This is a genomic window from Bacillus sp. z60-11, assembly GCF_046464135.1.
Taxonomy (GTDB): domain Bacteria; phylum Bacillota; class Bacilli; order Bacillales; family Bacillaceae; genus Bacillus; species Bacillus sonorensis_A.
On record NZ_JBIYSN010000004.1, the window covers coordinates 230,687 to 288,357 of the forward strand.

At 48.9% G+C, this 57,671-nt stretch carries 32 protein-coding genes, 1 pseudogene and 1 riboswitch (1 of these 34 cut by a window edge); of the genes and pseudogenes, 24 read left to right on the top strand and 9 right to left on the bottom strand.

The genetic code is table 11. The features are described from left to right. Positions 1–113 precede the first annotated feature (113 nt). Complete coding sequence (locus tag ACINLD_RS13495; protein WP_026585831.1) at positions 114–797, bottom strand: amino acid ABC transporter permease; 684 nt, start codon at positions 795–797, stop codon at positions 114–116. Between the two features lie 11 nt (positions 798–808). Beyond that, entirely contained in the window at positions 809–1,636 is an 828-nt protein-coding gene (locus ACINLD_RS13500) for a transporter substrate-binding domain-containing protein (protein WP_277692877.1), read from the bottom strand. A 248-nt stretch (positions 1,637–1,884) separates the two neighbouring features. Between ACINLD_RS13500 and ACINLD_RS13505 the strand changes: the two genes are divergently transcribed. The 6 genes from ACINLD_RS13505 (at position 1,885) to ACINLD_RS13530 (ending at position 7,714) form a co-directional block, all read left to right on the top strand. Continuing rightward, entirely contained in the window at positions 1,885–2,436 is a 552-nt protein-coding gene (locus tag ACINLD_RS13505; RefSeq protein WP_026585833.1) for an NAD(P)H-dependent oxidoreductase, read from the top strand. A 145-nt stretch (positions 2,437–2,581) separates the two neighbouring features. Continuing rightward, on the top strand, positions 2,582–3,307 hold the full coding sequence (locus tag ACINLD_RS13510) for an AAA family ATPase (RefSeq protein WP_026585834.1): 726 nt from the start codon (positions 2,582–2,584) through the stop codon (positions 3,305–3,307). Between the two features lie 71 nt (positions 3,308–3,378). Beyond that, a complete protein-coding gene (locus ACINLD_RS13515) occupies positions 3,379–4,815 on the top strand; it encodes a glycoside hydrolase family 1 protein (protein WP_026585835.1) in 1,437 nt (478 codons plus the stop codon). Between the two features lie 382 nt (positions 4,816–5,197). Then, complete coding sequence (locus tag ACINLD_RS13520) at positions 5,198–5,368, top strand: hypothetical protein (RefSeq protein ID WP_201278482.1); 171 nt, start codon at positions 5,198–5,200, stop codon at positions 5,366–5,368. Positions 5,369–5,382: 14 nt separating this feature from the next. After that, a complete protein-coding gene (locus ACINLD_RS13525; protein WP_236251172.1) occupies positions 5,383–6,177 on the top strand; it encodes a serine/threonine protein kinase in 795 nt (264 codons plus the stop codon). A 28-nt stretch (positions 6,178–6,205) separates the two neighbouring features. Beyond that, positions 6,206–7,714 (top strand): FAD-dependent monooxygenase, encoded by a 1,509-nt coding sequence (locus ACINLD_RS13530; RefSeq protein WP_409444831.1) that lies wholly within the window; start codon positions 6,206–6,208, stop codon positions 7,712–7,714. Positions 7,715–7,758: 44 nt separating this feature from the next. On the opposite strand, the gene ACINLD_RS13535 is transcribed toward ACINLD_RS13530, so the two are convergent. From ACINLD_RS13535 to ACINLD_RS13545, 3 genes and pseudogenes are all read right to left on the bottom strand, one after another. After that, a complete protein-coding gene (locus ACINLD_RS13535; RefSeq protein WP_026585838.1) occupies positions 7,759–9,447 on the bottom strand; it encodes a methyl-accepting chemotaxis protein in 1,689 nt (562 codons plus the stop codon). A 92-nt stretch (positions 9,448–9,539) separates the two neighbouring features. Continuing rightward, positions 9,540–9,974, bottom strand: a pseudogene (locus ACINLD_RS13540) (endonuclease V); the annotation flags it as partial. A gap of 84 nt (positions 9,975–10,058) precedes the next feature. Next, positions 10,059–10,883, bottom strand: coding sequence for a ribonuclease YeeF family protein (locus ACINLD_RS13545; RefSeq protein WP_236251171.1), 825 nt, complete (start codon positions 10,881–10,883; stop codon positions 10,059–10,061). A 356-nt stretch (positions 10,884–11,239) separates the two neighbouring features. Between ACINLD_RS13545 and ACINLD_RS13550 the strand changes: the two genes are divergently transcribed. From ACINLD_RS13550 to ACINLD_RS13605, 12 genes are all read left to right on the top strand, one after another. Beyond that, positions 11,240–13,300: a hydantoinase/oxoprolinase family protein gene (locus tag ACINLD_RS13550; protein ID WP_410207034.1), complete on the top strand. Its 2,061-nt coding sequence runs from the start codon at positions 11,240–11,242 to the stop codon at positions 13,298–13,300. Next, positions 13,297–15,267, top strand: coding sequence for a hydantoinase B/oxoprolinase family protein (locus tag ACINLD_RS13555; protein WP_026585841.1), 1,971 nt, complete (start codon positions 13,297–13,299; stop codon positions 15,265–15,267). The genes ACINLD_RS13550 and ACINLD_RS13555 overlap by 4 nt, the downstream gene beginning before the upstream one ends. A 22-nt stretch (positions 15,268–15,289) precedes the next feature. Beyond that, on the top strand, positions 15,290–16,372 hold the full coding sequence (locus ACINLD_RS13560; protein WP_409444877.1) for an ABC transporter substrate-binding protein: 1,083 nt from the start codon (positions 15,290–15,292) through the stop codon (positions 16,370–16,372). Between the two features lie 9 nt (positions 16,373–16,381). Next, positions 16,382–17,506 (top strand): ABC transporter ATP-binding protein, encoded by a 1,125-nt coding sequence (locus ACINLD_RS13565; RefSeq protein WP_026585843.1) that lies wholly within the window; start codon positions 16,382–16,384, stop codon positions 17,504–17,506. After that, a complete protein-coding gene (locus ACINLD_RS13570; protein ID WP_077735741.1) occupies positions 17,493–18,359 on the top strand; it encodes an ABC transporter permease in 867 nt (288 codons plus the stop codon). Before ACINLD_RS13565 ends, ACINLD_RS13570 begins: the two co-directional genes overlap by 14 nt. Further along, a complete protein-coding gene (locus ACINLD_RS13575) occupies positions 18,352–19,164 on the top strand; it encodes an ABC transporter permease (RefSeq protein WP_026585845.1) in 813 nt (270 codons plus the stop codon). The genes ACINLD_RS13570 and ACINLD_RS13575 overlap by 8 nt, the downstream gene beginning before the upstream one ends. 124 nt (positions 19,165–19,288) lie before the next feature. Then, entirely contained in the window at positions 19,289–20,089 is an 801-nt protein-coding gene (locus ACINLD_RS13580) for a TrmB family transcriptional regulator (protein ID WP_409444833.1), read from the top strand. 18 nt (positions 20,090–20,107) lie between these two features. Continuing rightward, on the top strand, positions 20,108–21,295 hold the full coding sequence (locus ACINLD_RS13585; protein WP_409444834.1) for an MFS transporter: 1,188 nt from the start codon (positions 20,108–20,110) through the stop codon (positions 21,293–21,295). Positions 21,296–21,648: 353 nt separating this feature from the next. Beyond that, a riboswitch (cyclic di-GMP riboswitch) is annotated at positions 21,649–21,735 on the top strand. Between the two features lie 186 nt (positions 21,736–21,921). Next, positions 21,922–32,664, top strand: coding sequence for an amino acid adenylation domain-containing protein (locus tag ACINLD_RS13590; RefSeq protein ID WP_409444835.1), 10,743 nt, complete (start codon positions 21,922–21,924; stop codon positions 32,662–32,664). A gap of 20 nt (positions 32,665–32,684) precedes the next feature. Then, positions 32,685–43,436, top strand: coding sequence for an amino acid adenylation domain-containing protein (locus ACINLD_RS13595; protein WP_410207035.1), 10,752 nt, complete (start codon positions 32,685–32,687; stop codon positions 43,434–43,436). Between the two features lie 58 nt (positions 43,437–43,494). Continuing rightward, positions 43,495–47,346, top strand: coding sequence for a non-ribosomal peptide synthetase (locus ACINLD_RS13600; RefSeq protein WP_409444837.1), 3,852 nt, complete (start codon positions 43,495–43,497; stop codon positions 47,344–47,346). Next, positions 47,347–48,078, top strand: coding sequence for a thioesterase II family protein (locus tag ACINLD_RS13605; protein WP_409444838.1), 732 nt, complete (start codon positions 47,347–47,349; stop codon positions 48,076–48,078). Positions 48,079–48,132: 54 nt separating this feature from the next. Here the strand turns inward: ACINLD_RS13605 and ACINLD_RS13610 are convergent, their stop codons facing one another. Then, positions 48,133–49,044 (bottom strand): DMT family transporter, encoded by a 912-nt coding sequence (locus ACINLD_RS13610; protein ID WP_409444839.1) that lies wholly within the window; start codon positions 49,042–49,044, stop codon positions 48,133–48,135. Between the two features lie 135 nt (positions 49,045–49,179). Between ACINLD_RS13610 and ACINLD_RS13615 the strand changes: the two genes are divergently transcribed. Then, positions 49,180–50,529, top strand: coding sequence for a PLP-dependent aminotransferase family protein (locus tag ACINLD_RS13615; protein WP_026585853.1), 1,350 nt, complete (start codon positions 49,180–49,182; stop codon positions 50,527–50,529). 18 nt (positions 50,530–50,547) lie between these two features. Here ACINLD_RS13615 and ACINLD_RS13620 read toward each other — a convergent pair whose 3' ends face one another. Further along, positions 50,548–51,228 (bottom strand): 4'-phosphopantetheinyl transferase family protein, encoded by a 681-nt coding sequence (locus ACINLD_RS13620; RefSeq protein ID WP_026585854.1) that lies wholly within the window; start codon positions 51,226–51,228, stop codon positions 50,548–50,550. Between the two features lie 90 nt (positions 51,229–51,318). Here ACINLD_RS13620 and ACINLD_RS13625 point away from each other — a divergent pair, with 90 nt between their 5' ends. Both ACINLD_RS13625 and ACINLD_RS13630 read left to right on the top strand, forming a co-directional pair. Next, positions 51,319–52,170 carry an alpha/beta hydrolase gene (locus ACINLD_RS13625; protein ID WP_409444840.1) on the top strand — a complete coding sequence of 284 codons (852 nt, stop codon included), beginning with the start codon at positions 51,319–51,321 and terminating at the stop codon, positions 52,168–52,170. Next, positions 52,145–53,011, top strand: coding sequence for an AraC family transcriptional regulator (locus ACINLD_RS13630; RefSeq protein WP_026585855.1), 867 nt, complete (start codon positions 52,145–52,147; stop codon positions 53,009–53,011). Before ACINLD_RS13625 ends, ACINLD_RS13630 begins: the two co-directional genes overlap by 26 nt. 226 nt (positions 53,012–53,237) lie before the next feature. Here the strand turns inward: ACINLD_RS13630 and ACINLD_RS13635 are convergent, their stop codons facing one another. Together ACINLD_RS13635 and ACINLD_RS13640 are read right to left on the bottom strand one after the other, a co-directional pair. Next, positions 53,238–53,900, bottom strand: coding sequence for a YczE/YyaS/YitT family protein (locus tag ACINLD_RS13635; RefSeq protein ID WP_026585856.1), 663 nt, complete (start codon positions 53,898–53,900; stop codon positions 53,238–53,240). A 192-nt stretch (positions 53,901–54,092) separates the two neighbouring features. Further along, positions 54,093–55,193 carry a Gfo/Idh/MocA family protein gene (locus ACINLD_RS13640; protein ID WP_409444841.1) on the bottom strand — a complete coding sequence of 367 codons (1,101 nt, stop codon included), beginning with the start codon at positions 55,191–55,193 and terminating at the stop codon, positions 54,093–54,095. A gap of 143 nt (positions 55,194–55,336) precedes the next feature. Here ACINLD_RS13640 and ACINLD_RS13645 point away from each other — a divergent pair, with 143 nt between their 5' ends. The 3 genes from ACINLD_RS13645 to ACINLD_RS13655 form a co-directional block, all read left to right on the top strand. Next, positions 55,337–56,176: a LysR family transcriptional regulator gene (locus ACINLD_RS13645; protein ID WP_328700225.1), complete on the top strand. Its 840-nt coding sequence runs from the start codon at positions 55,337–55,339 to the stop codon at positions 56,174–56,176. A 55-nt stretch (positions 56,177–56,231) separates the two neighbouring features. Further along, entirely contained in the window at positions 56,232–56,420 is a 189-nt protein-coding gene (locus ACINLD_RS13650; RefSeq protein ID WP_409444842.1) for a hypothetical protein, read from the top strand. Between the two features lie 209 nt (positions 56,421–56,629). Then, positions 56,630–57,671 carry the 5' portion of a pyridoxal phosphate-dependent decarboxylase family protein gene (locus ACINLD_RS13655; RefSeq protein WP_077735732.1) on the top strand. Its footprint extends 620 nt past the window's final position, so 1,042 of the gene's 1,662 nt are visible here — the first part of the coding sequence; its start codon is at positions 56,630–56,632; its stop codon lies off the right edge, out of view.

The window sequence follows — 57,671 nt, forward strand, 5'->3', positions numbered from 1 at the left end:
CCGTTGCTCTATCAAGCTTGAGGATATGTATTGCGATCGGTATTAAGGTTTAATTTTAGGTGAAAGCCCTTAAAAGGTTGTTATCGGTCTTTTAAGGGCCTTGTTTGTTATTTCTATTTTCTTACATATACGGCATGGCGTTTTTCCAAGTAATCCTGAAGCAAACCGACGGCTGAGCAAATGCCCCAATAAATCAAGGCTGCCAATATATACATCGTCATATAGTCGAACTCCCGGCCGCCGACGATTTTCGCCTGCTGAAATAATTCGGGCACCGTGATCATGGCGGCGAGAGAAGATGCTTTAATAAGGTCAAGCATGACGTTCGTCAGAGGCGGCAGAGCGATTCTGACGGATTGGGGGACAATGATGTGCCGCAACGTCTGCGGGTAGGAATAGCCGATCGATTTTGCAGCGTCCCACTGGCCTCTGTCCACCGAAGATAAGGCTGAACGGATAATTTCGGCGATGTAAGCGGCGCTGTTGATGCTGAAGCCGAGGATGGCAGCGGTCAGCGCAGTGAATTGAATGCCTACATAAGGAAAGCCGAAATACAACATAAACAGAATGACCAATATCGGAACGCCTCTCATAAATGAAATGTAGATCCTTGCCGGCCACCGCAGCAGCGCGAGCCCAGACATCCGGCCCAGCGCGACGAAAAAGCCGAGAACCAGTCCGGCAAACATGCTCACAAAGGAAATCAAGAGCGTATTCCATATGCCCTGGATCACATAAGGGAATGATTTAGCAGCCAATTCTGCGTTGAAAATATACTCCCATTGAATCGTGCCCATTTTGAATCCCTCTATTTGTTTACATCGACGTCAGTATAGTCGAGATCGGGTTTTTTTGAAACATCGGCATCACCAAAGAATTGTTTTGAAATCTTTTTGATTGTACCGTCTTTCAGCATGTCCTTGATGACTTTGTCGAATTGTTTTTTAAGCTCTTTGTTGCCTTTTTTGATGATCATCCCTTGCTGATGCGGATAATATTTAAGATCGGGATGAATCGTCAAATCCAAGTCAGGCATTGCGGCAAGCGCCAATTTCTGTAAGTAATAGTCGTTTAAAATGACGTCAGTCCTGCCGTTGGCCACGTCTTTTAAGTATTGTTCGTTTGTTGCATTATCATAGATCACTTCTTCAGCCCCGTATTGGCGGGCGATATCCATGTAAACGGTCGTGGCAGCGCCGGCGGCTTTTTTCCCTTTTAAGTCTTCCAATCTATGAATGCCTGATAAATCTTTTTTGCGGACGATTGCCGTACCATAAGAGTATTTATAAGGTGCTGTGAACAAGAATTTTTTCTTGCGGTCTTCCGTCATCGTGATATCGTTGGCTGCCGCGTCGACTTGGCCGCTGCCAACCGCCGCCAGCATGCCGTCAAAGCCCATCTCTTTAAACTCGACATCCAAATCGAGCCGTTTCGCAGCTTCGCGCACGACTTCCACTTCATACCCCGTCAGTTTATCCTTGCCGGAATCCGTGTCATGATATGAAGTGGGATAAAGGGTTCCGGAAGTCGCAACAACGATTTTTCCCTTTTCTTTGATTCCATCCCAGGCTGTCTTTTCCTGTTCAGCCTCATGTTGAGCTGTGCTGCAAGCAGCGGTTATAATAGCAAACGCCATCACTGTGACCAGCAAAGTGAACGGCTTGTACAAACGTAATTTTTTCACCTGAAACAATCCTCCTATTCCTTTAGTCAAGAAAACGATAGCATTGAAGCCGGCAAGAGGCAATAAGTTATTTTGTATTGGGAGAAAAAGAACATTCTTAAAGGCAAAAATGGTAAAAGGTGCATTCTGCTTTACTTTTGAATGTAAAAGATGAAATCATAATGATATTGGACAATATAAAAAATGAGGAGGATGAAAAAATGAAAAACATTTTAATCATCAACGGACATGAAGCTTACCCGCATGCGAGAGGCCAGCTGAATCATACGATCTTCACAGCAATGGCTGACAAGCTGGGCGAAAAATATGATATTAAAAAAACAGTTGTTGCCGATGGATATGACATCCCGGAAGAGCATGAAAAATTTAAATGGGCCGATGTCGTGATTTATCAGACGCCGATTTACTGGTTCAGCCTGCCGGCATTATTTAAAAAGTACATTGATGAGATCTACGAATACGGGCTTTTCTACAAAGGAACGGAAGATTACGGACGAGGCGGCTTATTTACGGATAAACAGTACATGTTTTCCACAACATGGAATGCACCTCAAGAAGTATTCTCGAAAGAGGGGACCTTCTTTGAGGGGAAAAGTCTTGATGAAGCTTTGTTCCATCTTCACAAGATGCAGGAATTTGTCGGCATGAAGCCATTAAAAACATTTTCTGTACATGATGTCATCAGCCATCCGAATATCGATCAGTATCTTAAAGATCTTGATGCACATTTGAAAGAGGTATTTGCAATATGATGAAAGCGGCTGCTTCGGGCGGCCCTTTTTTATGATCATAGGGCTGGCTGAAACGGGACATGAAGGTTTGAACCGCCTATCCAACCCTTTTTTGTTTTGGAATGAGACGTGTTACAGTGAAATAAAAACAGGCAGGTGATATCATTTGTTTTTAAAAAAACTGACTGTCCTTCACGAAAAAATCCCTTCCTATTCAACATATCCTTTTTCAATTCCTGCGCTTCAATCGCTTAAAGAACTTGCATTTCAGAAAGATGTCACTTTCTTTGTCGGTGAAAACGGCTCCGGGAAATCGACCCTGCTGGAAGCGATTGCGGATAAATGCGAATTTAACACGGCCGGCGGGGGAAGGAATAATACATATGAAGTTCATGCGTCCGGATCTGCTCTTGGGGACTATATCAGACTGTCCTGGCTTCCCAAAGTGACAAACGGCTTTTTTCTCAGGGCCGAGTCCTTCTATCATTTTGCTTCACATATTGATGAAGTGGACAGCAACGGTTTTATTGATTACGGAGGCCGGTCTCTTCACGAGCAGTCACACGGCGAATCATTTTTATCGCTTTTCAAGCACCGTTTTAAAGGAAAAGGCATCTATCTTCTTGATGAGCCGGAAGCCGCTTTATCTCCGGCAAGACAGCTTGCTTTTTTAAGAATTCTCCATGATCTGACACGGGATAAACAAGCCCAGTTCATCATCGCCTCCCATTCTCCGATTTTGTTGGGGTATCCTGAAGCACAAATCTTCAGCTTTGATGGCGAACATATTCAGGAAGTCAGCTATGAAGATACCGATCATTATAGTCTCACAAAATATTTCCTTCAGCATCGAAAAAAGCTTTTGACCGAACTGTTTGAAGAAGATGATTGATGTGAAACGCGTTTCATACGATATCATAGGGAGCAAACCGGATCAAAATAGCTTATAGGAGTGGAAACAATATGATTCATCAACAGCTGCAGTCATTTCCGGATCATTTCTTATGGGGGTCCGCATCAGCGGCCTATCAAGTAGAAGGAGCCTGGAATGAAGACGGAAAGGGCCCTTCAGTCTGGGATGTATTCACAAAAATCCCCGGGAAAACGTTCAAGGGCACAAACGGGGATATAGCAGTTGACCATTACCACCGTTACAAAGAAGATGTGGCGCTAATGGCTGAGATGGGATTGAAAGCGTACCGTTTTTCGGTAAGCTGGCCGCGAATTTTTCCGAAAGGCAGAGGAGAGGTCAATGAAGCAGGCTTGCGGTTTTATGACGATTTGATCAATGAGCTGCTGGCCCATGAGATCGAACCTGTTTTAACCCTTTATCATTGGGATCTTCCCCAAGCTTTGGCGGAGGAGTACGGCGGCTTTGAGTCCAGAAGGATCATAGAAGATTTCAACAACTATTGCGTCACTCTTTACAAGCGCTTTGGAGACAGGGTGAAACATTGGGTATCCCTTAACGAACAAAACTACAACTTCAACCACGGATTCATCACAGCCATGCATCCTCCGGGAGTGAAGGACAGAAAACGTTTTTATGAAGCCAACCATATCGCATTTCTCGCCAATGCCAAGGCGATCGATTCGTTTCGCCAATACGTGCCGGACGGGAAAATCGGGCCAAGCTTTGCTTATTCCCCCGCTTATCCGCTGTCAAGCAGTCCGGATGATATCCTTGCTTTTGAAAATGCCGAGGAATTTATGAATCATTGGTGGCTTGATATGTACTGCTGGGGAACATATCCTCAAATCCCTCTGCAATATTTGCGGGAAAAAGGATGGGCCCCGACAATCTGCGACGGTGACATGGAGCTTTTGGCAAAAGGAAAGCCCGATTTCGTCGGGGTCAACTATTATCAGACGATCACCTATGAAATGAATCCACTTGATGGTGTAACAGAAGGAAAAATGAACACGACCGGCCAAAAAGGCAGCAATCAGGAAACCGGAATGCCGGGGTTGTTTAAAACAAAGCGGAATCCTCATCTGGAAACATCAAATTGGGACTGGGCCATTGATCCGATCGGGTTGAGAATCGGGCTCCGCAGAATTGCCAGCCGCTATCATCTTCCCGTCTTTATAACGGAAAACGGCTTGGGAGAATTTGATCAAATTGAAAAAGACGGCACCATTCAGGATGATTACAGAATCAATTATTTGCGGGCGCATCTTGAACAATGCAAACAAGCCTTAAGCGACGGGGTTGATCTAATCGGCTACTGCAGCTGGTCCTTTACGGATTTACTGAGTTGGTTAAACGGCTATCAAAAAAGATACGGATTCGTTTATGTCGATCGGGATGAAGACAATGTGAAAGATCTAAAGCGGATCAAAAAGAAAAGCTTTCATTGGTATCAACATGTGATAAAAACGAATGGTGAAGAGCTTTAACATGAAGGCGCTGTGCTGATCAGCGCCTTTAGTCGTGCTTAAAATCAAGAATGCAGAATAGCATATCCAAAGCCGGCAAAAAACTCATGTTCAAGCGCTATGATCGTACGATATTGTGATTTGCCGAGCTTTCCGCTTATTATCACACAAATGTTATGGTGAATAAAGGGCGTATCATGAGGTTTTTCTTTTTGGAAATACAACATTTACCGTGTGAATCCGATGATTTTTCAATTTCTTTTGATAAAAAAGAGGTTTTGAAGTATAAAAAGCTAATTTTCTCATAGCAAAGAAAAATGTCATTCAGATCAGGCCCCCTTATAACGATGTACCGGGCGAATGATATAAAAAATACAGATTTCCGGACAAGGAGAGGATCGAGTTGCTTCGCAAATTGTTTAAACACTTTAAAAGCAGCGGCTACCGACGATACAGCAGCAGTGATTACGGACGGCGGTCTTACAAAAAGTACAGCAGCAGCGATTATCGGAAAAAAGGCTATGGCCACCATCATTACAAAAGAAAACGCAAAAAGTTTTTCAGCAGCAGCTGATGGTCGCCAAAAGCATGTTGAGATGGCTGTTTGACCGCCCGCTTAAAGAGGGGACAATCCTGGGCGGGCGATATCAAATTCAGCGCGTACTTGGGATGGGAAGCTATGGCATCACTTATCTTGCCAAACCGCTTGGAGGAAGTGATGTGTATGTTATCAAACAGCTTCGGCAGACAAAGGCATGGACATCCGGAGGACGGCGATCATTTGACCGTGAAGCCGATATTTTGCGCCAATTGAATGAGCCGGCATCACCCCGGCTGTACGAAACGATGAATAGCGGGCGAAGCAGATTTATCGTCATGGAGTATGTCGACGGGAAAAATTTTGAAGACCTGATTTTTGGCGACGGATGTATTTTCGATGAAAAGGAGACCGTTCGGATACTGCTGGAGGTGCTTCACATCACCGCTTCGCTTCATGACAAAGGACTGATACACCGCGATTTACGGCTGCCCAATATTTTTCTGACGAAAGAAGGTATCCGCATTATCGATTACGGCTTGGCATGCCGCTTGACCGAGAGCGAAAACGTTCTTTACCGGCACCCGGAAAAAAGGCTGATGCGCTCTGTTTCAGTGAAAAGCGATTTTTATGCGCTGGGGCATTTTGCGCTTTTTCTTCTTTATTCCGGGTATAACCCGACAGCAAGTGAGGAAAAGAGTTGGGAGGAAGAGCTTGAAATATCGGCCGAATTGAGATCTGTTTTGCGAAAGATGCTGCAGATTGATTCTCCTTATGAATGTGCGCGGGCGATCATCGCTGATCTGGCATCTTTCAAAATGTCCTGCCGGATGGCGGCGCGATAAATATTAAACAAAAGGGATGTGTCTTCAGGTGGAACCAGTTTTGATTACCGGAGCGGGACCAACCGGATTGGTGCTGGCCCTTTTTCTCGCCCGGAAAGGAGTCGCGTTTCGCTTAATTGATAAGAATTCGGGTCCGGGGCAGACTTCGCGGGCAATGGCGGTACATGCACGAACGCTTGAATTTTATGAGCAGCTCGGTATGGCAGAAGAAGCGGTTCAAAGAGGCATTAAGGTCAATGCCGTTCATATACGCGAAGGCCATAGGGAGAAAGGATGTTTCCGCCTTGGGGACATGGGAGAGGGATTAAGTCCGTATCCATTTGTCCTCAGCTTTGCACAGGATGAACATGAGCGGCTGCTGATTGAAAAGCTTAAAGCCGCAGGGGTAAATGTTGAATGGAACACAGAGCTGGTTTCCTATTCGGATCAGGGAAACGATGTCGAGGCGAAGCTTCGGAAAGGAGAGCGGGAGGAAATCATCAAAACTCCCTATCTCTGCGGATGTGACGGAGCCCACAGTACAGTGCGGCGCGGTATGGATTTAGGTTTTCCGGGCGGAACGTATGAGCACACTTTTTTTGTGGCGGATGCTGAAGCATCAGGCGAAGCCGCTTCGGCACATGATATGAATCTGTGTCTTGCGGAAAGCGGTTTTTGCATTGTTTTTCCGGTGAGAAGCACCGGTATGAACCGGTTTATCGGTATCGTGCCCAAATCTCTGGAAAACAAAAAGGCGCTGACATTTGAGGATATCGCCCCGATGGTTGAAAAGCTTTTTCGTGTCAAAGTGCATGGAGTCAACTGGTTTTCTACCTACCGTGTGCATCACCGGGTGGCTGACAAATTCAGAAAAGGGCGCGTCTTTATTCTGGGTGATGCGGAACATATTCACAGCCCTGTCGGCGGTCAGGGGATGAATACCGGTATCGGTGACGCCGTCAATTTGGCGTGGAAGCTGGCGGAAGTGCTTAACGGACGTGCGGATGAAGTGATTTTGGATACTTATGAGACGGAGCGGATCGCTTTTGCCCGGTCTCTTGTGGCGACTACCGACAGGGCATTTCAGGCGGTCATCGGGCAAAATGCCGGGGGAAGGCTTGTTCGGACTTTGCTTATTCCCTATGTCGCCCCATTTTTTCTTCGTTTCCCGTCCATCAAAAAGGCGGCTTTTTACAACGTGTCGCAAATCCGTATTCACTATCGAGACAGCGCCTTAAGCGCGGGAAAAGCAGGAAAACTGCAAGGCGGAGACCGCCTGCCCTGGGTCAGCGGCGGGAGAAATTTTGCAGCGTTAAAATCCGTCTCTTGGCAGCTTCACATATATGGAACCGCGAGCCGGGAGCTGAAGGAGACGGCGACACAGCATCGCCTCCCGTTATATGAGTTTGAATGGAGCCGTGCCTGCGGCAAGTGCGGTTTAGAGCGAAATGCTCTCTATCTGGTGCGTCCCGACGGGTATATAGCGTTCGTGGAGAGTAAACAGGATGTCAAGAAGCTGAGGGATTATCTGTCTCTATTTCATATTCGATCAGGATAAGCAAAACAAGGCTGCCCGTGCTCTTAAAGGCAGCCTTGTTCCGACTATTTCATTTTGACTTTGCCAATCAGCTTATGGAGGTCTTCAGCCAGCTTGGCCAGTTCGTTTGCGGATGCGGACACTTCTTCCATTGCCGCAAACTGCTCTTCGGTCAGGCCTGCGACTTGCTGTGAATGCTCTGATGTTTCCCTGACTTCTTTGGAAATGTCGGCAAAAGCTGTTGTGATGTTTTGAATGCTCCCGGTGATATGCCGGCTGGCAGATGACAGGTCGCCGATTCTGCTGCTGAACTCTTCCATCAGGCTGACGATCATTTCAAACGTGTTTTTGTTTCTCTCGATCATTTTCACACCGTTGACCGCTTCTTCTTTAACAGTCATCATTGAATCGGTTGTTGTCATGATTTCCGACTGTATCCCGGAAATAAGGTGGGAAATCTGACTTGCCGATTGCTGGGATTGTTCGGCCAGTTTCCGGACTTCATCGGCTACAACGGCGAATCCTTTCCCATGCTCTCCCGCTCTCGCCGCTTCGATTGAGGCGTTTAAAGCGAGCAGATTGGTTTGATTGGCGATTTCCGTAATCGCCTCTGAAATGCTGCCGATTTCATTTGACCTCGTATTGAGAAGCGCGATGATTTCACCACTTTCATGCACCGATTGATGCATGGTGTGGATCTGCTGCATTGTCTCCGATATGTCCTCTGCCCCCTGTTTCGCTTTTTCCTGGGCGTAATGGCTTTTTTCCGAGAGAACAGCGGCGTTTTCCGAGATTTTTTGAATATCAGCCGATACTTCTTCAACCGCCTGTTTGCTGCCGGCAACACTTGAGGTTTGCTGTTCGGAAGAGCTTGCGACCTGCTGGATCGCTTCAGTGATTTTTTCCGATGCGAGGCTTGTTTCCTCAGCGCCTGTTGTCAATTGATCAGAAGCGGCAGCAACCTGCTCGGACGATTTCGATATATTTTGCATCAGCTGGTTGAGGTTGGTGTTCATGTGGTTAAAATGACGCGATAATGCACCGATTTCATCAGATGATTCGTCGGTTATTTCGGTTGTTAAATCACCGTTGCCCGCCCGCTCGAAGGCTTGGGTCAGCATGTTCAGCCGTCTGTTGATTCTTTTGGTGAACAAAATGACAAACGATATTGAAATGACGATCGAAGCGGCAAGAACGATAGCGAAGATTTTCAAAAACGAATGAAGCGTGCCTGTAATTAAATCTTGATTGGCCCCGGCATAAAAGATACCGATCACTTTGCCCGTGCGATCTTTGATCGGCATATAAGCGGTTTGATACATTTTGCCTGCGACATTTGCTTTTCCGTAGTAGTTTTTTCCTTCTTTCAACACGACATTCGCCACTTCCGAAGACACCTTCGTTCCGACGGCACGTTTGCCATCTTTCATTACATTCGTTGAGACGCGTGTGTCATTTTGAAAGATGGTAATGGTGTCCCCGGTATCTTGTCCGATTTGATCGACGATTTCCTCATTATCATTCATAAGGGTCGAGCCTTTGTACAGCTTGTCATCTTTGATCTCCCAATCGCCTTCGAGAGACTCGTTTACATAGCGGTAGCTCAGGTTTAAATCGCTTTTGGCTTTTTCTGTGGCCATCTGCTCGAGGTTTTTGGACAGCTCTTTTACGATAAAAATCCCCAATGCAGCCGAGAACATTAAAATGATGGCAAGAACGAGAAGGTTGATCTTCGTTCCCAATTTCAGTTTCATATATGTGAATCCCCCTTTTGTTTCCGCTGTATATACAATATCGGATCAAACGGAACGGTTTGACAGGGGGAAACGATAAAATTGCGGAGTTTTTAAGGGGAGAGTGTTTTTCTGATAAGTGCTTTCTCAATATCTGCAAATCTAACAGGGATGGGCAAGAAGCTTTCTTGGTTAATGAAACGCATGACGATGTCAACGCTTGTATCGATATCAATCCGGTTTCCGCAAGAAACAAAAATAGGTTTCACATGTCTTATGGTTCTTACTGCCCGCCCATAAATTTCTCCCAGTATATGCGCCTGCTTCATTTCCCGGCATCAGGAAATCGGGATTCTTTATTTTAAGATAGCTTTTGGCGACTCCGATTGTCGGTTTGTTTAAATATAACGATGCATGGTTCGCGATCCCCTTATGACGGTAATGCAAATAGCCACATTCCCGTCAAACATATACAAATCAGGAGATGTTGTTAATGTTTCGACCGCTTTTATGACTAAAGGCAATTCCCGAAATGCGAGGAAGCCTGCAGGTTATTTTGAATGTTTATAAATTGTTCTTTCGCGTCTTTTAATTTTGTGAAAACACCAACTTGAACCTTCTTCCGCGCCCCGTCATTCTTCATCTTCACTATCCGGTTTGGCTGGAGCTTCGGCTTTTTTATTTGTCACATAGCTTTTGGCCCGGAGATGTACTTCCTTTTTCAGTTGATAGGCTTTACTGCTTTGATAAGCATTTGCATTGTAACGGATGGGAGAAGAGCTTGTTCCTTGGCCGGTTGCGTCGATTAAGGCTGAGTAGTCGGCCTTAATCATTTGCTGAACCATTTCAGAGGCCGCATACTCGTTTTTGAGCAGTTTATCAAGATCCTCTACTGCTTTAATGGCATCTTTTCGCTTCTGTTCGGCAGCATTCAGCTGCTGGTCAAACTCATCGCTTGAAAAAGGTTCTAAGGAAATTAAATCATCGATATTGACTAAAATGCTTTGCAGCTCTTCTTTTTGTGCCGATACCATGTTTTTGGAGCGGGTGTAGACATTCATAAGCTCTTGACCGAGAAACTGGGTATCGACGATTGTGTCACCGGAAAGTCCGGCAGTTTCGAGTGCAGCTGATACCCATTCAAGAAACTGAATTTGCATATCGGTCAGATCCAGCCAACCGTCTACTGTACCTGATAGGTCTCGGTAGAATGCCTTTATGGCGTCAGCTCCTTCTCCCTGAAAGTCATCATCCAAATCGGCCACACCTTTAAAAGCATTTTTTAAACTGACAAACTGCTCTCTTAAACTCTTGTATTCGTTAGACCGCTGTATCATAGCTGATTTTAGGGTTTCCGCTTCATAGACTTTCATTGTATTCTGCCCTTCCTGATTCTTAATAGTACAGAGTGTACCACTTTGCCAAAAGGAGTTGGTGAATAAATCCTGAACATCCATGAAAATGAATCCTTTTGATTAGGCACATGAACCTACCGACCGTTTTTATTTGTGTAATCACAGCGGTTATGAAGTCCATTAGACCTAATTTTAAATGAAGGAATGTGCCGATGAATAGGTGTGTCAGGAGAAACAGGTATAAGTCGACTTCATGGGAATTGTGAAATAATGTGAACAAAACTTCTAAAAATGTGATTCTATGGTATCTTAAAATAAAAAAATGAAAGAAAAAGGATTTCAAAAACGCGGATATATAAAATTGACTCCGCCATTTCATTTTATTAGGATTATAGTAAATTAATTTTAAAATAGGGTAATATTTTCATATAACATGTTCTAGAAGGGTGGAGCGAGCATTGAATGAAGATGGGTATCGGCTTGGAATAGACATTGGGGGGACATTTACCGATCTTTTTTTGCTAAACCCGAAAGACGGGGGTGTGACAGCCGTCAAAACCCCGACGGTTCCGGATGACCATGCACAAGGGATTGTGAACGGTTTAGCGATTTTGAAGGAAATGGATATTCAGCCGTCGCAGATTCATTATTTTATGCATGGCATGACCATTGGTTTAAATACATTACTGCAGCGAAAGGGAGCGAAAATTGCCCTGTTTGTAACAGAAGGTTTCCGCGATATTTTGTCACTTCAGCGTCTGCGCCTTCCGGTTCCCTATGACTTTAAATCGCGAATGCCGGAGCCGCTGATTCCCCGCAAATATGTGTTTCCGATTAAAGAAAGAATGCTTCACAACGGGGCTGAAAAGGCGCCGCTTCATGTAAAAGACATTGATGATGCGGTCGATAAAGTGTTGGAAGAAGGGATAACCGGTATCGTTGTTTCTTTCCTTCACAGCTATCGCAATCCATTGCATGAACATCAGGCTGCGGAGCGAATCAAACTGAGAGCTCCGGAGTTGGAAGTGGTGGCGTCTTCCGAGCTGTGGCCGCAAATGAGGGAATACGAGCGAACTGTCATGTCAGTCGCCAATTTATACATAAAACCGAATGTGCAGCACTACTTCGATACGCTCAAAAAGAGGCTCGCCGCTTCCGGTATATCGGCGCCGCCGTTTATCACGCAATCAAACGGGGGGCTGATGGATATAGAGTCTGCCGCCGAAGCCCCCGTCAAAACGCTTTTTTCAGGACCTGCGGCAGGAGTCATCGGGGCAATCCGCGCAGCTGAGGCCGCCGGTGTTAAAAATCTCATCACGCTTGATGTCGGCGGAACAAGCGCTGATATTTCCATTGTAGAAGAAGGAGAAGCCACACTGACCCAGTCCAACCAAATTTCCGGATTTCCGATTACCGTTCCGTCTGTTGCGATGTATTCGATTGGGGCGGGCGGAGGCTCTCTTGCATGGGTAGACAACGGCGGACTCTTAAAAGTCGGACCGGAGTCAGCGGGCTCAGACCCCGGCCCCGCCTGTTACGGAAAAGGAGAGAAGGCTGCGCTGACCGATGCGTTTCTTGTTTGCGGCTACTTAAATCCCGACCGGTTTGCCTCCGGCCGCATGAAGCTTTACGAGGAGAAATCCGAGCAGGCGCTTCAGCCGTTTGCCGCCTATTTAAATACCGATGTTGAGCAGGCTGCCGATCAGATGATTCAAGTGGCTGTTGCCAATATGTACACGGAGCTGAGCAATGTAATGGAGCAGCATGGAATTGATCCCCGTGAATTTAGCTTGGTGGCTTATGGTGGAGCCGGCCCTGTCACCGCAAATTTTCTTGCGGAAGAGATTCAAGCGAAAAACGCGCTGATTCCGCCGAGCCCCGGCACTCTGTCCGCCCTGGGTGCTTTGACCGCCGATTTTGTATATGATGCGGTAAGTTCAAGACGGATGCTTCTTGAAGAACTGGACGGAGATGAATTAAAAGAGGAGTTTGAAAAGCTTGCCGAACAAGCAGAAAAATGGCTTGATACACAGCGTGTCAAGGTGCTGACGGAAAAATGTTTTCTTTACTTGCTGGATGCCCGTTATAAAGGGCAGGCTTTTGAAATTGAAGTGCCGGTGTCACGGACATGTATTGAAGAAAAAAACATGAGGGAAATCGCAGACTCATTCCATCAGGTTTATCAGCGCAAATATGGACATAGCGACAAAAAAGCAAACATTGAACTGATGAATATCCGCGTCAGATTGATAGGAAAAACGCCAAAACCTCCAATAAAAGAAAGCGGCCAAACTGCGCAACCGGAAGCCGCGCCGGCAAGCCGGAGGCAGGTCATGCTGAAGGGCGGCGCATATCAAGCCGCTGTTTATAACCGCAGTGATCTGTCATGCGGGCAGCGCATTGAAGGACCGGCCATTATTGAGCAGGATGATACAACTACGCTGATTTTGCCAAATTGGTCGGGTGCTATAGATCATGCGGGCAACTTGATCATTGAGCGGAAGGAGGGAAGGGCATGAGGACAGACCCTGCAAGGCTGGAAATGATGAGAAGCTATTTTAATGCGATCGCAGCGGGGATGGGACACGTCATCGAACGGACATCCTTTACGACATTTGTGAAAGAATCGGCGGATTTTGCGGCTGCACTGGCCACCCCTGATGGGGAATTTTACGTTTATCCGAAAACAGTCGGCGTGACCATTTTTCTTGGGCTGTCGTTAAAGCGGGCAATTGAAGAAAGCGGGCCGTTTGAACCCGGAGACATTGTCATCACGAATGATCCTTATTCAACGGACGGCCTGGCGACTCATTTGCCTGATATCCACGTGTTTAAGCCGATTTTCATTGACGGGGAGATTGTCAGCTACGCCTGGTCCTTTGTCCATTGCAGCGATGTAGGGGGAATGGTTCCTGCCAGCATATCGCCGACGGCAGTCGATATCCACCAGGAAGGCTTGAGAATACCGCCGGTCAAGATTTACAAAGCGGGAAAAGAGAACCTCGAGATATTGAAAGTCCTTCGGGCAAACAGCAGGGCGCCTGAATTAAACGAAGGAGACATCAATGCGATGATTGCGGCGGTCAATACGGCGGAAATTCGTTTGAAGGCGATGGCCGGGAAGTTTGGGACGGAAGAAATCCGCCGGGGGATGGAGGATTTGCTTGAACAGGCGTCCATCAGGGCGGAACGGGTCTTTGCCCGCATTCCTGAAGGAACGTACAGTTTTTCTGATTACCTTGATGATGACATGATTTCCGATGTTCCGATTCGTCTTGCGGTTTCGGCAAAGGTTTCCGGGGGAAACATCACATTGGACTTTTCCGACTGCGATCCCCAGGTGCAAACCGCCTTTAATCTTGTGACAAACGGAAGCAAGCACTCATTTTTATATCAAGGTTTAATCCATTATATCATTAGCGAAGATCCGTTTATTCCCGTCAACGGAGGACTGACGAGGCCGATCGCCATCATCGCTCCGAAAGGAACATTGATCAATCCGGAATATCCGGCCTCTGTCGGGATCCGGCATTCGATAACGATGCGACTTTATAATGTCGTCCTCGGCGCATTGGCAAAGGCGCTGGCGAAGGACATTCCCGCCGCAGGCGCGGGACAGTCGGCTATTGTTGTTCTTTCCGTTCCCGATGAATCGGGAGGCGGCAGGAAAACGTCTGTCGTCGAACCGATGGGCGGAGGAGGCGGCGGTCAGCATAACATGGACGGCGCAGACGGGATTGACCATGCCTCGGGCTTTTTAAAAAATACGCCGATCGAAAGTCTGGAACAGCACATTGACATTCATGTCCTCCGTTATGAGTTGATCAAAGATACTGCGGGATCGGGCTTATACCGGGGCGGTCATGCCATCGGGCTCGATTTTGAAACGACTGCATCTGAATCCATTGTCACAGCGAGGGGAATGGAGCGGCTGCGCTTTCAGCCATGGGGTCTTGCCGGCGGAACAGCCGGAGCGCCCGGCCGGGTCCGTCTTCATCCCGATGGACCTTCGGAAAAAATCATTCCGAAGATCGATGTGCTGCATTTGACGCAAGGGGATGTCATCAGCATTCATTCTCCGGGCGGAGGCGGATGGGGAGACCCTTTTCAAAGGAATCCCAAACTGATATTAAAAGAAGTTGAGTCAGGGCTGCTGAGTGAGGAAGCAGCATTCCGGCAATACGGTGTGGCGTTTGTGAAAAATGGTGGCCGCTTGGTTGTCGATCAAGAGAAAACAAGCATCATGAGAAAAAACAGAGCGGGTGAGTTGACACACTGGGATTTCGGCAAGGAAAGGGAAGCGTATGAACGACGCTGGACAGAGGAAGCCAGCAGCGCTCTTGCCCGGCTGCTTCGAACACTTCCGGCGCATCAAAGGTCAAGTGTGAAACATCTTGTGCACCATTACTTTTCAAAAGAAGATCATGAACCGATCAGCAAACAGGCGGTTACAGATGTTTTTACGAAATGGGCAGGCGAAAAATAATATGAAAAATGGTGAGAAAACAATGAAAAGAAAAATATCTGTTTTGTTTGTTCTATCGCTTGGATTGATTCTTCTGCTTTCTGCTTGCGGCGGGGCCGGCGGCCGGGAAAGCAAAAAATCCGATACCGTTGTGATCGGTGTATACGGCGGTGATTGGGAAAAACATATAAAGCCGAGCATTCAGGCATTTGAAAAGGATACAGGTCTGAAAGTCAAGATCGTCTCAGGGACAGACTCTGAATGGTTCACGAAACTAAAAGTCTCCAATGGCCGTCATGCGCCATATGACCTCCTCATTTTGCAGCCTGATACGATTAAACGGGCTCAAGTTGCTGGGCTGCTTGAACCGATCGACCAACAAAAGGTTCCGAATCTAAAAGATTTGTATCATTCCGTGCAGAAACGCTTCACTGTTGATGGAAAGCAGTATGCAGCAGGCTTCAGCATGGGACAGCTCGGGATTGCATACCGCAAAGATCTCGTACCGCAAGAACCGAAGCGGTGGACCGATCTTTGGAATAAAAGCTATCAAGGTCATGTGGCTATCTCCTCTCCCGCTTATTCGGCCGGCCTTCAGTTTTTGTCCGGTTTAATAAATGCGCAAGGCGGTATGGAATCAAATTCAAAAGATGTGGACAAAGCGTTCAACAGTTTGGCTGATTTGAAAAAAAATGTAACGGCTTATCCTGATAATCCGGGATTGATTCAAACGCTTCTTGAGCGGGGGGATGCATGGGTTGTACCGTTCTGGGACGGTCGTGCTTTTTCCCTTGAGCATTCAGGACTTAATGTAGGGTTTGCCTACCCTGAAGAAGGGGCGGTGGCAGCTGTCGCCAGCTGGGCTGTAATGAAAGGAAGCCCTAATGAGGATAACGCTTATCAGCTGCTGAATCATTTGATCAGTCCTGAGGTGCAAAAAGATTTTGCAGATCGGACGTTTTACGGCATGACCAATCAAAAAGTGAAATACAGCGAAAAATTAAAAGGGAAAATCAAGGTCGGTGAAAGGTATTACAGCAATTTGAAATGGGTCGACTATGAAACAGCGACGAAAGAATTAGGAGACTGGACAAATCGCTGGAATCAAGTTCTCGGCGGAAAATAGGTGACGATCATGAGCGGAATTCAGATTCAGCATGTCAGCCGGCATTTTGGGGACACCATCGCATTGGAAGATGTACAGCTTGAGGTCAAGGAAGGGGAGTTTTTCTCACTGCTTGGTCCGAGCGGGTGCGGAAAGTCTACTCTTCTTCATATCATCGCCGGATTTCTTCAGCCGACCTCTGGTTCTGTATATATAGGAGGGCGGGACATTACTGATGTGCCGCCCTATCACCGGCAGATCGGCCTGGTTTTTCAAGACTATGCCTTATTCCCTCATTTGAATGTCTTCGACAATGTCGCATACGGCTTAAGGGTGAGAAAAATGCCGCGGAAAGAGCTCAAAGAACGCGTAATGGAGAGCCTTGGATTCGTCAGGCTTGAAGCATTTGCCGGGCGGATGCCGCATCAGCTGAGCGGCGGCCAGAAGCAGCGGGTGGCGATTGCGCGGGCATTGGCCGTTCAGCCATCGGTCCTGCTGCTTGATGAACCGTTAAGCAATCTTGATGCAAAATTGCGCAAAGATATGCAATTTGAACTGCGAAGCATCCAAAGGCGGGTCGGGATTACAACGATTCTTGTGACCCACGATCAGGAGGAAGCGTTAAGCTTATCAGACAGAATCGGTATCCTTGGCAAGGGAAGGCTTCAGCAGCTTGGAACCCCGCTTGAGGTGTATCGAACGCCCGCCAACCGGTTTGCCGCCGAATTTATCGGACAGGTCAATCTGTTTGAGGCGCGTTCGACAGGAATTGGACACAATCAAACGGGATATCGTTATGAGGTTCCGGATATTGAAGTGTATGAAGGTGTACCGCTGTCTTTTGAGATCAGCAGCGATACCTTAAAAAAATATCATCCTTCCGTGTTGTTTATGCTGCGTCCGGAAAGAGTTTCCGTTTTTCCGAAGCAGCAGGACGTTCAGGCCAAAGGTCTGCCGGCAACATTAACGGAGGTCGGCTATATTGGAAATGCCCTTCGTCTAAAGGCGTCCTTCATCAATGGGGAGATGATCATTCAGGCGCCGGATCCGCAGTTTCCCGAATTGCCGAAACCGGGTGATCAAGTTTATCTTGCGTGGGATTCGGAAGACCTTGTCCCTCTTGATATAAAGGAGGAAGCAGATGGCTTTAGATAATCAAAAACGCTTCTATTGGCTGCTGCTGGTGCCTGCGCTGTTGTTTCTCGGCGTTTTTCTCGTGCTTCCGTTTATTCTTCTGCTCATTTTAAGTTTCAGAGATGTCGACGACATGATGAATACACTGGCTACATTCAGTTTTTCCCATTACATCGAAGTGTTTACTTCAGATGTTTATCTCAAAACGGTTGGAACGACGCTGTGGACGGCGCTGGAAACAACCGTTTTGTGCCTCGTTATGGCTTATCCGGCGGCATACTTGCTCGTTAAGGCGCCTACGCGAAAATGGCGGGCGCTGTTTTATATTTTGCTTGTCTCACCGCTGCTCACCAGCGTCGTGATTCGGACATTCTCGTGGATTGTGCTGCTTTCGCAAAACGGCATGATCAATGAAGCGCTGCTTCATATGAAGCTGATTGACAAGCCTCTCCCGCTTTTATGGAATATGAATGCGGTTATCATTGCTTATGTCCAGGTCATGCTTCCGTTTGCTGTATTGCCGATTGCCGGCTCATTAAGCGACATGAAACCGAATCTCAAGTATGCTTCCATGAGTCTAGGGGCGGGGAGGCTGCGGACGTTTTTTTGCGTTACACTGCCTCTGACGATTCCCGGCCTGATCACAGGCGCTATGATTGTTTTTTCGCTTGCTGCCGGGAGTTATATTACCCCGCTTTTAGTCGGAGGGCGGATGCAGCCGCTGCTTCCCCTGTCGATCTATCAGCAGGTGATGCAGGTGTTTCATTTGCCGCTTGCGGCTGCCATGTCTTTTACTTTATTGGCCGCTGTATGTGTGATTGTCGCTATCCTTGCATTTATTCTTAAGAGATGGGAGGCGAGAATGAATGGTTAAGAGATTCCGACGCAAGTCTTCGGGGAAGTGGATTGATTTGAGTGTGTGGTCCGCCGGGCTTTTCGTGTACCTTTTTTTGTCGCTTCCTGTGTTTGTCATTGCACTGTCGGCGTTCAGCCCTTCCGAATATCCGCAGTTCCCGCCTGCCGGTTTTTCATTGCGTTGGTTTGCCGGGATTTTTGCGAACGATGAATGGATGGACTCCATATGGATCAGCTGCCTGCTTCTGGCGATTGTGACGCCGCTTACGGTCATGTTTGGAACCGCGGCATCGTATGCACTGGCAAGGCTGGAGTTTCCAGGGAAGCATGCCCTTCAAGCTTTCATTTTATCACCGCTGATGATTCCCCAGATTGTTTTGGGGGTGGCGCTTCTTTATTTGTTCACGATGATGGGGATCAATGGAAGTGTGACAGGCCTTGTGATCGGACATATGCTGATCAGCCTTCCCTATGTCGTCCGGACGGTCGGTGTCAGTGTGGCGAACCTGGATCCGAAGCTTGAACTGGCTTCCATGAGTCTTGGTGCAAGTCCATTGCAAACCTTTTTAAAAGTATCTCTGCCGCTGATGAAGCCGGGTATCATGGCGGGCGCTGTTTTTTCCGCAGTGACCTCGTTTGGGGAAATCTCAATCAGTCTTTTTGTTTCCTCGCCGACGGTTACGCCTGTGCCGGTCAGAACGTTCAGCTATATTGATCAGACCTTCGATCCGAGCGTGAATGCCATCTCTGTCATCTTTATCGTGATCTCCGTTGTTGCGCTGATCATCATCGAGCGGACGATCGGTCTTTCCAAAACCATATAAGGACATGAAGACAAGCAGACTGCTTGTCTTTTGTTGTTTTGAAAGGATTGACAAACCGTTTTCAACGGAGTAGTATTTATAAATACTAGTAGTATTAAAAAACACCACTTTAGGAGGAGCGGACATGATTGAAGAATTAAAGCAGCTCGGGCTTTCCGAATTGGAGGCGCGCTGTTACATCACATTGCATGAACAATCGGGCATGACGGGGTATGAAGTCGCCAAAAGGGTATCAACCTCAAGATCAAATGTATATGCTGCATTGAGGGGGCTTGTGGATAAAGGGATATGCCGTGTCACCAAAGGAGAAACGGACCGTTACGATGCTGTCCCGATTCAGCAGGTTGTTACATATTTGCAGGCGGAGTTTGCAAAAACATCGAGCATTCTGATCAAGCAATTGAATACGCCGCCGGAACCAGCCCCTTCGTTTTATCACTGGGAGGGGGATAAACGATTGAATACAGCGATTAAAAGGCTGATTGCCAATGCGAAAAAAACGCTTGTCGTCGATATTTGGGCGGAGAACCTGCACCGGATTGAAGATGAGTTGTTAGCCGCGGAACAGCGCGGGATCACGGTTATTTTGATCAGTTTGGGCGAATGTGAAACCGAACTTCAAAACGTTTTTATCCATAAACGCAAAGATATTGAGCGGTCATGGCCGCGGTACGGCGCCAAAAAGGTCTCCGTGCTGGCCGACAGCAAGGAAGCGATTGTCGGCAGCCTCGACGGCCAGATGAAGCCGTCTGCCATAGAGACGAATCACCCTTCTGTGATTGAGCTGTTGAAGAATGCCTTCTTTGATGATCTGGTGATGATGCACATTGAAAATGACTTCGGTGCTGAAATAACCGGGAAATACGGCAAAGATTTTCAATCATTAATCGATTATTATGCAAAAGAAAAAGGCTGGGATATCTAATTTAGAGAGGTGAAATGAATGAACAAACGAAACTACGGAATGATGACCTTTGTGCTCTTTTGGACCGGGTTTGCGGTGATGTGCAGCTTATATGTGACAATTCCGTTAACACCTGTATTCATGAGGGAATTTGGTTTATCAGCGGATGATGCGGCTTGGACCGGCAGTATCTTTTCCATCTTTTTTGCGCTCGGCTGCTTAGTGTACGGACCTGTTTCCGATCGCTTCGGCCGCAAACAAGTGATTGTGGCAGGCCTTGTTTTTTTAACGGTTTTTACAGTGTTGATCGGCTTTGCGGACAGCTTGCCCGCCATTATATTGTTTCGCGCTTTACAGGGAGCTGCTGCCGCGTCTTTTTCACCGGTGGCCCTCGCATATGCTGGAGAAATGTTTCCTCAAGATAAGCGGGGAACGGCGATTGGTTTTATTAGTACGGGTTTTTTGCTGGCGGGGATTGGCGGCCAAGTTATCGCAAGCTTTATTAGCGAGGTTTGGAATTGGAACGCCGTGTTTTGGCTGATGTCTGCCGTTTATCTGCTGACAATGTGGTTCAACATGTTGCTTTTGCCGAAAGGAGATGTGAAGCAAAAGAGCGGGCATATGTTTTCTTCCTTCAGCCGCATGGGGGATGTGCTTCACAGCCGGTCTTTGCTGATTGGCTATGTGGTCACAATCACCGTTCTCTTTACATTTGTCGGCATGTATTCAGCACTTGGATTTGTTTTGACCCATTCGCCATATGCCCTTTCCAGCGGACAGATTTTATTTGTCCGTTCAGCGGGTATCCTTGGCATGGCCTGTTCACCGATCGCCGGGCGATTGATCAGCAAGCATGGGAGTCTGTCGGTTTTGCGGACCGGTTTAATCATTGCTGCGGCGGGTTTGCTTTTGATGAGTGTCAGCGGCGGATTGACGGTTCTCGTCGTGATGAGCGTGGTGTTTGTGCTTGGCATTGCAATTGCCGTGCCGTCCCTGATTTCTTTGATCGGCCAGCTTGGCGGAGAGATGAGGGGCCTTGCCGTCTCGCTTTATACGTTTATTTTATTTATCGGCGCGAGTCTGGGGCCGATCTTTACGGCATTTTTCCTGAAATCCGACCCGTTTCTTGTCTTAAGTCTTGTGCTTTTCATCAGTGTCGTTCTGTCCTTTTTAATTAGCAGGAAGCCAAGTCCAGTTCAAGCGGGCAAACGGCTGGCTAAAAACTGAAAGTTGTTTAGTATAGTTTCAGAATCTTTTTCTGTAAGGAATGAAGGTATGAAAGCTTTTATGATGGTTAAAATTTTGTAAAATAAATTTTTGATAAAATATATTAAAAAAACAATTTTACGCTAGGTTTAGCAAATATTAATGAAATCTTAAATCATGACTGTGAATTTGCGGATTAAAACGATGATTTTTCGTTTTCCCGCATATTTTTTTGGAAATTTCGGAAAACCGCATCAATCTTTTCGCCTACCGTTCGGTATCCCGCATGAATCTTTTAACCTATTTTTCGGTGAAAAAAACAATATTTTCATTTAAAGTGAACTGTGTGCAGAAAATGAATTTATTTCAGTAAAAGCAGATAAAGGCAAACCTGCGGAAACGCAGGGACGCAAAGCCATGGCCTAAGGTGCGGACGATGCTAAGGTTGACAGGTTGCCGAATGAACAGGGAGCTTCCCCGTTTTAATTCGGGTAGGCTCTTTTCTTTTTATTCCCAATATAGTTTTATATTGGTATTGACAATTCTGTGACAGCACATTTGCCGTCTCGCCAAACGCCGCAAATCAGTATTGCGGTTCATCACGGAGACCGCCATAAATGACACTTGATAAAGGAGGAATAGGAAAGATGGAAAACACATACTACCCCCTGACACATGCCCAAAGGCGTATTTGGTACACAGAGAAGTTTTACCCAGGTACAAGCGTTTCCAATCTGAGCGGTTTTGGAAAGCTGAAATCTGAGTCGGGAATAGATACCGGTTTATTGGCTGAAGCCATTCGGCAGTTTGTCCGCACCAATGAAACGATGCGCTTCAGGCTGCATGATGATGAAGAGGATGAACCGAAACAATATATCACCGAATATGAACCATTTGAATTGGAGTACCTTGATGCCGCCAAAACAAACATGGCCGACATTTTAAAATGGGGACAAGCTGAAGCGCGCCGGCCCCTGCCCCTGTATGACAGTCCGTTGTTCAAGTTTGCCGTCGTGCGCATCAGCCCTGTTGAAAGCTGGTTTTTTGTAAAGGTTCACCATCTGATTTCCGACGGCATTTCTATGACACTCCTAGGCAACCGCATCACCGACATCTATTTGAAGCTTGCGGGAGGGGAAACCGACCTCGAAGCTGTACAGCCGTCATTTACAGAACACATTCAAAGCGAATTGGAATACGAAGAATCGAAACGGTTCCAAAAAGATAAAGCGTATTGGAACGCTCAATACGAAGTCATTCCGGAGCCCGTATCTTTAAAGCAAAGCGATTCTTATCAAGTCCGTTTGGACGCGGCTCGTCTTTCTAAAGAGATTTCCCCAGACCTGTATCAAAAAATTCAAACGTATTGTCAAAACAACAACGTTAGTGTGCTCTCCTTGTTTCTATCAACCTTACACATTTATATGCATCGGGTGACCGGACAAAAAGATGTCGTTCTCGGCACTTTTATGGGAAACCGGACAAATGCAAAAGAAAAACAGATGCTTGGCATGTTCGTATCGACCATTCCGATGAAAGCCCGGCTTGATGTGCAACAGGACTTTACTGCATTTGTGCAGGAAAGGATGAAAGATCAGCTGAAAATCATCAGACATCAAAAGTATCCGTACAATCTCCTGATCAATGACCTGCGGGAAAGGCAGCCCCATTTAAATAAGCTGTTTTCCGTCTCTTTGGAGTATCAGGTCATGCAATGGCAGCAGAAAGAAACGGTATCGTTCTTATCTGAGCCGATTTTCAGCGGCAGTGAAGTTAACGATGTCTCCATTCATGTGAAAGAAAGATGGGACACGGGGACGCTTGCGGTCGACTTTGATTACAGAGAGGAACTGTTCAGCCGCGAAGAAATGGTCATGTTATACGAGCGGCTCATGACGCTTCTTAATGAAGCCCTCGCTGCACCAGACAAGAAAATTAGCGATCTGGAAATCATTCCTGCGCAGGAAAAACAGCAGCTGCTGCAGCGTGCTTCAGGTTCTTTGATCACGTATGACAAAGAGCTGACCCTTCATCGCTTATTCGAGCAAACAGCAGCTGAGACTCCTAAGAAGACGGCGCTTGTTTTTGAGGGGAAACAGCTTTCGTATCAGGAGTTGAATGAGATCGCCAACCGGCTGGCAAGGGCGCTTCGCAAAAGAGGTGTCGGTTCCGATGTGCCGGCAGCCGTTTTGATGAAGCGGTCAGAGCGGACGGTAGCGGCGATATTGGGGATTCTCAAGGCCGGAGGCGCTTATGTGCCGATTGATCCCGGTTTTCCAAATGAGCGGATTCAGTTTATGCTCAAGGATTCCGCTGCAAAAGTTGTGATCACCGATCAGGCATTTGCGGCTGAATCAGCTGAAACACTGCTCTTTTCCGAAGCGATCGCCGAAACGGAAGACTTCGGCAATCTGCCTTCATCATCCGGTGCTGATCATCTCGCATACATCATTTATACGTCTGGAACAACGGGCCGTCCAAAAGGCGTCATGATTGAGCACAGACAGGTTCATCATCTTGTTAAGGGGCTTCAGCAAGCTGTACATACATATGCACAGGCCGATTTGAATGTTGCGCTTTTGGCTCCGTTTCATTTTGATGCTTCCGTTCAGCAGATATTCACGTCTCTTCTGCTTGGCAAGTCTCTCTATATCGTACCGAAAAAGACCGTTTCCGACGGGCGTGCCTTAGCCGCTTATTTCCGCCGCCACCAGATTGATGTCACGGACTGTACACCGTCTCATTTGCAGCTTTTGATTGCTGCCGACGATCTCCGCGGAACAAGCCTGAAACATATCCTCGTCGGAGGTGAGGCATTATCAAGGGTGGCGACCGAAAAGCTGCTCCGTTTATTTGCGGAATCAGCCGAATCGATTCCCTTGATCACGAACGTCTACGGACCGACAGAAACCTGTGTTGATGCCTCGGCCTTCACAATTCCGCGGGATGGACAACTTCAGTACGAAAACGCCTATGTACCAATTGGCAGGCCGCTTGGGAACAACCGATTTTACATTTTGGATGATCACGGAGCGCTTCTGCCGGATGGTGCCGAGGGTGAATTGTATATTGCGGGAGATGGAGCCGGACGGGGGTATTTGAACCTCCCGGACATGACGGAGGAAAAATTCTCGGCCGATCCTTTCAATCCGGGAGGTGTCATGTATCGGACCGGTGATATTGTCAGATGGCTTCCTGACGGTACCGTCGATTTTATCGGCCGAAAGGATGATCAGGTGAAAGTCCGCGGCTACAGGATCGAACTCGGGGAGATTGAGTCCGTCTTACAAGGTGCGCCCGGTGTCGAAAAAGCAACTGTGCTTACGCGGCCGGGAACAGCCGGCGATCAAGAGGTTTGCGCATATATCGTTCCGAAAGATGACCGCGCCGCTTCGGTGTCTGAGTTAAGGGAGCATTTGGCGAAAAGGCTGCCTGATTATATGCTGCCTTCCTATTTCACCGAGCTTGAAGAAATGCCGCTGACGCCAAGCGGCAAGGTTGATCGCAAAGCATTGCTTCTGCATCAAGCGACGATTACAGGGGGTGCTGAGTATACGGCGCCGAGAAATGACAGGGAAGAAAAAATCGCGCACATTTGGCAGGATGTGCTCGGAGCGGAACGAGTCGGCATCTATGATCAGTTCTTTGAACTTGGCGGCCATTCGCTTAAAGCGATGGTGATGCTTTCAAGGCTCCGCAAAACATTCGGAGTTGAAGTGCCGCTTGAGGTCCTGTTTGAAAAACCGACTGTCGCCGCTCTTAGTCAATTTGTTTCTAAAGCGGAGCAAAAAGGGTTTACAGCCATTGAACCGGCGGCAGAATGCAGCGACTATCCTCTGTCGCTGGCGCAGCAGCGGATTTATATCGTCAGTCAGCTGGAAGGAGCGGGCATCGGCTACAATATGCCGGCGGCGGCTATGCTTGAAGGGCCGCTTGATCGAGAGCGTCTGGAACATGCTTTTCAAAAGCTGATTGAAAGACATGAAGCGCTCCGTACTTCATTTGTATCTGTCAATGGAGAACCGAGGCAGCGTATTCATGCAAAAGCTGAGCTGCACATCGAGGTGATCCAGAGCGGGGACAAGCCTTTAGAACAAACGATAAAATCGTTTGTACGCCGTTTTGATCTCGGGAAAGCGCCGCTTTTGAGAATCGGCCTCGTCCGCCTGGAAGAAAGCAGACACATGCTGCTGTTTGATATGCACCACCTGATTTCCGACGGGGTTTCGATTTCGATTATTTTACATGAGCTGGCCAAGTTGTATAAAGGGGAAGAACTGCCGGAGATGCGCCTGCACTACAAAGATTATGCCGTCTGGCAAAACAATCAGACCGATGGCGGCTATCAAAAAGAAGAAGAATATTGGCAAAACGTCTTCTCCGGGGAGCTCCCTGTCCTGCAGCTGTTGACGGATCAGCCTCGTCCGCCTGTGCAAAGCTTTGCAGGAGACAGGGTTTCCGCTGCCGTGCCAAAAGAGATCGAGGAAAAAATGGTCGGACTTGCTGATGAAAACGGCGCGACACTGTATATGGTCATGCTGGCCGCTTACAATACGCTTCTTGCGAAATACGCCGGACAGGAAGATGTGATTGTCGGGACGCCGGCCGCCGGCCGCAGCCACTCCGACTTGGAAGGGATCGTCGGAATGTTTGTCAATACGCTGGCGATCCGCTCGAAAGTCGATCGTGAAAAAACGTTTGCTGAATTTCTACATGATGTGCGGCACACGGTCTTGAACGCGTTTCAACATCAGGATTATCCGTTTGAATGGCTCGTCGAAAAGCTCAATGTTCCGCGTGATTTAAGCCGTCATCCTCTCTTTGATACGATGTTTATTTTGCAAAATGCAATGGAGGACATTCCGCTGCTCGGCGATTTGCGTCTGTCCATTCAGGAAACGAATTTCAACATCGCCAAATTTGATTTGACCCTGCAGGCAAAGAAAGAACACGGTGAATTGATTCTCGATTTGGATTACAGTACAAAACTGTTTAAAAAAGATACGGCCGAGAGAATACTGAAAGCTTACTTGAACCTGCTTGAAGAAATGACGGCAGATCCGCATCGGAAAATAGGGGAATACAGCTTGTTGACAGAGGAAGAAGCGAAGCGGCAGCTCGTCGCCTTCAACCCGGGTCAAAGCGCTTATCCGCATGGGCAAACGATCGTGCAACAATTTGAGGAACAAGCAGCCAAATCAGGTGAGCGCCCTGCCCTTCAATTTGAAGGCGCGGTATTGACGTACCGTGAACTCAATGAGAAAGCGAATCAGTTGGCAAGACGTCTTCGCGAAAGAGGGGTGCAAACAGGAACGACAGCCGCCATTCTTACCGCCAGGTCGTCGGAAATGGTCGTCGGAATCCTTGCCGTGTTAAAAGCCGGGGCCGCTTATGTGCCGGTTGATCCCGATCATCCAGAGCAGCGCATCCACCACTTCTTCCGCGACAGCGGAGCAGCGGTTTTGTTAACGCAAACGGCGTTGAGACCGCTTGCTGAAGCGGCGGACTTTGCGGGCGAGATGTTCTTCCTTGATGAAGCCCATCTATATCAAGGAGAATCGGCCAACTTGAATGTTCCGATTTCTCCGGAAGCTTTAGCCAATCTGACATACACATCAGGAACGACCGGAACGCCGAAAGGCAACATGGTGACACACCGAAATATTTTGCGGACTGTGAAAAACCCGAACTATTTGGAAATCGTTGATACAGACATCGTACTTTCCATTTCCAATTATGTTTTTGACGCCTTCATGTTTGATATGTTCGGTTCCTTGCTGAACGGCGCCAAACTGGTGGTTGCCCCGAAGGAGACAATCCTTGATATGGGCCGGCTTGCCGCCATGCTTGAAAACGAAAAAGTCTCCGTTTTGATGATCACAACGGCATTGTTCAACATGCTTGTCGATATGCGGCCAGACAGTATGAAGACATTGCGCAGGGTGCTGTTCGGCGGTGAGCGCGCATCCGTCGATCATGTCAGAAGAGCGCTCAAGACTGTTGGAAAGGGCCGGCTTCTTCATATGTACGGGCCATCAGAGAGTTCTGTTTTTACCACTTATCATCCCGTCAATGATGTCAGCGCTGATGCGCAGTCGATTCCGATCGGAAAGCCGGTCAGCAATACAGAGGTGCTGATCCTTGATCCTGCTGGAAAGGTTCAGCCTGCAGGTGTTGCCGGTGAACTGTGCGTCGGAGGAGACGGGCTTGTCCGCGGCTATTTCAACCGTCCGGAACTGACGGCGGAGAAATTCACAGCACATCCGTTTCAAAAAGATCGGAACATCTATCGGACAGGCGACATGGCAAGATGGCTTGCCGACGGAAGTCTTGAATTTATCGGCCGGATGGATCACCAGGTGAAAATCCGCGGCCAAAGAATCGAACTGGGCGAGATCGAGCATCAGCTGCTGACCCATGACATGATCCAGGAAGCTGCAGTCCTGGCTGTTGCTGCCGATTCGGGCGATCAGATGATCTGCGCATACATTGTCGCCGATCGACAGCTTTCAAGTCGCGAGCTGCGCGAACATGCAGCTGCGGGTCTGCCCGGTTATATGGTCCCGTCTGTTTTTATCCAGTTGGAAGAGCTTCCGCTCACAGGGAATGGAAAAGTGGACAGAAGAGCGCTGCCTGCACCTGACGCCGCCCAAAGTGTGCAGAGGGAATATACGGCTCCGCGGAATGACACAGAAGCCCGTCTTGCCGAGCTTTGGCAGGAAGCGCTCGGCATCTCTCAAGTTGGAGTGCATGACAATTTCTTTGAGCTTGGCGGTCATTCTTTAGCGGGAATGAAGCTTATGGCCCGCGTTCAGCGAGAGCTGGATGTCGATCTTCAGCTGAAAGATTTGTTCAAGTCGCCGACAATCGAATGCTTGGCAAAAGCGGCCGCGGACGCAAAGGAAAAAGCGGTGATCTATATCGAAGCCGCGCAAGAACAGGAGGCCTATCCTGTATCATCGGCGCAAAAACGGCTTTATGTCCTGCAGCAGCTTGAAGGCGCGGAGAAAACCTATAACATGCCATCCGTTTTAAAGCTTGAAGGAAAGCTCGACCTTGCCCGGCTGGAAGTTGCTGTAAATAATCTGATCAAGCGCCATGAAGCGTTTCGAACATCGTTTGAAATCAGAGACGGTGAGCCAGTTCAGCGGATATGGAAGGACGCCGAATTTGCGATTGATGTTATCGATGCGGATGAACGAGAAACAGATCAGCTAATTGAAGCGTTTATCCAGCCGTTTGATCTCACTAAGGCGCCGCTTTTCAGAATGAGCATCCTTCGCCTGGCTGAGGAAAGGCATCTTTTACTGACAGATATGCATCACATCATTTCAGACGGCGCATCCGTCGGCATTCTGATCGATGAAATGACAAAGCTTTACGCTGGAGAGACGCTTGAACCACTAAAGATTCAGTATAAAGACTATACAGTCTGGCAGCAAAAGCGCCTGCAAACGGAACACAACAAGCAAGAGGCGTATTGGCTGAAAAAACTGGGCGGAGAACTGCCCGTCCTCACACTGCCGACAGACTTTTCGCGACCGGCGGTGCAGACGTTTGAAGGCGAGCGTCTCACCTTTGAGCTCAAGCCTGAGCTTGTCCGAGCGCTAAAGGATCTGGCTCAACAAACAGAAACGACCCTAAACACGGTGCTTCTTGCCTCATACAGCGTATTTTTAGCCAAGCTGAGCGGTCAAAGCGAGATTGTGGTCGGTTCTCCGGTCGCCGGAAGACCGTACGCCGATGTCGACAATGTGATCGGGATGTTTGTCAATACATTGGCGATGAGGACGCATCCAAAAGGAGAGAAAACCTTTGCCGCATTCCTCAAGGAAGTCAAAGAAACGGCGCTTGAAGCATATGAGCACCAAGATTATCCGTTTGAAGAACTGATTGAGAAATTGAACATTCAGCGCGATATGAGCCGAAATCCATTATTCGATGCTGTTTTTTCAATGCAAAACGCGGATGTAAAAGACTTGTCGATGGAAGGGATCACACTGCAGCCGTATGAGCTTGGTCAGCAGGCGGCAAAATTTGATCTGACCTTGACCGCAGCCGAAGAAGAAGACATTGTACGGCTTGAAATGGTATATAATACGGCGCTCTTTCAGCATGAATCCGTCAAGCGCTGGTGCGAATACTGGCTTCACCTCCTTGAAGCGGCCGCTCATCATTCGGATGTCCGGCTCTCCGAGCTGTCACTCTTGGATGAAACGGAAAAACGGAGGCTCGTGGCCGCCTGGAATGACACGGCACTTGATGTTCCGACAGACAAAACAATCGATGAGCTGTTTGAAGCCCAAGTCCGCCGCACTCCTGACCGCGGGGCTGTCGTGTACAACGGCCGCAAGTGGACGTACAGGGAGCTTAATGCGCGCGCGAATCGCCTCGCCCGCCTGCTGATTGAAAAAGGGGGGCAGCCGGAACAACGGATCGGTATCATGGTCAAGCCTTCGTTGGAAATGGCGGTTGGTGTGCTCGCAATTTTAAAAGCGGGCGCGGCCTACGTGCCGATTGATCCTGATTATCCGGTGCAGCGGATCGGATATGTATTGGAAGACAGCGGTGCTGAGCTGCTTTTAACACAGACAGACTTAGCCGCGCCGGAAGGATTCAGCGGTGAATCCATTCAGCTTGATTTGATGCTGAAGGGAGAATTGACAAAAGAAGATGAGCGAAATCTGCAGTCGGCGGTGAAACCCGGCAATCTCGCATATTTAATTTATACATCAGGCACGACCGGACAGCCGAAGGGCGTCATGGTCGAACATCACTCACTTGTGAACTTGTGCTATTGGCATAACGACGCCTTCAAAGTCACAGAAGAGGACAAAAGCGCAAAATACGCCGGCTTCGGCTTTGACGCATCGGTCTGGGAGATGTTCCCGTATTGGCTTGCCGGAAGTGAACTTCATATCATCGATGAAGCGATCCGGATGGACATCGTCCGGCTGAATCAATATTTTGAAGAACACGGCATCACGATCACGTTCCTGCCGACACAGCTGTGCGAACAGTTCATGGAGCTGGACAACCGGTCGCTGCGCGTGCTTCTGACAGGCGGAGACAAGCTGAAACAGATCGAAAAACGCTCCTACACGCTCGTCAACAACTACGGGCCGACGGAAAACACGGTTGTCGCGACGAGCGGACCGATCGACCCTGATGAAGGGATGCTTTCAATCGGAAAGCCGATCGCCAACACACGGGCTTATGTGCTTGGAGAAAACAACGAAGTCCAGCCTGTCGGTGTCGCCGGTGAGCTGTGTGTCGCCGGCCGCGGGCTTGCGCGCGGCTATCTCAACAAGCCGGAGGAAACGGCGCAGCGCTTCACGGAAGACCCGTTCGTACCGGGCGAGCGCATGTATCGGACGGGTGATCTTGTGAAGTGGCTTTCCGACGGGCGGCTTGAATATATCGGCCGGATCGATCAGCAGGTGAAAATCCGCGGCTTCCGGATCGAGCTTTCGGAAATCGAAGTCCAGCTCGCACGCCTCCCGGAAGTCCGGGAAGCGGTTGTCCAAGATATCGAAGACGCCTACGGAAACAAAGCGCTGTGCGGCTATATCACAGCGGCGGAAAAGCTGGATACAAAAACCCTTGCCGATCAGCTCGCACAGACGCTGCCGGACTACATGGTGCCGGCATATTGGATGCAGCTTGATGAACTTCCGGTGACAGCGAACGGAAAAGTCGACCGAAGGGCGCTGCCTCAGCCTGACGTCGAAGCGCAGACAGCCGACTACAAAGCACCAAGGACGGAGACAGAGCAGCTGCTTGCCGACATTTGGCAGGAGGTTCTCGGGATTGAGCGAATCGGGCTCACCGACAATTTCTTCACGCTCGGCGGAGATTCGATCAAAGGCATTCAAATGGCGAGCCGGCTCCAGCAGCACGGCTTAAAGCTTGAAATGAAAGATTTGTTTCAGCACCCAACGATCGGCGAGATCAGCACCTATGTACAATCGGCTGATGATCAGCCGATTGATCAGGGTCCTGTCGAAGGCGAGATCATATTGACACCGATTCAGCGCTGGTTCTTTGAACGTGAATTCACAAACACACATCACTGGAACCAGTCGGTTATGCTTCATGCGCGGTCAGGGTTTGACCCGGGGATTGCCGGACGGGTGTTAAGCAAACTGATGGAACATCACGATGCCCTTCGCATCGTCTATCAGCAAGGCGAAGCGATCGTTCAGTACAACAGGGGTCTTGAAGAATCCGTGATTCACCCTGAGGTGTTGCATTTGAATGAATCAGGGGCCGAACTGGAAGCTGCCATTTTGCGGGAATCTAATCGAATCCAAAGCAGTATCAATTTATCTGAAGGACCGCTCTTAAAAGCGGCGATCTTTAAAACCGATCAAGGAGATCACCTCCTGATCGTCATTCACCATCTCGTTGTTGACGGGATTTCCTGGAGGATTTTACTCGAGGATTTCGCTTCCGGTTATTTGCAGGCCGCAAAAGGCGAAGCGATTGTTCTTCCCGAGAAATCACATTCTTTTGCTGAATACGCAGTTCGCTTAAAAGAATATGCCGCCTCCAAAGCGTTTGCCAAGGAAATCGGCTATTGGCAGGAAATCGAGGGGAAAGCGGCAATACCGCTTCCTAAAGATCATGAATCAAATGACCGGCGGATGTGCCATACGAAAACGGCGGAATTCACTCTCTGTAAAGAAGAAACAGAGCAGCTGCTGACAAAAGTTCATGAAGCGTACAACACAGAAATGAACGACATACTGCTAGCGGCGCTGGGCTTTGCAATGAAAGAGTGGACCGGTGGGAATGAATTCCTCATCCATCTTGAAGGACACGGTCGCGAGGACATCATCGCGGGCTTGAACATCTCTCGGACCGTCGGCTGGTTTACAAGCCAGTTCCCGGCCCTGATACAGATGAACGATGCCGATGATATCGGCTATCAAATGAAACGGATCAAAGAGGATTTGCGCCACATTCCGAATAAGGGGATCGGCTATGGGATTTACCGCTACTTGACGGAAGCCGGTCAACAGGCAAAGCCGTTCAAGCCGGAAATCAGCTTTAACTATTTAGGCCAGTTTACAGAGATGTCGGAATCCGGTCTGTTTTCGAGATCATCCATGCCGTCAGGCGAGCCGCTGAGCCCTGACACGGAAAAGCCGAATGTGCTTGACATCGTCGGATATATTGAAGACGGCGTATTGACGATGTCGATCGCCTACAGCTCTCTGGAATTTGAGGAAAGCACAATCGCGTCTGTCGCTGACAGCTTTAAGGCGCATTTACTGAAAGTCATGAATCATTGCTTAAGTCAAGATGAAGGCGAGATCACACCAAGCGATCTTGGAGATGATGATCTGACACTTGAAGAACTTGATAAATTGATGGAAATTTTCTAACAAAAAAGACGAGGTGCCTTATGGGGAAACAAAAGATTCAAAAGGTGTATCCTTTGACACCGATGCAGGAGGGGATGCTGTATCATGCCATGCTTGATCCGGAGTCTTCCTCTTACTTCACACAGCTTGAGCTGATCATAGACGGCGATTTTGATTTGCCGGTTTTCGAAAAGAGCGTCAATCAGCTTGTTCGTACTTACGATATCCTCAGAACGGTTTTTGTCCATCAGCAATTGCAAAAACCGCGCCAGGTCGTCCTGGCTGAGCGCCAGGCAAAGGTTGAATTTGAGGATATCGCCGATCAGGATCAAAAACGGCAAATGACGCGCATCACACAATATAAAAAAGAAGTGCAGACAGCGGGATTCAACCTTGCGAAAGATCTGCTGTTTAAAGTGGCGGTCTTTCGCCTCGAACAGCAAAAATACCACCTGGTCTGGAGCAACCATCATATCGTAATGGACGGCTGGAGTATGGGGATATTGATGAAACGTCTGTTTCAAAATTATGAAGCATTTCGTTCAAACCGCCCGGCTCCGATTGATCAGGGAAAGCCGTATGCGGACTATATCAAATGGCTCGGCCGCCAGGATCATGATGAAGCGGGCTCCTATTGGGAGAAACGTCTTGCCGGTTTGGAAAGCCCAAGCGTCATTCCCGGACGCAAGGAATCTTCAGCCCGCGACTCTTACCAGAACGAAGAGTTTGCTTTCGTTTGGGACAAAGAAATGGTGGATGCCATTCAAAAGGCGGCCAGCCGCTATAACGTGACGGCTCCCAATCTGTTTCAGGCGATCTGGGGAGCGGTTCTTGCCAAATATAATGCGGCAGAAGATGTGGTGTTCGGCACGGTTGTGTCCGGACGCCCAGCGGAAATCAACGGGATCGAGCACATGGCCGGGCTGTTTATCAACACGATTCCCGTTCGTTTGAAGATCGCCAAGCATCAGTCATTCGCCGAGCTTTTCAAACAGGCGCAGCAGCATGCGATTGAAGCGGAACGGTACGATTATTTGCCGCTCTATGACATCCAAAAGAAATCTGCGCTGGACGGACGGCTGATCAGCCACCTTGTCGCGTTTGAGAATTATCCGCTTGATCAAGAGCTTGAAAACGGGGCGATGACAGAACGCCTCGGCTTCTCGATCAAGGCAGCCGGAGCTTTTGAACAAACGAACTACGATGTGAATCTGATCGTTTATCCTGGGGCAGAATGGACGATCAAAGTGAAATACAACAGCGCGGTTTATGAGAAATCCTTCATTGAACAGGCGGCAGAGCATCTGACAAGACTTGCCCGCGCCGCGGTTTTCAGCCCCGAAACAGAGGTTGGCCGAGCCGAGCTTTTATCAGAACGGGAGCAAAAAGCGCTGCTGGCTATCAATCACACTGCCGCTGACTATCCACGGGAGAAGACGATCCCGGAGCTTTTTGAAGAACAAGCGGAGCTCGCGCCGGAAAAGACGGCCATTGTCGCCGGCGACAGCAGCCTCACCTACCGAAAACTGAACGAAAGAGCGAACCAGCTGGCAAGAAGATTGAAAGCAAAAGGGCTGAAGCGCGGCGATGCAGTGGCGATTATGATGGAGCGCTCGCTTGAGGCGGCAGTCGGCATGCTCGCGGTTCTGAAAGCAGGCGGCGTCTACGTGCCTGTTGATCCTGCCTATCCTGAAGAACGAGTTCGTTTTCTGCTTGAAGACAGCGGAGCGCGAATCGTCATCATCAAAGAGAACCCGGCAATTTCGTTGGCAGGCTATGAAGCGCTCACCGTGGATGGAGAGGGCGTTGAAAAAGAAGATGCCGTCAATCTTGACCATATCACAAAGCCTGCTGATCTCGCTTATTACATCTACACCTCCGGTTCAACGGGCAAGCCGAAAGGCGTCATGGTGGAGCACCGCAATATTGTCCGGCTTGTCAAAAACGCCGGTTATATTCCGCTCCATGCGGACGTGAGGATGGCGCAGACGGGGGCGGTCAGCTTTGATGCCAGCACATTTGAAGTATTTGGCGCGCTGCTAAACGGGGGAACCCTTTATCCGGTTCCGAAAGAAACGCTTCTTGATGCAAGGCGTTTCCGGGTGTTTTTGCAGGAAAACCGAATCACGACGATGTGGCTGACATCACCGCTATTCAATCAGCTGGCCCGGCAGGATGACGCAATGTTTCAAAACGTAAGCGATCTGATTATTGGCGGGGATGCGCTTGTTCCGTCCGTTGTCAACAAGGTCAGGCGCGCATGCCCCGGACTCTCGCTTTGGAACGGATACGGTCCGACAGAAAACACGACATTTTCAACCTGCTTCTTCATCGATCAAGAATATGAGCGCACCATTCCGATTGGGAAGCCGATCGGAAATTCGACGGCGTATATTCTTGATGAACAAAACCGGCTTCAGCCGGTCGGGGTGCCGGGGGAGCTTTGTGTCGGCGGAGACGGAGTGGCACGGGGCTATTTGAACGAGCCTGAACTGACCGATGAAAAATTCGTCGGCGATCCGTTTGCTAAAGGGAAACGGATGTACCGCACGGGCGATTTGGCCAGGTGGCTTCCTGATGGAAATATCGAATTTCTCGGCCGGATGGATCATCAGGTCAAGGTCCGCGGCTTCCGGATTGAATTGGGAGAGATTGAAGCGAGCATAGCCCGGCTTGACGGAATTTTAGAAGCGGCTGTTGTCGTCAAAGAAAACCGTGCGGGAGAAAACGACATTTGCGCTTACTATACCGGGAGCCGGACGGGCTCAACGTCCGAACTTCGGACCGAGCTTTCTCAATCGCTTCCGGAATACATGATGCCGTCACATTTCGTCAAGCTTGAGAACATGCCGCTGACGGCCAACGGAAAGGTTGACAAACCCAAGCTTCCGGCTCCGGCAGCAGAGGAAACAAATTCCGAATACAAAGCACCGGAAAGCGAAACAGAGCAAACTCTGGCGGACATTTGGGAAGAACTTCTCGGCATCCAGCATCCGGGAATCGACGACAACTTCTTTTCCTGTGGCGGCCATTCGCTGAAAGCGATGATGCTGACCGCCAAAATACAAGAACGGCTGCAAAAAGATGTTCCGATTAAGGTATTGTTTGAAAAACCGACGATCAGAGGGTTGGCCGAATTTTTGGAAGGAGAATCGAAGGAAGAAGCGCCGCCGATTGAACCGGCAGCTTCGAAGCCTTATTACCCCGTGTCATCTGCGCAAAGGCGCATGTACATTGTCAATCAGCTTGAAGAAGCAAGCACGAGCTACAATGTATCTGCTGTTCTGCTCTTGGAAGGGGACTTGGATAAGGATCGCCTTGAATCGGCGTTTCAAGCATTGATCGACCGCCATGAAACACTTCGGACATCGTTTGAATTAATCGATGGAGAAATCGTTCAGCGCATTCACCAACACTCGCCGTTTAGGCTGGCGGTTTCTCAAGCCGAAGAAGCGGAAGCCGAAACAAAAATCAGCACGTTCATCAGACCGTTTCAATTGGATCAGGCGCCGCTTGTGCGGGCTGAACTCGTTCGTTTGGAAGAGCGGCGACACCTGCTTCTGATCGATATGCACCATATTATTACAGATGGAAGCTCAACAGGCATATTCATCCGCGATCTTGCGCGGATCTACCAAGGCGGGGAAGCCCCTGCTCCTAAACTGCATTATAAAGATTTTGCCGTCTGGCAAAACGACCAAAAGCGGCAGGGACAATTGAAAGAGGAGGAGCAATACTGGCTTGATGTTTTCAAAGGTGAACTGCCTGTGCTTGATCTGCCGTACGACTTCCCTCGTCCTGCGAAACGGAGCTTTCAAGGCGAGCGGATTGTGTTTGGGATTGATCAAGAGCTCACAAAAGAGATTCAGAAGCTGCTCTCTGAAGCCGACACAACGCTTTACATGTTCCTGCTGGCCGCATTCAACATTCTCATTTCGAAGTATGCATCACAGGATGATGTGATCGTCGGATCGCCTGTGGCCGGAAGAACCCATCCTGATTTGCATGATATCCCGGGGATGTTTGTCAACACGCTGGCCATCCGCAATCGTCCGGAAGGGCAAAAAACATTCAAGCAGTTTTTGCAGGAAGTAAAGGAAACAAGTCTTCAAGCATTTTCCAGACAAAGCTATCCGCTTGAAGAGCTGATTGAAAAATTACCGTTAGCCAGAGACACAAGCCGGAACCCTTTGTTCAGCGTCTTTTTCAACATGCAGAATATGGACGTTCCAACTCTGGCATTAGGGGATTTGCAGATTTCATCCTATGCTGTCCGGCACAGAACGGCGAAGTTCGATCTGTCCCTTGAGGCGGTTGAACATGGCGGGGAAATCGGTTTGAGCTTTGACTATGCCGTCTCATTATTTAAAGAAGAGACGATCAGGCGCTGGAGCGGACATTTGCTGAATGTGATCAAAACGATCTGCGCGAATCCGGAGATCAGGCTCCAAGAGATCGAGCTCCTTTCAGCGAAAGAGCGGGAGACGCTGCTGGATGAAGCGAAAGGCGGAGAGGCAGTGGATGTAAAGAGGCGGCCGTTCTATGAACTGTTTGCAGAACGGGCGGCGAAAACGCCTGATTTGACGGCGGTCGTCTGCGGGGATACAAAGCTCACATACCGCAGACTTGATGAGAAAGCAAATCAGGTGGCGAATGTGCTGCGGGAAAAAGGAGTCGGAAAAGAAGATATCGTCGGGATCATGATGGATCGTTCCACAGATGTCATCGTCTCCATTCTCGGCGTCATGAAAGCCGGAGGCGCGTATTTGCCGATTGATCCGGAAATGCCGGTGTCAAGGGTCTGTTACATGCTTGAAGATAGCGGAGCCCGCTGGCTTATAACTGAGCCTGCCTATCAAACCGCTCTTTCAGGCCAATATAAAGGGATGTTCATAGATATTGCCAAGGACACGCTGGGGGCAAGCGCCGCATGTCCTCATGTCATCAATGACGGAACAAGTCTCGCGTATATCATCTACACATCCGGGACGACGGGCAATCCAAAAGGTGTTCAGCTCGAACATCGCAGTCTTGTCAATTATGTTTCTTGGTTCAGCAGTGAGGCCGGCCTTTCAGAATCGGATAAAACGATGCTCCTGTCTTCCTATGCGTTCGATCTCGGCTACACGAGCCTTTTCCCGATTCTTCTTGCCGGAGGGGAGCTTCATCTCGTACCGAAGGAAACCTATACGGAACCGGAGCGGTTAAGCCGCTATATTGGCAAACAAGGGATTACATATATCAAGCTGACGCCGTCCTTGTTCCATACGGTCGTTCAGCCGCAAAGCTTTGCTTCGGCAAAGGGGCTTCAGTCGCTCAGACTGATTGTGCTTGGGGGAGAAAAAATCAATCCGGCCGATGTGGAACGGTTCCATTCCCGTTATCCAAAGGCACGGTTCATCAACCATTACGGTCCGACGGAAACGACGATCGGGACGATTGCAAAAGTGATCGAGCAGGACAGAATCGCCGAATTTGCCAAACGTCCAACGATCGGACGGCCGATTCCGGGCGCAGGCGCTTTGGTGCTTGATGATTCACATCATCTTGTTCCTCCCGGCGCGGCAGGCGAATTATATATCACCGGAAAAGGGCTGGCGCGAGGATATGTGAACAAACATGAGCTGACAGCTGAACGGTTTATCGAAAATCCTTATGCTCCGGGCACGTTCATGTATCAGACGGGAGATCTCGTCCGCCGGCACCCGGATGGGGAGCTTGAATTTGTCGGACGAACGGATGATCAAGTGAAAATCCGCGGATACAGGATTGAACTGAAGGAGATCGAAGACGCTCTAAAAGACCAGGAAGCTATAGAAAGAGCGGTCGTTCTCGCGATTACATCCGATTCCGGAATGGAGGAGCTGTGCGCCTATATTCAATCGGAACGACAGCCGGCATCTGCTGAGCTGAGGCAGCGGCTTTCCGAACGCCTGCCTTCGTATATGGTGCCGTCATCCTTCATCAGTGTTGATGAGATCCCGCTTACGGCAAACGGAAAAATCGACCGCAGCGCACTGCCCAAGCCTCAAACGCTAAACGAACGCAGCGGTTCTTACTTGCCGCCGTCAACAGAGCTAGAGAAAGAGCTGACCCTCATTTGGGAAGATGTTCTCGGCACCCGGCCGATCGGAATCGAAGACCACTTCTTCGATCTTGGCGGTCATTCGTTGAAAGGAATGATGCTGACAGCCGACATTCACTCGAAACTGGGGAAAAAAGTGCCGTTAAAAGCGCTCTTTGAGTGCCCGACAATCAGCCGGCTCGCACGCTATATCGAGTCAGATGAAGAGCGATCTTGGCAAAACGGCATCCGGCCTGCCGAAAAACGCGGCTGGTATCCTGTTTCTTCCGCTCAAAAACGGATGTACGTCCTCCATCATCTTGAAAAGGACGGAACCGGATATAATATGCCGTCTGTTTTCACGGTAGAAGGGCCTCTTGATGTCGAGCGCCTCAGACGGGCATTTGCTGCATTGGTGAAGCGCCATGAACCGCTGCGCACATCATTTGCGGAAATCGGCGGCCATCCGGTGCAAAAAGTGCACGAACATGCGGACATCGATGTCAAAGTGACGCCAATTCAAGAGGAGGATGCGGAAAAAGAAATCAGCCGCTTTATCAGACCGTTTGATTTAAACAGCGCCCCGCTCATCCGGGCGGAGCTGCTCACCATCAGTGAGAAGCGGCATCTGCTTTTGATCGACACCCATCATATTATTGCCGACGGTGTGTCAAGAAGCCTTTTTGTGAAAGAAATCGCACAGCTTTACAGAGGGGAATCTCTTCCTGAACGTGAGCTGCATTACAAAGATTATGCGGTCTGGCAGCATGAACCGGATCAGCAGGAGAGCATTCAGGAGCAGGGAGCTTTCTGGCTGAATCAGTTTAAGGAAGCCGTGCCGGAACTCAGCCTTCCGCTCGACTACCCGCGCTCTCCGCTGCAAAGCTTTGCCGGAGACCAGATTCGCTTTCAAACATCGAAAGACACAGCGCTTAACATCAGAAGATTGATAACAGATTCGAAAACGACGCTGAATACCGTGATGCTGGCCGTCTTTAACATTTTCTTAAGCCGTCTCTCAGGGCAAAAGGATATTGTCATCGGATCGGCGACAGCCGGCAGAACAAACGCCGATTTGAAAGACATGCCGGGCATGTTCGTCAACTCATTGGCGCTGAAAAACCATGTGCCGTTTGCCGCAACATTCAGCGAATTTTTAGAAGCCGTCAAAAATAACAGCATCGCTGCCCTTGATCATCAGGACTACCCGTTTGAAGAGCTGATCGCTAAGCTTGATTTGCCGCGCGATATGAGCCGGAATCCGCTTTTCAATGTCATGCTGACAGTAGAAGACCCTGATAAGGAAACACTTGATTTAGATGGTTTAACAATCAAGCCGTATGACATTTCGCATGCCGCCGCCAAATTTGACCTGACATTGGGCGCTTTTGCGAAAGAGGATGGACTCAGTCTGCAATTCGAGTATGCGACAGACTTGTTTAAGAAAGAAACGATCAAGGGCTGGAGCGGATATTTGCTCTATCTTCTCGAAACAGTTGCGGCCAATCCGCATGTCCGTCTGTCGGATTTATCGCTCATAGATGAAACAGAACAACGGAAAATCGTCGAAGAATGGAATGCGACTGCACTTGAAGCGCCGACAGACAAAACGATCAATGAACTGTTTGAAGCCCAAGTCCGCCGCACTCCTGACCGCGGGGCTGTCGTGTACAACGGCCGCAAGTGGACGTACAGGGAGCTTAACGCCCGCGCGAATCGCCTCGCCCGCCTGCTGATGGAAAAAGGGGCGCAGCCGGAACAACGGATCGGCATCATGGTCAAGCCTTCGTTGGAGATGGCGGCCGGTGTGCTGGCGATTTTAAAAGCGGGTGCGGCTTACGTGCCGATTGATGCTGACTATCCGGTGCAGCGGATCGGATATGTGCTGCAAGACTGCGGTGCTGAGCTGCTTCTCACGCAAACCGATGTAACTGTACCTGAAGAGTTCAACGGGGAAGTGCTCCTTCTCGATACGATGATGAGCGAAGAGGTCGTAAAAGAAGATGAGATGAACCCGCAATCCGCTGTCAAGCCTGACAATCTCGCATACTTGATCTATACATCAGGCACGACCGGACAGCCGAAGGGCGTCATGGTCGAACATCACTCACTTGTGAATCTGTGCTATTGGCATAACGACGCCTTCAAAGTCACAGAAGAGGACAAAAGCGCAAAATACGCCGGCTTCGGTTTTGACGCATCGGTCTGGGAGATGTTCCCGTATTGGCTTGCCGGAAGTGAGCTTCATATCATCGATGAAGCGATCCGGATGGACATCGTCCGGCTGAATCAATATTTTGAAGAACACGGCATCACGATCACGTTCCTGCCGACACAGCTGTGCGAACAGTTCATGGAGCTGGACAACCGGTCGCTGCGCGTGCTTCTGACAGGCGGAGACAAGCTGAAACAGATCGAAAAACGCTCCTACACGCTCGTCAACAACTACGGGCCGACGGAAAACACGGTTGTCGCGACGAGCGGGCCGATCGACCCTGATGAAGGGATGCTTTCAATCGGAAAGCCGATCGCCAACACACGGGCTTATGTGCTTGGAGAAAACAACGAAGTCCAGCCTGTCGGTGTCGCCGGTGAGCTGTGTGTCGCCGGCCGCGGGCTTGCGCGCGGCTATCTCAACAAGCCGGAGGAAACGGCGCAGCGCTTCACGGAAGATCCGTTCGTACCGGGCGAGCGCATGTACCGGACGGGTGATCTGGTCAAGTGGCTTTCCGACGGGCGGCTTGAATATATCGGCCGGATCGATCAGCAGGTGAAAATCCGCGGCTTCCGGATCGAGCTTTCGGAAATCGAAGTCCAGCTCGCACGCTTCCCGGAAGTCCGGGAAGCGGTTGTCCAAGACATCGAAGACGCCTACGGAAACAAAGCGCTGTGCGGCTATGTCGTTGCGGACGAACAGCTTGATACAGAAAGCCTCGCCCGTAAGCTGGCACAGACGCTTCCGGACTACATGGTACCGGCGTATTGGATGCAGCTTGATGAACTTCCGGTGACAGCGAACGGAAAAGTCGACCGAAGGGCGCTGCCTCAGCCTGACGTCGAAGCGCAGACAGCCGACTACAAAGCACCAAGGACGGAGACAGAGCAGCTGCTTGCCGACATTTGGCAGGAGGTTCTCGGGATTGAGCGAATCGGGCTCACCGACAATTTCTTCACGCTCGGCGGAGATTCGATCAAAGGCATTCAAATGGCGAGCCGGCTTCAGCAGTACGGCTGGAAACTTGAAATGAAGGATTTGTTTCAGCACCCGACGATCGGCGAGATCAGTTCGTATATCGAATGGACGGACGGCAAACCGATCGACCAGGGACCTGTTGAAGGAGAAGCCGCATTGACGCCGATTCAGCGCTGGTTCTTTGAACGTGAATTCACAAACGAGCACCACTGGAACCAGTCGGTCATGCTTCACGCCCCGGCAGGTTTTGATCCTGAGTTCGTCGAGCAGACACTGGAGAAACTGACTGAGCATCACGATGCACTGCGCATGGTGTACAAAAAGGAAAACGGCCGCATCAGCCAACATAACCGCGGACCCGGTGAGCACGGATTTGCCTTTAGAGTGGTTGATCTCCGGTATGTCACTGATAGTGCAGCGGAAATCGCCGCTCAAGCGAAGCGGCTGCAGGCAAGCCTTCATATTGAAACAGGGCCGCTCGTAAAGGCCGAACAGTATCAGACTGCAGAAGGCGACCATTTGCTGATTGTCATTCATCATTTAGTCGTGGACGGTGTATCATGGAGAATCCTGCTGGAAGACTTTGCATCTGGCTACCTGCAGGCCGCTCAGCGGCAGGACATTGTCTTCCCTGACAAAACAAATTCGTTCAAAGACTGGGCTGAAGAGCTTGAGGCCTATGCGCAATCCGAACGCTTCCGTAACACAGCCGACTATTGGCGCAGTCTTGAAGAAGAACGAATTCCGGCATTGCCGAAGGACCATACAGCCGCTGAAAGGAAAGTGAAAGACTCAGCCGCTGTAATGTTCGAATTAACTGAAGCGGAAACACGTTTGCTTTTGACGAAAGTCCATGAGCCGTATGGTACGGATATCAATGACATTCTGCTTTCCGCTCTAAAGCTGACGATCATGGAATGGACGAACGATTCAAAAGTGTGTATCAACATGGAAGGGCACGGCAGGGAAGACATCATCCCGGGCATGAACATCTCAAGAACGGTGGGCTGGTTCACCGCGCAATATCCAGTCGTTTTAAAAGGGGCTGAAGACGGCGGCTTGCCTGAGATGATCAAAAGCGTAAAAGAACAATTACGCCAGATTCCGGATAAGGGAATCGGATATGGCATCCTTCGCTATTTAACGGATGGCGCCGATTTTTCACTCAAACCGGAGATCAGTTTTAACTATTTAGGCCAGATCGACAATGAAGTACAGACCGAATTCTTCGGACCGTCCTCTTATGATATGGGGAATCAAGTTTCAGAGGAATCAGAAGCGCTCTATGCTTTGAGCTTCAGCGGCATCATCAAAGGTGAAAAGCTCATCATGTCCTGCTCCTTTTCTACAAAGGAATTTGACAGGCAAACTGTTCAGGAGATCATGGACCGCTTCAAACATCATCTGCAGCAATTGATCGATCATTGTACGGCCAAAGAAGGGCGCGAATTCACGCCGAGCGACTTTACCGCCGGAGACCTTGAAATGGAAGAAATGGGCGATCTATTTGACGTCCTTGAAGAAAATCTGAACTAAACAACAGGGAACACCCGCTTCACAATAAGCGGGTGTATCCATGAAAGGGGGAACGATCATGAGCCAGTTCAAAAAAGAGCATGTACAGGACATTTATTACTTATCGCCGATGCAGGAAGGGATGCTGTTTCACACGCTGCTTCACCCTGGACAAGGTTTCTACATTGAACAGATCAGCATGCAGGTGAAGGGGTCCTTCGAAAAAGAGATTCTAGAAAAAAGCATGAATGTGATCATTGATAGATATGATATTTTCCGGTCCGTATTTGTACATGAAAAAATGAAAAGACCGGTTCAGGTCGTCTTAAAACAAAGAACCTTTGCAGTGCAAGAAATCGATTTAAGCGGGCTTTCTGAAAAAGAACAGAACGAAAAAATCGAAGAATATAAACAAAAAGACAAAGAAAAAGGCTTTCAACTCGCAAAAGACATTCCGATGAGAACCGCCATTTTCAAAAAAGGAACGGATCATTACGAATGGGTTTGGAGCTACCATCATATTTTGCTGGACGGCTGGTGCTTCGGCGTTGTGGTTCAGGAGCTTTTCAAAGTGTACAATGCGCTCCGCGACAACAAGCCTTACAGTCTGCCCCCAGTCAAACCGTACAAAGAATATATCAAATGGCTTGAACAGCAGGATAAGCAAACATCGCTGGCCTATTGGCAAACCTATTTAGACGGTTTTGAAGGACAGACAACCTTCAGAGAACAGCGGAATAAAACAGAACAACCCGTCAGTCAGCCCGAAGAGCTGCTGTTTACTCTGCCAAAGGAGGACACGGAAGCGTTCACACGGCTTGCAAAGGCTCACAACACGACATTGAGCACAGCTCTTCAGGCGGTATGGTCCGTGCTTTTGAGCCGTTATCAGCGATCGCGCGACCTGATCTTCGGTACAGTGGTATCGGGACGCCCCGCGGAAATCAATGGTGTGGAGCACATGGTCGGCCTCTTTATCAATGTCGTGCCGAAACGGGTGACATTCGACGGGCAGACGACTTTTACGGAGCTGATCACCGATTTGCAGAAGCAGTCGCTCGAATCTGAGCCTCATCAATATGTGCCGCTCTATGACATCCAAAGCCATATCGGGGCGCCGGATTTAATCGACCACATCATCGTGTTTGAAAACTATCCGCTCCAAGAAGCCAACAAACAGCAGGAAGAAAAAAATCTCGGCTTTACAATGGGCGATGTCAGCGTTTTTGAAAAATCAAATTACGATCTGAATCTCCTTGCATCTCCAGGCGAGGAAATGCTGCTGAAGCTGGCTTACAACCGAAACGTCTATGACTCTGCATTCGCCGTCCGTCTCAAAGAACAGCTGCTAACCGCAATCCGGGAGATCGTCAGCAATCCGCATCAGCCGCTGGATGATATCGATGTGGTGCCGGAAGAGGAAAAAACGCGTCTGCTGTCTGAGTTGAATCCTCCAGCGGACGAAGAAAAAGCCAGACTGACACTGCCGCAATGGTTTGAACATTATGCGGAAGCCATCCCTGAACAACCTGCCGTTTCGGCAGCCGGACGAACGCTTACATATGCCGAACTGAACGAACAGGCGAACAGACTCGCCCGTCTGCTCCGCAAGAAGAACATCAGCAGGGACAAAGCCGTCGCCCTCTTTTTCCGGCGTTCACCGGAAATGGTCATCGCGATACTTGCGGTGTTAAAAGCGGGAGGTGCCTATTTGCCGATCGATCCGGAGTATCCGAGAGAGCGCATTCAATACATGCTTGAAGACAGCGGAGCGGTATGCCTGCTCACTCAGGAAGAGCTTCAGGATCAAGCGGCACAGCTTTCCTTCAAAGGAGAAACGATTGCCATCGACGGTCCGGCCGCATCCGCAGAAAGCGGAGACAACCTTGAATTGGACGGGCGGCCGGAGACATTAGCTTATATCATGTACACATCGGGAACCACGGGCAAACCGAAAGGAAATTTGACGACGCACGCCAATATCGCTCGGGTCGTCAAAGAGACGAATTATATAGACATCACACAGCACGACACAGTGCTGTCTCTGTCAAACTATGCATTTGACGGTTTTACATTTGATCTGTACGGCGCACTGCTCAACGGAGGAAAATTGGTGATTGCTGATCAAAAGACCATTCTTCATATCAACAAGCTGTCGGAAACGATTCAAAACGAAAACATCACGGTTATGTTTGCGACGACGGCGCTGTTCAACCTGCTTGTCGATGAGGGAACGGATTGGATGAAAGGCCTTCGCAAAGTGCTGTTTGGAGGCGAGCGTTCATCTGTCAGACATGTGAAAAAAGCGCTTGCCGCGATGGGGCCGGATCGGATCATTCATGTATACGGCCCCACGGAAACGACCGTATTTGCGACATTTTATCCGGTCAACAGTGTGCCTGATACCGCCGTTTCCATCCCGATCGGCAAACCGTTGAACGAAACAGGGGCATACATTCTGACGGAAAACGGCCGGCTGCAGCCGCTGGGAGCGGTCGGGGAGCTGTGCATCAGCGGCGCCGGTGTATCGCGGGGCTACTTAAACAGGGCAGATCTGACGGCGGCAAAATTTGTTCCGCATCCGTTTCAGAGCGGTGACATCATGTACCGGACGGGCGACCTTGCCCGCTGGCTGCCGGATGGCAACATCGATTTCATCGGGCGGGTGGATGATCAGGTGAAAATCCGCGGACATCGGATCGAGCTCGGCGAAATTGAAGAACAGCTTCTCCGCTTACAAAGCGTAAAAGAAGCCGTTGTTCTCACAAGACGAAGTGAGAGCGGGGATGCGGTCCTTGCCGCGTATGTCGTTCCAACCCCTGAAGAAGATGTGTCAGAAGAGGCGCTTCGCCGCGGACTGGCCCGCCAGCTTCCGGCGTATATGGTGCCAGCGGGATTTGTCATCCTTGAAGAGCTTCCGCTGACGGCAAACGGCAAAGTCGATCGTCGGTATCTGCCGGAAGCGACGGCACCTACCGAAAAAGCTGATGAACGAGAGCCGCGCAATGAGACGGAGAAAAAGCTTGCGGCCATTTGGTCGGACGTATTGGGGAGGCCGAAGATCGGCATTGATGAGAACTTTTTTGAAATCGGCGGTCATTCATTGAAAGCAATGGCTGTCACTTCCCGTATTTTAAAGGAGCTTGCCATCGACGTTCCGGTGCATGTCATGTTTGACAAGCCGACCATTGCGCATCTCGCGGCTTATATCGAAAACGGAGGGGAGTCGGGCGAAGCGGGGAAAACCGTCTTCAATCCGGAAAGCAGCCGGCAGGTGTTTGCATTCCCGCCTGTCCTCGGGTATGGCGTGATGTACGGCAAACTTGCCGAACAATTGCCCGAATACAAGCTTTGCGCCTTTGATTTTATTGAAAGCGATGATCGGATCGAGCGCTTCGCTGAAGCCATCATCAATCTTCAGCCTGAGGGTCCATTGACATTGATGGGATATTCGGCCGGATGCGCCCTCGCGTTTGAAGTGGCGCAAGAGCTTGAAAAAAACGGACGGCAGGTTGAAAAACTGCTGATGATTGATTCCTATATGAAAAACGATGTCAGCGATTTAAAAGGACGTACGATTGAAGATGACGTGGCTCGACTGATGGAAGCCAACCAAGATAATGAATATCTGCAAATCAAGGCGGTTCAGCAAGGCATTTTCAAAAAGATGAGCGCGTATTATTCATACTTTGTGAACGTGATCCACCGGGGAAAAGTCGGCGCTGATATTCACCTGATCAAATCGGAAGAGACGAGTCCGCTTCCGGCATGGCTTTCCGCTTGGGAAGAAGGCACGAGCGCTTCCTGCCGCAGCTATCAAGGATGCGGGAAACATGATGAAATGCTTGCGGCAGAATTTGCCGAACGAAACGCAGAGCTCATCAAGCCGATTTTGGAAGGCCGTCCTGCAAGAGCAGGAGGTGTACGATAGGTGAATGATTTATTCAAACAGTTCGGATCGGCTCCGGGCGGCATTCAATTGATCTGCTTCCCATTTGCCGGGGGCTATTCGGCATCATTCCGGCCGCTTTACGAACATTTGCAAACCGATTGCGAGGTGTTGGCGGCAGAACCGCCAGGGCACGGGACGAATCGCATGGAGCCTGTCGATGATTTGGAAAAGCTCGTCGACATGTATTTTACGGCGCTCAAGCCGAAGCTGCTCCAGCCATTTGTGCTGTTTGGCCACAGCATGGGAGGAATGGTCGTATACAGACTGACGCAAAAGCTTGAAAAAGAGGGGATCCATCCGCAAGCTGTCGTCATTTCAGCGATCCAGCCGCCTCATATCAAACGGAAAAAGGTTTCCGACTATGATGATGACGCCTTTCTCGATCACCTCATCCAGCTGGGCGGAATACCTGAAGAACTGGTGAAGAACAGGGAGATGATCAACTTCTTCCTGCCTTCATTCAGAGCCGACTACAGAGCGCTCGAGACGTTCAGCCATAGTGACCATACAGTGGTTAGCTCGCCTGTCCATATGCTGAACGGGGAAAAGGATGACAAATGTGTAAAAGATGCATTTGGCTGGAGGCAATGGGTGAAGAACATTGATTTTCATTATTTTGCAGGCGGCCATATGTTTCTTCTCTCAGAAACAGAGCAGGTCGCCGCGCGCATCAGGTCGATCATTGCGTCGACCGGCAAAACCCCTGTATAAACCATGTAGAAAAAGCGGAAAATCGGTGGATACATGGCCGATTTTCCGCTTTTTTCATGTGTTGGCATATTTCTTTTTAGATTGAATGACAGTGGCGCCGACGATCCCGGTGATGATCATCACGCTTCCAAGCAAATGAAACCATTCCAGACTCTCTCCAAGCCATAGTATCCCCGCTAAAATCGTTACCAATGTAGCCAAATGATTAAACATGCTGATTTTCGCGGCTTCGATTTTGGACAGTGCGTAATTTGACAAAAACGATGTCGCAAACGATGATAATATGCCTAAATACAGAATGGACAGCAAAAATACCGGATTTGTGTAGGGGGCAAAGAAGCCGGAAATCGTGCCTGATGACAAATGTGTGACACCGGCCATGCCATTGAAAAAAAGAAAGCCCGCCCCGGTTGTTACATATGTTAATTCAAGAGAGCTGAAGGAGCGGGTCATCTTTCTCGCAAGCACGCTGTAAGCCGCCGAGGAAAGAGCCGAAAGCAAAATAAGCGCGGTTCCCCTTACGTCAGCGCCCCCGGCGCCAGCGCTTTTCATGAAAAAAATGGCGGCCACCCCCGCCGCTGACAGGACGGTGAAAAAAAACTGGCGTTTCGTGAACCGTTCCTTTAACACATAAGAAGCCAATATCATCGTGATAATCGGAATCGCCGCTTGAATGATGCCCGCTTCAGATGAAGACGTGTAGACGAGTCCAAACACTTGAAAGGCAAAAAACATGACGGGATAAAACAGCGCCAGCGGCAAGATCACCAGCATGTCTTTCAAGCTGAGCCTGATCTTGACCCAGCCGCAGATCACGGGAAAAAGCGCGGCCAAAAAGGCTGCGGTAAAACGGTGAGCGAGGATGTCCACCGGTTCTGCCGCCGTGAGCGCCAATTTAATAAAGAAAAAAGAAAATCCGATGATAAAAGCGTATAATAAAGCTGCAAGATAAGCAGATTTGTTCATGGTTTTCAACTCCGTGTGTATGCATGCAATACTGTAATTTAACCGGCTCTGTCATCTTATACGGAAGCGAACACCGGCACAATACAAAAAATACTGATCTGTACCGGTACAAATTTCAGACAAAGGGAGAAAAACATGCAAAAATACGTCGAGCTGATGAATGAACTGGAGGCTCTCATCGAAGGAAGATCGTATCAGGAAGGGGACAGGCTGCCGTCGATCCGGACGCTTGCCGCACAGTTTGGTGTGAGCAAAAGCACGGCGATTCGGGCGCTTGGGGAACTGGAGAAGCGGCATCTTATCTTTTCTGTGCCGAAAAGCGGCTATTACGTCGTCAAAAAAACGAAACAGCAGCTGGATAGAGGAGGGGACGTGATAGACTTCGCCGCGTCGGCTCCTGATCCGGATGTGTTTCCATACATTGATTTTCAGCATTGCATCAATCAGGCGATTGATACATACAAAAACGATTTGTTCATCTATGGAACGCCAAAAGGGCTTCCGTCATTAATAAAAGTCATCCGAAAAGAGCTGACAAACACTCAAGTGTTTACAAACGAGGACAATATTTTCATTACATCGGGCGTTCAGCAGGCGTTGGCATTGCTCGCCTCGATGCCGTTTCCGAACGGGAAGCGGAACATCCTCATTGAACAGCCGAGCTATCATTTATTGATCAAATACATTGAAGTCCACGGCCTCCCAGCAATCGGCATCGAACGGACGGCGCAAGGGATCGATATCGGACAATTGGAACGCCTCTTTCAAACGGAGGACATCAAATTCTTTTACACGATGCCGCGATTTCACAATCCGCTCGGAACCTCCTATACGGAACAGGAGAAAAAGAGCATCGTCAGACTTGCGGAAAAGTATGACGTATTTATCGTCGAGGATGATTTTCTCGGCGATCTGGAAGGGAATAAAAAGGCGGACCCGCTGTTTGCTTATGACGTCTCTTCACACGTCATCTATTTAAAAAGCTTTTCCAAAGTGATGTTTCCGGGTCTGCGCGTCGGGGTGGCCGTTCTGCCTGATTCGCTGACAGCGGTCTTCAATCAGTATAAACAGCTGCTTGACATCGACAGTTCGATGCTGTCCCAGGCCGCTCTGGAAATCTATTTGAAAAGCGGGATGTTTGAAAAGCATAAGCAAAAAATCCGTTCTTCGTACGAAAAAAGATCACGCCTGCTGCATGCCCGATTACAAGACCATTTCGCGTCGGCAGGGACTGGGGTTGATTTTCAACCCGCTCTCCAGCCCTGCATTCACACACACCTTGCATTAGACCGAAATCTTTCGGCTTCCCGCCTGATCAAAAGCATGAAAAAGCGCAATGTCCTGCTGGAGCCGATTACGCCTCATTATTTATCATCCTTCGAAAAACGGAATCTATTAAAAATCAATACATCCAATGTCAAGGAAGCAGACATTCGGCGCGGGATCGAACAATTGAAGCAGGCGGTCGACACGGCCCGCTATTAAACGGAAGCGGGCCCGGTATCATCCGTTTAACAGATCTTCATATGTTAACAAGACAACATCTTTGGGAAAGTCTTGTGACTCAGAGCAAACCGCCATTTTATAACCGGGATCAATCTCATACACTTGAAGATGGCAGGGAGGGTAATCAGGCGGCGTTTCAATTGAGGCGCGCCCTCCTTCTCCAAGTTTGACGGAAAAAGAATCGAGCGGCAGTGACAGACCTTTTCCCGCCAGCTTAATAAAGCTTTCCTTCATTGTCCAAAGATGATAAAAATAAGATAGGCGTTCGGACTCACGTTTCTCCAGCAGATCGCGATGTTCAGCGGGGGAGAAAAACCGCTGTGCAATATCGAAATTGATCGGTTTGATTTTCTCGACATCCACCCCGATCGGTCTCCTTCCGACCCCGCATATGATCCATTTTCCCGAGTGGGAGGTATTAAAATGAAAGTCAGGCAGGTCTTCGGCTGACGGTTTTCCGTAACGTCCCTCGGTGAATGTGATCTGCTCATTCGGCAAATCGAATGTTTTTTTGATGATATGCCTGATCACGACTTCTCCGATCAGCGTCCGATTTGCATCCTCAGGAAATCTGTATCTGTTGACTTTTTTTCTTTTATCGTCAGACACCATAGCCATCATCCGTTCAAATTGGTCGGGCCCGGGCAGCTGATCGATATAAACAGCGTAAATCTTCATCAAATTGAACCTCTTCACGTGATTTTTTCTTATCTTTGATTTTAGCAAACAGGCGGCTGGAAAGACAGAAAAGAATGGAGCGAAATACATATGATCAACGGAACTTTAATAAAAGATACCTTTTCCGGCAGGGATCTTTTCATCTATCTGCCTCCTTCATACCGAAATGGAACCAAACGGTATCCCGCCCTATATGTGCAGGACCGGGGAGATGTTTTCGATCCGGTATACACGAGCAGCCTATCAGCCATCGAAAAGCTGTTTTCAAATCGCGACATTCCGGAATTGCTGCTGATCGGTGTTGCTTCAGAAGACAGAGAAAGCGAATACACGCCGTTTTCCGCACCGCATTTGATCAAGCCTGACCACATGTACGGCGGACAGGGCGCTTTGTATGCCGATTTTTTGGCAAATGAGTTAAAGCCGTATATCGATCGGCACTATCAGACAGACCCAAGCCGTGAAAGCACGGGGATCATCGGAAAGTCATTCGGCGGACTGATCTCGATCTACACCGGATACCGCGCATCGGAAACCTTCGGGAAGATCGGTTCTTTGTCAGGTTCCTTCTGGTTTCCGGGAATGATCGAATGGATGAGGAGTCAACACTTCAAAAATGCGAATCTGCGCATCTATATGGATGTCGGGAGCACGGAAGGGACAGACCGCAGCAATCTCCAGAAAGAAATGATACCGAGAACTAAGGAGGCTTACCGCATTTTGCAAGAAAGCGCGGCTTTTCGGAAAGACCTTACATTTGTTCTCGATGAAGGCGGGGCTCACCGGCTTGAAAGGTTTGCTGATCGGTTCCCGGAAGCGGTCAAATGGCTGTTTGGCTCCTGTCAGAACAACGCACAGAATGACAGGAGCCTCTCAAACAGGGCTGTTATGATGAAAAAACGGAAGGAGAAAAACAATGGAAATCCTGAATCGTTTGGCTGAAAGCATTGACTATATTGAGGAGCACCTCGATCAAGAGCTGCGGCATGAGGATATCGCCAAGATCGCCTACTGCTCAAAATTTCATTTTCAACGCATGTTTTACATGCTGACAGGCGTCACCCTTGCCGAATACATTCGCAACCGCAGACTGACGGTCGCCGCCCAGGAACTGGCCGCCTCAGATGTAAAAGTCATTGATGCGGCCCTCAAGTATGGCTACAATACACCGGAATCATTTTCAAAAGCATTCAGCAGGCTGCACGGAATGAGCCCGTCCCAGGCGCGTGAAGAAGGCCGGACGCTTCGGGCGTTTCCCCGTCTTTCCTTTCAAATCCAAATCAAAGGAGCAGAGGACATGAATTACAAAATTGTTGATAAAGAATCGTTTCAAGTGATCGGCAAAGTGTTGGAAGTCACGGTGAAGGATGGTCAAAACCAAACGCTGATTCCGGCTTTTTGGGATGAATTAAATCAAAACGGGTTCACCGATTCTTTACAGCCATACGCCGGACCACTCGGCTTTCTCGGCGTCTGCATGGATTTCAACGACCAAGCTGAAACGTTCAACTATGTTATAGGGGTCGAAAAAACAACCGATGACCTTCCCAAAGGCTGTATCGTCAAAGACATTCCCGCCGCGACCTGGGCTGTGTTTGAGGCCGCAGGCCCCGTCGATGAAGCCGTAAACCAAACGTGGGAGCGGATTTTCTCGGAATGGTTCCCGGCGACAGGCTATGAGCTGGCCCATGCTCCGCAGTTTGAATCATATCCTGAAGACGGCGATGTCACATCGGCTGATCATGTGACTGAGATTTGGATACCGGTTGTGAAAAAAGCGTAATCGAGTGAAACGCCTGAGCATTCACCAGCCATGCTAGGGACAAGATAGGAGCGGTTTCCATAGATATTAGGCAAACTTAAGAGGACTTGAGGCATGACGATTCATCTATTGATATTGACCTTTACCATTTAAAAAAGGATGAAAAGTCTGGAAGAATGCGAGATCGAAAGACAACTCTAAAATTGTAATGAAAATAAGAAAAGCAGGACGCGCGGGCCTGCTTTTCTCATCCGTTTTTCTTCAATGACACATGTACAGGCCGGGCTGTTTTCGGCCGCCGTCCAGCCATTGTAAAGGAAAGCAGCTGTTTGGACTGCGGCAGGGAAAAGCGCAAAATCAAGCCTGTCATGATGGCGGTCAGGACGGTTCCGATTCCGATCGGTCCGCCGAGCAGCCAGCCGATGAACAAAATCGTCAGTTCCATTCCGTTGCGGACCCATTGAACATTCCAGCCCGTTTTCTCCGAGATCAAAAGCATCAGGGAGTCGCGGGGGCCGGCCCCGAGATCTGCCGATACATAAATGCCGACCCCGTACCCGATAAAAATGACGCCCAGAAAGAATACGACAGTGGCAGACAAGAGCGTCTCCGGATCGGGCAGAATATAATTAAAAAAATCTATAAAAATACCGATTAACAACATGTTTAACACGGCGCCGATTTTCGGCCATGCCTTCGTAAACAATGATGTTAAGCCTACGATGACGGCTCCGACAATGATCGCCCACTGGCCGACAGAAAGCCCGAGCAGCATGAACAGGCCGTAATGGAATGCATCCCACGGACCGATGCCGAGCACCTTTCCTTCAATCGTAAGAGAAACCCCAAAAGACAAAACAAGCAATCCGACAAAATAAAAAAGCCAGCGCAGAACAAGTTCTCGCTTCAATGGATTCCCCTCTTTCCAAAAAAACAATCGAATGTCATTGTAACACAAACCGCTCGTCAGCAGAATAGGAATTATGCCCTCGCTGCCGGCAGGCAAGCATTCTTAGATGCTTGAACACATTGATGAGAGCGGATTTGGGATGGATCCAATCATTTCCTTTCAGAAGGGGAGGAACAGCCCTGCGGTCTGTCCCTAATGGTGGAGTATCACCTTTTTGCCCGTCTCGGCCGACTTGCGTACTGCATCCAACAGCTCATGCAGCTTCACAGCATCGTGAAAGCCGGGAATGTCCCATGTATTGGCCAAAATATCTTTTGCCAAAACATGATACGCTCTGTCGACATAACCTGCGGGATTCATGTCTTTGTCCGATGAGCGGCTGATTTCTTTCCAATGGATATCCTCAGCACCGCCGATGTGCTCCGCTTTTTCAAGTTTGAGACGGCCGAACTGGACGTGTCCTAAGGAACGCTCCTGTGTCAGGCGAAAAGCGCCTTTTTCCCCTTGGATTTCTAAACGAAATGCCGGTAAAACCCCGCCTTCAATATGAATGGAAGATGATGCGCCGTTTGTGAGTGTCCCGTTTATCACGATTTGGTCAGCGGTGTTTTTTCGGGTTTTTTCACCGGTTTCCTGGAGAACGGCTTCTGCATAATTCATATTCATGATGGATGACAGTTCCTTAAAGTCACCCAGGATGTAGCAAAGCGCATCAAGTGAATGTCCGCCGTTGATCGCTAAAAGGTCAGCGCCATTTTTTTTTTCTAGAAGGTAGCTGTTTTTCAGGTCGGCTGTTCCGCCTTTTCCTTGTGTGGCGACACGCATTGTGCTGGAGAGCACCCTGCCGATTTCGCCCTTTTTGATCGCCTGCTTCATGTACTTGATTTCCGGAGATTGTCTCGCCTGCAATCCGACGGCATGATGGATGTTTGCTTGTTCAGCCGAATCCGCCAATTCTTTGGCTTGTTGGGTGCTGACACCGAGCGGCCATTCGCAGTAGATGTGTTTATGCGCCGCGATGGCTGCGATTGCAGCTTCATAATGAAAAGGAACCTTGACACTGACGACGACTAGATCGACCTCTTTTGCAGCCGCCAATGCCCGGTGAACTGTAAAGGCAAGTGGTGCGTTGATGGCGGCCGCGCTCTTGTTTGCGGTGTCGATGTTGGACGTTCCGATTGCGGTGATGCGAAAATGCGGGCTGTCCTTTAGAACCGGAATGTGGGTGCGGCTGGCCCATTGGTTATTCATCGAGCCTCCGATGATGCCCGTGTTGATTGTGCGATGTTTCATGAATGATCCCTCCTACGCCGATATGTGGCAAGTTTTGAGCTAATTCAAGTATAATGAGGGATGGTCATCGTGAAAAATGTTAATAAATGATGCTGCTATCATTTTTTCTGATAAGGAGGCGTAAACCGCTGGACATTGAAAATATGAAGGCATTCTTGTCGGCCGCTGAGCTGCAAAGCATTTCGGCCGCCGCCGCAAAGCTGAATCATCTCCAATCAAATATGACGGCAAAAATTAAAAAAATAGAAGCCCATTACCAGCAGGAATTGTTTATCAGAAGCTCAAAAGGGGTTCAGCTGACAAAAGAGGGAAAAGTGCTCTACGATCAGTTTAAAAAAATGCTCCTCCTGTGGGAAGAAACCGAAAGCAAGATGAAAACGCAGGAACAAAAACTCCGAATCGGCACGATGATGTCTGTCGGCGGAACGCGGCTGGCAAGCTCTTTAAGCCGTCTTTATCACATGTATCCGAACTTATCGGTGACATTAAAAACGGGCAATACAGAATATATTGAGGAGCAGCTTCTGCTTGGACATATTGATGTGGCTTACACCATCGGATCGATGGAAAACAAGAATATCCACTATCAAAAATCCGGTGTTGAAGAAATGATCGTGATCGGAGGAGGCATCGATGACAGCACATGCTTGGAAGACTATTTAGAGGGGAAAAACCTGCTTGTGCTTTCAGATAAGTGTCTATATCTCTCCATCCTGGAAAGCCTTTTTGCAGAAAGAAATATCAGGCATGGAGAATTGATCGAGCTCGGCGATATGCAGACGCTTGTACAGCTTGCCTCTATCGGCATGGGGATTTCCCTCGTCTCCAAACGAGTCGCCAAACGCTTCAAGATCACACGGTTTTTAGAGGTGCCCCCGATGCACCGGTATATCGATATGTATATGATCACCCGATTAAATCATAAGCTGACACCGATAGAAAAACAGTTCACAGAGCTGAGTCATACCCTTGCAGAGGAATGAGAACACCATAAATGTAAAATGTTGTGATATAATGAGTAAAAAAAGGATGATTCAGTTGCTGATCATATTAAGGTTCATCAGTCTGTTTTTATTAGCCGCCATCCTGTTGATGGCTGTGTCAGCATATGCGCCTTTTCTGCTTGTCCCTCTTTGGATCGCTTTCATCATCGCTCTTGTTGTTTGTCTGTATCTTGTCCTGAAAATTGAAATAAAAGCCTTAAAAAAGGGAACGAAAAAGAATTGAATTTAATGATGGATCAATGGTCCTGTATCTCGTTGTAAACTTCTTAACAAAATGATGTTAAGAAGTTTTTTTATTGAAAAGAAAAGTAAAAGATAAAACAATTTCATGAACATTGGCGTAAATTTCTAAAGAATTGGGATATATTGACCGATATCGCGTGTGTGATGTTTTTTTGAAATATAAAAAGACAAGGCAGGAGAGAGAGAAACATGCAGCAACCGAGTACAGCGGATATACAGAAATGGTTTCCGAGCGAAGACGGAAATGAAGCGAAAAGACATGAATTCCTCAATTTGATCGAACAGCTCATTCATGGGGTGGACAAGCTGAAAAACCCCGAACAAGTCAACCTTAAAGGTGAAAAGAACCGCGATGGCCTGTTTTATGAAACACTTGTTTCTGAAAGTCGGATTCCGGATTCGGGCATGCCGATGAAAGAAGTCAACGAAGACCTGTTAAAGCTTTTGCATGGACATCCTTACCACTCAAAATACTTTTTTACAAACATTTTGCCGATGGCGAGCATTCCGGGGATTTTAGGCATGCTTGCGGCCTTTATGGTCAACGGCAACAATCTGTGGGATGTGTACGGCCCTGCCGGAGCCGAGGCGGAAGTGAAGGTCACCGCGATGATGTCAAAGCTTGCCGGTTATGATGCCGAAAAAAGCGGGGGCTACACAACCTGGGGAGGACAGGGGGCTGTCTACAGCGGCCTGCGGATCGCGATTGCCAAAATGACACCTTCTTCCCTTAAAGAGGGCGTGCCCGCAAACTTCTATGCTTTCTGTTCTGAAGCGGCCCATTACAGCTTGTACAAATCAATGGAAGCAGCCGGGCTTGGCAGCGATCATCTCATCAAAGTCAAAACCCATCCCGATCATTCGATGGATACGGAAGATTTGCGGCAAAAACTGAGGCAGGTTTATGAAAACGGAGGTGTTCCTGTTTATATCGTGGCCACAACGGGGACGACGGATGCGATCGGGATTGATGATGTCAGCGCGGTCCGGCTTGCCGCTGAGGAAACGGCCGGGGAATTCGGAATGCAGGTTCCCCATATTCACGCAGATTCAGCTTTGGGCGGATTTTTTGCGTTTTTTAACGAGTACGATCTTGGTGAGAACGCTTTATCTTTCAGCCCCGGCGTCATCAGGATGATCAAAGCGATTCAAAGGAAAATGCGGCATTTGCATGCAGCCGACTCACTGTGCTTTGACTTTCAGAAGCTCGGACAGACACCTTATGTGACCA

Excerpts from the sequence above, each read along its gene's own strand:
- ACINLD_RS13590 (WP_409444835.1), top strand. The coding sequence starts at position 21,922 with ATGGAAAACACATACTACCCCCTGACACATGCCCAAAGGCGTATTTGG.
- ACINLD_RS13645 (WP_328700225.1), top strand. The coding sequence starts at position 55,337 with ATGAAGGCATTCTTGTCGGCCGCTGAGCTGCAAAGCATTTCGGCCGCC.
- ACINLD_RS13595 (WP_410207035.1), top strand. The coding sequence starts at position 32,685 with ATGGGGAAACAAAAGATTCAAAAGGTGTATCCTTTGACACCGATGCAG.
- ACINLD_RS13505 (WP_026585833.1), top strand. The coding sequence starts at position 1,885 with ATGAAAAACATTTTAATCATCAACGGACATGAAGCTTACCCGCATGCG.
- ACINLD_RS13615 (WP_026585853.1), top strand. The coding sequence starts at position 49,180 with ATGCAAAAATACGTCGAGCTGATGAATGAACTGGAGGCTCTCATCGAA.
- ACINLD_RS13630 (WP_026585855.1), top strand. The coding sequence starts at position 52,145 with ATGGAAATCCTGAATCGTTTGGCTGAAAGCATTGACTATATTGAGGAG.
- ACINLD_RS13600 (WP_409444837.1), top strand. The coding sequence starts at position 43,495 with ATGAGCCAGTTCAAAAAAGAGCATGTACAGGACATTTATTACTTATCG.
- ACINLD_RS13545 (WP_236251171.1), bottom strand. The coding sequence starts at position 10,883 with ATGGATGTTCAGGATTTATTCACCAACTCCTTTTGGCAAAGTGGTACA.
- ACINLD_RS13625 (WP_409444840.1), top strand. The coding sequence starts at position 51,319 with ATGATCAACGGAACTTTAATAAAAGATACCTTTTCCGGCAGGGATCTT.
- ACINLD_RS13560 (WP_409444877.1), top strand. The coding sequence starts at position 15,290 with ATGAAAAGAAAAATATCTGTTTTGTTTGTTCTATCGCTTGGATTGATT.
- ACINLD_RS13580 (WP_409444833.1), top strand. The coding sequence starts at position 19,289 with ATGATTGAAGAATTAAAGCAGCTCGGGCTTTCCGAATTGGAGGCGCGC.
- ACINLD_RS13640 (WP_409444841.1), bottom strand. The coding sequence starts at position 55,193 with ATGAAACATCGCACAATCAACACGGGCATCATCGGAGGCTCGATGAAT.
- ACINLD_RS13555 (WP_026585841.1), top strand. The coding sequence starts at position 13,297 with ATGAGGACAGACCCTGCAAGGCTGGAAATGATGAGAAGCTATTTTAAT.
- ACINLD_RS13610 (WP_409444839.1), bottom strand. The coding sequence starts at position 49,044 with ATGAACAAATCTGCTTATCTTGCAGCTTTATTATACGCTTTTATCATC.
- ACINLD_RS13515 (WP_026585835.1), top strand. The coding sequence starts at position 3,379 with ATGATTCATCAACAGCTGCAGTCATTTCCGGATCATTTCTTATGGGGG.
- ACINLD_RS13565 (WP_026585843.1), top strand. The coding sequence starts at position 16,382 with ATGAGCGGAATTCAGATTCAGCATGTCAGCCGGCATTTTGGGGACACC.
- ACINLD_RS13575 (WP_026585845.1), top strand. The coding sequence starts at position 18,352 with ATGGTTAAGAGATTCCGACGCAAGTCTTCGGGGAAGTGGATTGATTTG.
- ACINLD_RS13585 (WP_409444834.1), top strand. The coding sequence starts at position 20,108 with ATGAACAAACGAAACTACGGAATGATGACCTTTGTGCTCTTTTGGACC.
- ACINLD_RS13620 (WP_026585854.1), bottom strand. The coding sequence starts at position 51,228 with ATGAAGATTTACGCTGTTTATATCGATCAGCTGCCCGGGCCCGACCAA.
- ACINLD_RS13525 (WP_236251172.1), top strand. The coding sequence starts at position 5,383 with ATGTTGAGATGGCTGTTTGACCGCCCGCTTAAAGAGGGGACAATCCTG.
- ACINLD_RS13495 (WP_026585831.1), bottom strand. The coding sequence starts at position 797 with ATGGGCACGATTCAATGGGAGTATATTTTCAACGCAGAATTGGCTGCT.
- ACINLD_RS13535 (WP_026585838.1), bottom strand. The coding sequence starts at position 9,447 with ATGAAACTGAAATTGGGAACGAAGATCAACCTTCTCGTTCTTGCCATC.
- ACINLD_RS13570 (WP_077735741.1), top strand. The coding sequence starts at position 17,493 with ATGGCTTTAGATAATCAAAAACGCTTCTATTGGCTGCTGCTGGTGCCT.
- ACINLD_RS13500 (WP_277692877.1), bottom strand. The coding sequence starts at position 1,636 with ATGGCGTTTGCTATTATAACCGCTGCTTGCAGCACAGCTCAACATGAG.